The sequence below is a fragment of the Stieleria tagensis genome (assembly GCF_024129865.1).
GTDB classification, from domain to species: domain Bacteria; phylum Planctomycetota; class Planctomycetia; order Pirellulales; family Pirellulaceae; genus Stieleria; species Stieleria tagensis.
Map to the genome: position 1 here is coordinate 1 of NZ_JAMYFE010000023.1, position 42,489 is coordinate 42,489.

General features: G+C 56.8%; 30 protein-coding genes. 19 read left to right on the plus strand and 11 right to left on the minus strand.

Annotated features, from left to right (window positions below; all coding sequences use genetic code 11):
* The first annotated feature begins 163 nt into the window (after positions 1-163).
* Positions 164-1,048 carry an alpha/beta hydrolase gene (locus tag NHH03_RS04090; protein WP_253154473.1) on the plus strand — a complete coding sequence of 295 codons (885 nt, stop codon included), beginning with the start codon at positions 164-166 and terminating at the stop codon, positions 1,046-1,048.
* 2,031 nt (positions 1,049-3,079) lie between these two features.
* On the opposite strand, the gene NHH03_RS04095 is transcribed toward NHH03_RS04090, so the two are convergent.
* From NHH03_RS04095 to cysD, 3 genes are all read right to left on the minus strand, one after another.
* On the minus strand, positions 3,080-3,805 hold the full coding sequence (locus NHH03_RS04095) for a PH domain-containing protein (RefSeq protein WP_253154474.1): 726 nt from the start codon (positions 3,803-3,805) through the stop codon (positions 3,080-3,082).
* Between the two features lie 534 nt (positions 3,806-4,339).
* Entirely contained in the window at positions 4,340-6,280 is a 1,941-nt protein-coding gene (cysN, locus tag NHH03_RS04100; protein ID WP_253154475.1) for a sulfate adenylyltransferase subunit CysN, read from the minus strand.
* A gap of 81 nt (positions 6,281-6,361) precedes the next feature.
* Positions 6,362-7,273: a sulfate adenylyltransferase subunit CysD gene (gene cysD, locus NHH03_RS04105; RefSeq protein WP_253154476.1), complete on the minus strand. Its 912-nt coding sequence runs from the start codon at positions 7,271-7,273 to the stop codon at positions 6,362-6,364.
* Between the two features lie 222 nt (positions 7,274-7,495).
* Here cysD and NHH03_RS04110 point away from each other — a divergent pair, with 222 nt between their 5' ends.
* The 11 genes from NHH03_RS04110 (at position 7,496) to NHH03_RS04160 (ending at position 21,791) form a co-directional block, all read left to right on the plus strand.
* Entirely contained in the window at positions 7,496-8,824 is a 1,329-nt protein-coding gene (locus NHH03_RS04110; RefSeq protein WP_253154477.1) for an adenylosuccinate synthase, read from the plus strand.
* Between the two features lie 7 nt (positions 8,825-8,831).
* On the plus strand, positions 8,832-9,617 hold the full coding sequence (locus NHH03_RS04115; RefSeq protein ID WP_261364076.1) for an isoprenyl transferase: 786 nt from the start codon (positions 8,832-8,834) through the stop codon (positions 9,615-9,617).
* Between the two features lie 19 nt (positions 9,618-9,636).
* Positions 9,637-10,593: a phosphatidate cytidylyltransferase gene (locus NHH03_RS04120; protein WP_253154478.1), complete on the plus strand. Its 957-nt coding sequence runs from the start codon at positions 9,637-9,639 to the stop codon at positions 10,591-10,593.
* A gap of 150 nt (positions 10,594-10,743) precedes the next feature.
* The gene (locus NHH03_RS04125; RefSeq protein WP_253154479.1) at positions 10,744-11,817 is read left to right on the plus strand and encodes a PhoH family protein; all 1,074 of its coding nucleotides are present in this window, start codon (positions 10,744-10,746) and stop codon (positions 11,815-11,817) included.
* Positions 11,818-11,854: 37 nt separating this feature from the next.
* Positions 11,855-14,245, plus strand: coding sequence for an HD family phosphohydrolase (locus NHH03_RS04130; RefSeq protein ID WP_253154480.1), 2,391 nt, complete (start codon positions 11,855-11,857; stop codon positions 14,243-14,245).
* Positions 14,242-14,790: an rRNA maturation RNase YbeY gene (ybeY, locus tag NHH03_RS04135; protein WP_253154481.1), complete on the plus strand. Its 549-nt coding sequence runs from the start codon at positions 14,242-14,244 to the stop codon at positions 14,788-14,790. Before NHH03_RS04130 ends, ybeY begins: the two co-directional genes overlap by 4 nt.
* Positions 14,791-14,815: 25 nt before the next feature.
* Entirely contained in the window at positions 14,816-16,090 is a 1,275-nt protein-coding gene (locus NHH03_RS04140; protein WP_253154482.1) for a hemolysin family protein, read from the plus strand.
* 264 nt (positions 16,091-16,354) lie between these two features.
* The gene (locus NHH03_RS04145; protein ID WP_253154483.1) at positions 16,355-18,214 is read left to right on the plus strand and encodes a 2-oxoacid:acceptor oxidoreductase subunit alpha; all 1,860 of its coding nucleotides are present in this window, start codon (positions 16,355-16,357) and stop codon (positions 18,212-18,214) included.
* Between the two features lie 80 nt (positions 18,215-18,294).
* Positions 18,295-19,305, plus strand: a complete 1,011-nt coding sequence (locus NHH03_RS04150; RefSeq protein ID WP_253154484.1) for a 2-oxoacid:ferredoxin oxidoreductase subunit beta — start codon at positions 18,295-18,297, stop codon at positions 19,303-19,305.
* Between the two features lie 54 nt (positions 19,306-19,359).
* Complete coding sequence (gene cysK / locus NHH03_RS04155; RefSeq protein ID WP_253154485.1) at positions 19,360-20,301, plus strand: cysteine synthase A; 942 nt, start codon at positions 19,360-19,362, stop codon at positions 20,299-20,301.
* A gap of 458 nt (positions 20,302-20,759) precedes the next feature.
* Positions 20,760-21,791: a DUF4261 domain-containing protein gene (locus tag NHH03_RS04160; protein WP_253154486.1), complete on the plus strand. Its 1,032-nt coding sequence runs from the start codon at positions 20,760-20,762 to the stop codon at positions 21,789-21,791.
* Here NHH03_RS04160 and NHH03_RS04165 read toward each other — a convergent pair.
* The 3 genes from NHH03_RS04165 to NHH03_RS04175 all read right to left on the minus strand — a co-directional run bounded on the left by NHH03_RS04165 (position 21,788) and on the right by NHH03_RS04175 (position 24,743).
* On the minus strand, positions 21,788-22,396 hold the full coding sequence (locus NHH03_RS04165; protein ID WP_253154487.1) for a hypothetical protein: 609 nt from the start codon (positions 22,394-22,396) through the stop codon (positions 21,788-21,790). The two genes, NHH03_RS04160 and NHH03_RS04165, sit on opposite strands and share 4 nt — an antisense overlap.
* 13 nt (positions 22,397-22,409) lie before the next feature.
* A complete protein-coding gene (locus tag NHH03_RS04170; protein WP_253154488.1) occupies positions 22,410-23,108 on the minus strand; it encodes an ATP-binding protein in 699 nt (232 codons plus the stop codon).
* A 261-nt stretch (positions 23,109-23,369) separates the two neighbouring features.
* Positions 23,370-24,743 (minus strand): SLC13 family permease, encoded by a 1,374-nt coding sequence (locus NHH03_RS04175; RefSeq protein WP_253154489.1) that lies wholly within the window; start codon positions 24,741-24,743, stop codon positions 23,370-23,372.
* A gap of 121 nt (positions 24,744-24,864) precedes the next feature.
* On the opposite strand from NHH03_RS04175, the gene NHH03_RS04180 reads away from it, so the two are divergent.
* The 5 genes from NHH03_RS04180 to NHH03_RS04200 all read left to right on the plus strand — a co-directional run bounded on the left by NHH03_RS04180 (position 24,865) and on the right by NHH03_RS04200 (position 31,662).
* Positions 24,865-26,691 (plus strand): cyclic nucleotide-binding domain-containing protein, encoded by a 1,827-nt coding sequence (locus NHH03_RS04180; RefSeq protein WP_253154490.1) that lies wholly within the window; start codon positions 24,865-24,867, stop codon positions 26,689-26,691.
* A gap of 3 nt (positions 26,692-26,694) precedes the next feature.
* The gene (locus NHH03_RS04185; RefSeq protein ID WP_253154491.1) at positions 26,695-27,525 is read left to right on the plus strand and encodes a hypothetical protein; all 831 of its coding nucleotides are present in this window, start codon (positions 26,695-26,697) and stop codon (positions 27,523-27,525) included.
* Positions 27,526-27,547: 22 nt separating this feature from the next.
* Positions 27,548-29,329 (plus strand): hypothetical protein, encoded by a 1,782-nt coding sequence (locus NHH03_RS04190; RefSeq protein WP_253154492.1) that lies wholly within the window; start codon positions 27,548-27,550, stop codon positions 29,327-29,329.
* Positions 29,330-29,506: 177 nt separating this feature from the next.
* Positions 29,507-30,199 carry a response regulator transcription factor gene (locus NHH03_RS04195; protein ID WP_253154493.1) on the plus strand — a complete coding sequence of 231 codons (693 nt, stop codon included), beginning with the start codon at positions 29,507-29,509 and terminating at the stop codon, positions 30,197-30,199.
* Positions 30,196-31,662 carry a sensor histidine kinase gene (locus NHH03_RS04200; protein WP_253154494.1) on the plus strand — a complete coding sequence of 489 codons (1,467 nt, stop codon included), beginning with the start codon at positions 30,196-30,198 and terminating at the stop codon, positions 31,660-31,662. Before NHH03_RS04195 ends, NHH03_RS04200 begins: the two co-directional genes overlap by 4 nt.
* A gap of 7 nt (positions 31,663-31,669) precedes the next feature.
* On the opposite strand, the gene NHH03_RS04205 is transcribed toward NHH03_RS04200, so the two are convergent.
* From NHH03_RS04205 to NHH03_RS04215, 3 genes are all read right to left on the minus strand, one after another.
* Complete coding sequence (locus NHH03_RS04205) at positions 31,670-32,497, minus strand: ion transporter (protein WP_253154495.1); 828 nt, start codon at positions 32,495-32,497, stop codon at positions 31,670-31,672.
* A 68-nt stretch (positions 32,498-32,565) separates the two neighbouring features.
* On the minus strand, positions 32,566-33,495 hold the full coding sequence (locus tag NHH03_RS04210) for a hypothetical protein (protein ID WP_253154496.1): 930 nt from the start codon (positions 33,493-33,495) through the stop codon (positions 32,566-32,568).
* A 65-nt stretch (positions 33,496-33,560) separates the two neighbouring features.
* Complete coding sequence (locus tag NHH03_RS04215; protein WP_253154497.1) at positions 33,561-37,325, minus strand: secretin N-terminal domain-containing protein; 3,765 nt, start codon at positions 37,323-37,325, stop codon at positions 33,561-33,563.
* 417 nt (positions 37,326-37,742) lie between these two features.
* On the opposite strand from NHH03_RS04215, the gene dinB reads away from it, so the two are divergent.
* Positions 37,743-38,921: a DNA polymerase IV gene (gene dinB / locus NHH03_RS04220; RefSeq protein ID WP_253154498.1), complete on the plus strand. Its 1,179-nt coding sequence runs from the start codon at positions 37,743-37,745 to the stop codon at positions 38,919-38,921.
* A 67-nt stretch (positions 38,922-38,988) separates the two neighbouring features.
* Here dinB and NHH03_RS04225 read toward each other — a convergent pair whose 3' ends face one another.
* Together NHH03_RS04225 and NHH03_RS28105 are read right to left on the minus strand one after the other, a co-directional pair.
* Positions 38,989-39,621 carry a response regulator gene (locus tag NHH03_RS04225; RefSeq protein ID WP_253154499.1) on the minus strand — a complete coding sequence of 211 codons (633 nt, stop codon included), beginning with the start codon at positions 39,619-39,621 and terminating at the stop codon, positions 38,989-38,991.
* A gap of 606 nt (positions 39,622-40,227) precedes the next feature.
* Positions 40,228-41,415, minus strand: a complete 1,188-nt coding sequence (locus NHH03_RS28105; protein ID WP_253154500.1) for a YdcF family protein — start codon at positions 41,413-41,415, stop codon at positions 40,228-40,230.
* A gap of 46 nt (positions 41,416-41,461) precedes the next feature.
* Here NHH03_RS28105 and ypfJ point away from each other — a divergent pair, with 46 nt between their 5' ends.
* Positions 41,462-42,316 (plus strand): KPN_02809 family neutral zinc metallopeptidase, encoded by an 855-nt coding sequence (gene ypfJ / locus NHH03_RS04235; protein WP_253154501.1) that lies wholly within the window; start codon positions 41,462-41,464, stop codon positions 42,314-42,316.
* The last annotated feature ends 173 nt before the right edge of the window (positions 42,317-42,489 follow it).

Genomic DNA, 42,489 nt, shown 5'->3' on the forward strand with positions numbered 1-42,489 from the left:
ACACAAACCCTAACCTAAACCGAAGAGACCCCGGTCTACTCGCCCGGAGTGGCGGTGGAGCGGTTTTTGGTGAGATCAATGTCAACTCCCGCCCCCCGCTGATCCCGGACGTTCGCTGGACGAGGAAACCGGAACATTGACGCCACCCTCACGACGAAAACTAATGATCCGCCGTGCTATGATCGTCACGTTGTGCTTGATCGTCGCCGGATTGATAGTGTCATGGTTTGTCGCTGGCGCACTCGTCGCACCAAACCCTCGTGTAATTGGTGATCCACCACGCGAACTGAACGCAACCGCGTTCACAATGAACAGCGATTCTGGTTCTCTGATTTCGGGTTGGCACACCCAGCCAAATTCCAGCAACGGTGTGATCGTATTGCTCCATGGCATACGTGGGTCGCGCCTGTCGATGTTGGACCGCGCTCGGATGCTTCATGACGCGGGGTATGCGACGGTGATGATTGACCTCCAGGCACACGGCGAGAGTCCTGGAGACGTAATCACCGTTGGATACCTCGAACAACACGACGTTCGTGCAGCTGTTGAGTTCGCACGACGCGAACACCCAGACGAACCGATCGGCGTTATTGGCGTTTCGCTTGGTGGCGCGGCGGCTCTATTGGCGTCGCCTTTAGACATCGACGCTCTCGTGCTCGAATCGGTCTACCCGAACATTCACGACGCCATCCACAATCGTGTCGCCGCTAAACTTGGTCCGCTTTCATCAATTCCTGCGTCGCTGCTACTCATCCAACTCCAACCTCGTCTAGGCATATCGCCAACTGAGCTTCGTCCTATCGACCACATACCTGACATCCAATGTCCGGTATGCGTTGCATCCGGAACTGAGGACCAACACACCACCGAATCGGAAACGCACGCAATGTTCTCCGCCGCAGCAGAGCCCAAACACCTTTGGTTGGTCGATGGTGCTGCACACGTGGACCTCTTCCGCGACGATCCGATACAATATCGACAGCAGATCGTCCGTTTTCTCGACGGCCACCTTCGCGATAATCGCAAGGACGCCAGCGAAAACCAATAAGAATTTGACATCGCGTGAAAGCACGGCGGTGTTGGCATTGGTTCTCTATCGATTTTGAAGAGGGGCTGGCTATTTGAGCGGACGAGCCGATGCTCAAATTCTCTGTTCAAGAAGGCCGGAGTCGGCGACGCCCCATTGGGATTTGCACCCGATGCTGCGGTGCGGAGGGCGACCTTTTGTGCCGCGTGTGACTGGATCTGCAGGAACTCGCTTGAGTGAACCCAGGCATGTGGGAGCGGGTTGTGGCGTTTTGAAGCGAGGTGACTGACGCTTGGAAGTCCGTTTCTCGCTGATCGACCAGCGACTGCGCAGACCGGTTGCGTGATGCCGACGGGCGGCAGTTTCGCAAACCTGTTTGCCGTCGTTGGTGTGGAGGATTCATCCGACGGGATCGAAAGGAGAACGCGTCATGCTTGGTCGGATAAATCCTCCACACCAACGAAGCATCCGAAACGAGGGGTGGTCTTCAATCGCTTTGTTTGGATCAACATTGATTCTCCGAGCCTTGGTGCCTCCGTGAGACCGATTGGTCCGGGGGCTCTCACAGAGGCACAAAGGCACGGAGGAGGAAATAAAACCCCCAGCCCCTTTTAGGTGTCCGTCGCGACTCGGTCATCGCCGCCGTTCATCGTATCGAGCAAGCAGAGGTTGCCACAGATAGACACGGATGCACATTCGCGTCCTTCGTGGTTTAACGTTCCCCTGGATCGACCGGTGACGTGTAGAATGTGGAACCATGCCATCCACACGAAGGCTGCGAGTGAGGCCGGTCGTTCGGCCACAGCCACAAACACGAGGGAGATGCACCATGCAGGCGAGCCGATTAAATCGACGAGAACTGCTCTCAATCAGCACAGGGGCAATCGCGTGTTGCGCAACGCGATCGCTATACGCTGAACAGGTCCAACCCGTTGGCAGGATCGCTTTTGTTCGAGGTGATTTCGGGGATAGCGGGAACAGGAAAATCTTTTTGATGAATCCTGACGGATCGGATCTGCGACCGTTAACTGACAACGAAGACAGACCCGGAGAAGATCAACCATCATGGTCACCCGACAGCAAGGCAATTGCGTTCACTGCAAAAAAACGCATTTGTGTATGCAACCCGGACGGCAGCAAACTGAAGATCCTGACTCCTGCGGAGATGCAGGCGGAAGCACCCACGTGGTCGCCGGATGCAGCACACATTGCATTCCAGGCGTGGAATCAAGACCGCTCGTCCTCGCAGATCTATACTATGAAATCCGATGGATCGGATGTTCGACAGCTGACGAGATCGGAAGGCTATCACTGGCTTCCCTGCTGGTGTCCCGATAACGAGCGGATCGTGTTCGAATCAACGATGACTGGGAACCGAGACATTTTCGAGATTTCGATTGACGGATCAAACCCAATCAACCTCACCAATGCACAGGGAACTGACCATGCGCCAGCATGTTCGCCAGATGGCAAACGGGTCGCAATGGCAAGTGGTCGCGACTTCGGGAATCTGGAAGTGTGCATCATGAATCGCGATGGATCGGCATTTGTTAATTTGACAAACAATGACGCGAGGGATTCTGAACCCACATGGTCACCTGACGGCCAGTGGATCGCATTTGCACGTTCTGATGGGAAATCACCACCGATGGACATTTGCATCATGCGAGCCGACGGGTCAGACGTCAACACGATCACTGTAAACGATGGCAACACAGACAATTGGGCGCCGTCATGGGGTGCTCCTTGACTACGAACAGGGCCGAACCAACAAGCATTTGACATCGCGTGAACGCACGGCGGTGTCGGCATTGGTTCTCTATCAAGCATGAACAGGGGCTAGCGATTTGAGCGGACGAGCTGATACTCAAATTCTCTGTTGGAGAAGGCCGGTCGCGTGATTCCGACGGGCGGCAGTTTCGCAGGCCTGTTTGCCGCTAGCTGGTGTGCAGGATCCGAAACGAGGGTTGGTCTTCGATCCATGCCGACGGTCTCAAACTCAGGTCACCTCACCCAGCCTCCAACGTCTTGCCGCCGGCCTGAGTGACTGCCTTAGCCCTGGTTTTGGCGAATCCGATCGATGATGTGCTCGGGGTGGGGAAGTCGCTTCGCAACCACTTCCAGATCATCCTGGCCTGAACTGGAGATACCTATGCCGCCGACGCCCAGCATGCGTTGCAAAAAGGTTTGGTCGAGTTGAATATTGCGAACGTCGTCGTGTTGGACTTCAGAGGTCTCACGCGCAATCAGCCCTTTCTGAAAAATTGTTCGGTCGCTTGTCACCGTCAGGGTCGTGAACTGGCTGAGTAGAATCCAGTATCCGACGGTACCGACGATCAACAGCAACGTGATGGCACAGGCCCAGGTCAGCAACGAAGCCGGGCCGAGTTTTGTTGTTTCGGCGAATGAATAGCCCGCAATAGACGTCTCGGTCACCGACAAGATCATCAGGGCGGCGGCGACCAAAAAGACGGTTCCCAAGACGAGTGTTTTGATCGGTCTGGCACGAAACACAACGGGGTGGACCTGCAGCAGCGTGCGTTCCTCGGGCTCTGCCGCCATCTGCCTCTTGTCCATCTTCGTCTCATCAACCTCATTCACCGAGCTGACCACCGCTGTCGGCATTTCGATTTCGAACGGTTTCTTGCAACCGGGGCACACGACGGGACCATCGATATGTTCAATCGTGCTGTCGACTTGGTGCTTGCAGTATGGGCAGTGGGTGGTGAGGACTTGCATGGCTGGCGGATCCAGAAGTTTCGAGAGACGAATGGACATGTTCGCAGACATCCACTGCACTTCACATGCCGTTGCACCGCGACAACACCTGCACTCGATTTGACGCACGCAGCCGCAAGCCGCTGAACGCTGCATTCGAAAGACTTGTGAGATCAGATTGGTGGCTGCCAGAGACGGCTTGATCAGAAACGCTCAAGATGGTCGAAACCCGTTCAGGCCCAGGAAATTCGACAAACTTGTTTTTGCAGTCGTCGGAAGAGAATCTAACGAGAAATCCGGCAGAGCGTAGAAGTGGCGGAGTAATGTCTGCCAGAAAAATGAGGGGCAGAAAAATGGGAAAGCTGTTTCTTTCAATGCGGCGATCGAATGCCGGTTGAAGTTGGGTCAACATCGCCCCACACCGTCTCACCTTCTAAACGCGCCGACGCCAGCACTGAAATTTTTTGCCCCCTATTTTTCTGTCAATCTACCACTTTCCGCCTCCCGCCATCCACTCCCTCGACCCATTTCCACTGCCAACACCTACCCCGGTTTTACTTTGGCACTGAATCAGTGAGTTGCCCGCCGGTGGTGCTATTTGATGATCGACTTGGAGCGGAGGGCGTCGATGATTTGATTGACGCACTCGTCGATGGACTGTGTGGATGCATCGACGGTGACGTCGGCGTCTTGGGGGGCGTCGTAGTCGGCTGTGACACCGGGGAAGTTCAGCAACGCTCCTTCGTCGGCTTGGGCGTATTGACCTTTGCTGTCGCGCTGACGACAGACTTCCAAAGGCGTGGCGACGTGCACGACCAAGAAACGGTCTTCGCCGATCACACGGGCGACTTTCTTGCGGACGTCGTCACTGGGGGCGACAAAGCAGGCGACACAGATCAGTCCGGCTTGATTGAGCGTGTGAGCCAGGTGAGCGCTGCGGCGGAGGTTTTCGCTGCGATCTTCGACGCTAAACCCGAGTCCTCGCGAGAGGCCTTTACGGACCTGTTCGCCGTCGATCACCGAGACGGCGCGGCCGCTGTCAAACAGCTTTCGCTCCAGGGCTCGGCCGATCGTTGATTTACCGGATCCGGTCAATCCGGTCAGCAGGATCGTCGCCGGTTGTTGACCGTAACGCGCGGTGCGTTCGTCCGAGCTGACTTCGGAAACGGTTTGAGAATCGCTACCGGAGTCTTGGGTTTCTTCGTCCCAGACTGATTTCGAATGACCATCACCGGCTTTGTCCAGGATCATGCCGGCAGCGACAGTGGTGTTGTTGATCCGGTCGATGACGATAAAGGCACCGGTGGAGCGATTGCGGCGGTAGGCGTCAAAGTGGATTGGCGCCGACAGGGTGATGCCGACGCGGCCGATGGCATTGAGTTCCAGTTCCGGCGCGGGACTGCGGTGCAGCGTGTTCACGTCGACTTTGTAGTTCAGCGTGTCGATGGTGCCAGGGATGGATTGGGTGGTGTGTTTGAACAGATAGGTTTTGCCCGGCACCATTGCTTCTTCGCCCATCCACACCAACATGGCTTCGATCGAGTCGCGCGACTTGGGCAGGTTGCCGGGGCGAACGATCATGTCGCCGCGAGAGGCATCGATTTCGTCTTCCAGCGTCAACGTGATCGACAGCGGCGCGAACGCCTCGTCTAGATCGCCGTCATAGGTCACGATCGACTTGACCTTGGATTTTTGCTTGCTCGGCAACACCATGATTTCCTCACCCGGGCGGATGATGCCCGATGCGATCGTGCCGCAGAAGCCGCGGAAATCCAGGTTGGGGCGATTGACCAATTGCACCGGCATCCGGAAGTCTTGCAGATTGCGGTCGCTGCCGATGTAGACCGATTCCAGAAAGTTCATCAGCGTTGTTCCGCCGTACCAGTCCATCGACTTGCTGCGGTCGACGACGTTGTCGCCGTTAAGGGCGCTGATGGGAATGAAATGCAAGTCGGGCAAATCCAGACGTGTGGCGAAGGAGCGATAGTCGTCGCAGATGGCTTCGAATTTGGATTGGTCGTAATCGATCAAGTCCATCTTGTTGATCGCGACAACGACGTGCCGAATCCCCAGCAGCGAGACGATGAACGAGTGACGCTTGGTTTGCGTCATCACGCCGTGGCGGGCGTCGATCATCAGGATTGCCAGGTCGGCCGTCGACGCACCGGTGGCCATGTTACGGGTGTATTGTTCATGACCCGGGGTGTCGGCGATGATGAATTTGCGTTTCGCTGTACTGAAGTAGCGGTAGGCGACATCGATCGTGATGCCTTGCTCGCGTTCTTCCTTCAGCCCGTCCATGAATAGCGAGGGGTCAAAATTACCACCGGTCGAACCGTGTTTGGCCGAGTCGTTTTGGACCTTGGCCAATTCGTCTTCGTAGACCAGTTTCGAATCGTACAGCAGTCGCCCGATCAAGGTGCTCTTGCCGTCGTCAACACTGCCGCAGGTGATGAACCGCAGCAGTTGCTTGTTCTCGTGCTGTTTGAGGTAAGCGTTGATGTCGGTGGCGATTAGGTCTGACTGGTGCGACATGAGAGCGAACTGGGAGAGGATGACGGGTGACGGTGTGGTGGAGCGATGCCAATCGCTGACGGGGCGCTATTGAAGCAGGCGTTAGAAGTAGCCGCGTTCTTTTTTCTTCTGCATTCCGACGCCGCCTTCGTCCTGGTCGATCACGCGGCCTTGGCGTTCACTGGTGGTGGTCAACAGCATTTCTTGAATCACGTCGACCAAATCCGTCGCGTCGGATTCGACCGCGCCCGACAACGGGTAGCAGCCCAGTGTGCGGAACCGCACCATTTTTTCTTCCTCGACCTCGCCCTCCAGCAATGGCATGCGATCGTCATTGCGTAGCAGCAACACGCCATCGCGATTGACGACGCGGCGTTTTTCCGACAAATACAGCGGCACAATGGGAATCTTTTCCAAGTGGATGTATTGCCAAACATCCAACTCCGTCCAGTTGCTCATCGGGAAAACACGGATCGATTCGCCTTTGTTCACTCGGGTGTTGTAGAGGTTCCACAATTCGGGACGCTGGTTTTTGGGATCCCAGCGGTGGCCCTTGTCGCGGAAGCTAAACACACGCTCTTTGGCTCGCGATTTTTCTTCGTCGCGGCGGGCGCCGCCAAAGGCCGCATCGAAGCCGTGTTTGTCCAAAGCGGCTTTGAGGGCATCGGTTTTCATCAATTCGGTGTGCCGCTCGCTGTCTTCCCAGGGCTTGATGTCGTGTTTCAGGCCTTCTTCGTTGATGTGGACGATCAGGTCTAAACCGAGTTCTTTGGCGACATAATTATCGCGGAACTCGTACATCTCTTTGAATTTCCAGGTCGTATCGACGTGCAGCAGCGGAAAGGGCGGTTTGGCCGGCGCAAACGCTTTGAGCGCCAGATGAAGCAGCACCGAAGAATCCTTGCCGATGCTGTAGAGCATCACAGGATTTTGGAATTCTGCCGCGACTTCACGGAAGATATGGATGCTTTCTGCTTCCAGTTGTTTCAGGTGGGTCAGGTTGTAGTCCGACATCAGGCCGCCATAAGGGGGACGAGTTTCACGTTCGCACGGCTGCCGCAAGCAGCCTGCCGGGGAGTATAGACATCAGGACGTGGCTGACGAGAGCGGGTTCGATCGATCGGGTGAGAAACAGCCCTCTCCCGTTGCCTTACGGCTGGATCAGGTTTAGGCTCTTGGATTACGCGCCGGGGAAACGCTGTCTCCCGGCCATGTCAACTAATCGGAGTGATTCTGGTGTCGGGAACTTGCGTCATCGGTTTGCAGTGGGGAGACGAGGCGAAAGGCAAATTAGTTGATTTGCTGGCCTCGCAGTTTGACCTAGTTGTTCGCTACCAAGGCGGTGCCAATGCGGGGCACACCGTGGTGGTCGGCGAGGAGGTGTACAAGCTGCATCATATTCCGAGCGGCATTCTACATTCGGGGGTCCAGAATCTGATCACCCCCGGTGTCGTGATCAATCCGGAAACGATGATTGCGGAAATGGATGGTTTGGACAAACGCGGTATTCACTGTGACGACAACTTGCTGGTCAGCGAGCGGGCGCACCTGGTGATGCCCTGGCACATGGCCGAAGACCGACAAATCAATGCGACCGCCGTCCGCGGCGAATCGATCGGCACCACCAACCGCGGCATCGGCCCCTGTTATCGCGACAAGGTCGGGCGGACCCACGCGATTCGCATGATCGATTTGGTCCAGTCCAATCGAGACGAACGGATCGCCACCGTTGCGCAGCAGAAATTGGCGATTCTGCGGACCATGGGCGCTTCGGACGAAGAACTGGAATCGGTTGCCGTCGAAACGGTTGTCGCTCAAGCGGCGCGGTGGGGCGATCGGTTGCGGGGCATGATCGGCGACACCACCGATTTGTTGTTGGATGCCGCCGAAGCCGACAAGCGAATTTTGTTCGAAGGCGCCCAGGGCGCGCTGCTGGACATCGACCATGGCACCTACCCATTTGTCACCAGCAGCAACAGCAGCGGAGTCGGTGTCTGTGCCGGAGCTGGCGTGCCGCCTCGCTGGATCAACACCGTGCTGGGTGTTTGCAAGGCCTACAGCACCCGCGTCGGTGGCGGCCCATTTGTGACCGAATTAGAGGATGAAACCGGAGACCGCATTCGCACCTTGGGCAATGAATTCGGCACCACCACAGGCCGTCCGCGGCGTTGTGGTTGGTTCGATGCCGTGGCGGTTCGCTACACTGCGCGGCTGAGTGGTGTGACACGGTTGGCGTTGATGATGATGGACGTCCTGGCCCATCTGGACGAGCTAAAGGTTTGTGTGGCGTATGAGCTTGATGGCGAGCGGATCACGCGGTTCCCCAGCCACAGCGAAGAACTGCGTCGTTGCAAACCGATCTACGAAACCATCCCCGGCTGGAAACAACCGGTCGACGACGTGCGTAGGGAGGAAGACTTCCCCGCCGGTGCATTGGCGTATGTGCGTCGGATCGAAGAACTGGTGGGGATTCCTGTCGGTGTGCTTTCGGTTGGCCCCGATCGGGCTCAGACGATTTTTACCAAGCAGTCGGGCGAGTTAAATTTGCAACCGATCGGAGTGTGATCGATCGATGAACGCAGACGGTTCTGATTTGAAATCCGCAGCTGATTTGAAACCCGCGACGGCAACCACCGCCGCGCCGCAAAAGACGCTGCCGCGTCACGTTGCCATTATCATGGATGGCAACGGGCGTTGGGCGCAAGCCCGCGGCCTGGAGCGAATCGAAGGCCATCGTCGCGGTGTCGATACCGTTCGCATGATCAGCGAGACCTGTACCGAGCTAGGGATCGCCGCGGTGACGCTGTATTGCCTGTCCAGTGAGAACTGGAAACGGCCGCAGGCGGAGCTGGAGTTTCTGATGCACCTGCTGCAACAGTACCTGGTCGATGAACGCCAGATGATCATGGACAACGGTTTGCGTTTAAAGGTCATTGGACGGCGTGACCGCTTGCCAGCCGGTGTGCTGGCGGAAATGGACAAGACGCTGGAGATGTCGGCGGGCAACAACGGTACCGAACTGGTGCTGGCGATCGATTACGGCGGCCGCGACGAGATCACGTCGGCGGTGCGTTTGCTGTGCCAAGACGTCCGCGACGGAAAGATCAACGAATCCGAAATCGACGAAGAAATGATCTCCAGCAGGCTCTACACCGCTGGGTTACCGGATGTCGATTTAATGATTCGCACCGGCGGCGAGTTGCGCGTCAGCAATTTCTTGTTGTGGCAGCTCAGTTATGCCGAGTTTTGGATGACCGAGACCTGTTGGCCCGAATTTAGCCGCCGCGAGTTTGAATCGGCGCTCGAGAGTTTTGTTTCACGCGATCGCCGCTTTGGTGGTCTTTCAGTCGGCCAGTAGGGAAGGAAAAAGGCGGCCCATGCTACGAGACCGGTTGCGGACGAGTGCGGTATTGATCGCGCTGGTGTTGGGGTTGCTGTTCTTGGACCGGACCGTTTCTCCGCCGGGGGCCGAAGGCATTTGGTTGCTGCCGCTGTTGCTGTTTTTCACCATCGGAACGTCCTGGGAAATGGCGACGATGCTGAGAACCGCAGGACACTCGATTCAGCGCGGCAATGCGGTCACTGGTGCAGCGATCATTGCGGTGTCGGCGGCGGTTCCGTTCTTGTGGGCCATCAGCGAATCGGGCTATCCGGGTGATTGCCCGATTGGCCGATTGGGCTGGATCGTCTTGGCAGCCGTTTTGGCGATCTTTGTGATCTTGTTGTCCGAGATGCGCGACTACGGCCGCGAACCCTCCGTGGCCTTGGGGCGGGCTATCGACCGAACCTGTTCCTCGGTGTTTGTCTCGATGTATGTGGGGATACCGATGGCGATGCTGACCGCGCTGCGATCGATGCATTGCGACTCGACGGCGGGCCGGTTCGGTTTAGCGGCGCTGGTCACGATGATCATGGTCACCAAAGTGGCCGATGCAGGGGCCTACTTTTCTGGTCGGGCTTTCGGGCGTCATAAATTGATTCCGCGTCTGTCACCGGGGAAAACGATCGAAGGGGCCTTTGGCGGCATCCTGGCGTCGACCCTGGTCGCCTACCTGTGCCTAAGTTACCTGTTCCCCACGATCCAAACGCCCCTTAAAACCGGACTTTCCGGACTGTTGGCACAGCCATGGTTGGGGGCGCTGGTGTTGGGGCCAACGCTGGCGATCACCGGAATGATGGGAGATTTGGCTGAATCGCTGTTCAAACGCGATTCGGGAGTCAAGGACAGTGGTCACCTGCTGCCCGGTTTGGGGGGGGTGTGGGACGTCACTGACTCCTTGATTGCAGCGAGTGTGCCAGCATTTTTCTGCTTCGCGGCAGGCGTTGGTGGGTAATAATGCGGTGGCTTCTAGCGGTGAAGTCGATACGATTGTCAAATTGAATTCTGATCCTGGGCTGCCGGTCGACCGGCACAGGCTGATTTCAACCTCCGTTGATCTCGATGGATCAAACCAACCACATGGCCGAGGGGTCGGCCCAACTGAATGACTGAAGCCACATTAATGGTCAGTGAGCCTGACGAGTTGTTGCAACTGTTCGGGCCGCGGGATCAACATCTTCGAAAGTTGCGGCAGTTATTTGACGTCACAATCACACATCGCAATGGGCGTGTGCGAATTGCTGGTGAGGGTGACAATGTGTCTGGCGCCCTGCGAACGCTGGAAAAGCTTCGCCATCAGATTCAAAAGCACGGCGGCATCAGTGGCGACGACGTCGCGACGTTGGCGACCGAAGAGGGGGCGACGGTCAAAACAAAGGAAGGCTCGGCGGCGACCGGAAAACCCAAGGTCAGCAATAGCGACGACATTGCGATCCAACATGTCGGTCGTCGAATTCGGCCCCGGACCGAAGGCCAAGCGAAATATGTCGATGCGATCCGTCAATATGACCTGACCTTTGCCACCGGTCCGGCTGGCTGCGGAAAAACCTATTTGGCCGTCGCCACGGCGGTTGAAGCGCTCAAGGCCGGTCAGATTCGCAAGATCGTGTTGGTGCGACCGGCCGTCGAAGCCGGTGAGAGTCTGGGTTTTTTGCCGGGCGACCTGCGCGCCAAATTGAACCCCTATCTGCGACCGCTGTTGGATGCGCTCGGCGAGATGGTTGACTATGACCGGGCTCGCGAATTGATGGAGCAAGAAGTGATCGAAGTGATCCCGCTGGCCTATATGCGGGGGCGGACGTTGAACGACGCTTTCATCATCCTGGACGAAGCCCAGAACACGACCATTGCTCAGATGAAAATGTTTTTGACGCGGATGGGCGAAGGCAGCAAGATGGTTGTCAGTGGTGATGCGACACAATTGGACCTGCCGCGCGGCGTGACCAGTGGTTTGCGAGATGCGATTCGTCGTTTAAGCCGGATCAAGGCGATCGGAGTGATCCGATTGACCGGCGAAGACATTGTGCGGCATCGATTGGTCCAGCGGATCGTGGAAGCGTATGAAGAAACCGAAGAACCCACCACGACCTCGAACACCAGACCGCGACGCGCCAGCGTGCGCATGATCGGCGGCGAGATGACTCCACGTAATAGTGCCGAGGGAACCATGGATCGCTAGCGCCCCGTCCGAATCGGGGTGCTGCGTTTCCGCAGTGATGAACGGCCAAAACAAAACGCGTACGCGTCAAGAGCGCATTGAATCGCTTGGGATCCCCAAGCCGAAGTTTGTTCAATGGTGGATTGACAGCGACAAAGCGGATTGGGCGGTGCGGATCGCCATTGGCGTGTTTGCCGCCGTGGCATTGCTGGTGGTCTGTCGCGCCTGGGAGCCGCGGTTTGCCTTTCGCAGCGGCACCATACCGATGCGGTCTGTGATCGCACGCGTCGATTTTGAAGTCGAAGACGAGATCGATTCCGAGGCGCAGCGGCTAAAGAAAGTCCGCGAGTTGCCCGTTTTCTATCACAACCGGTTGGCATCACTGCAGCAACTGCGCGCCAGATTGAAAAACCGCCTGCTTGTGATCCTGCATGCCGCATCGCTACAGGAGATGGGCACCGAACAGAGCAGCGCGTTCGCCGAGTTTGCCGATTCGGTTCCGGTCACGCCCGAATCAGCCGGTGACGGTGAACCGTCGGCATCAGACAAGTTCAACGCGATCAAAGCCGTCTTGGGGGGCGACAAAGAACTGGAAAAGCTGGACACGGCGTTCCGGACCCTGACAACCGACGAATTTAAAAATGGTTTGCTGCAGTCGCTCAAGCATGCCCCCGAACAGGGCAGCCAGCGCGAGATTCGCGTCTACACGACGGATCCCTCGGACGCCGTGCATGTCAAAGTCGATGACGTGCAGATTGCGCTCATGCAACCAAAGATCGACAAGATGTTGGCCGAGGAATTCCGGCGTCTGTTCGGCGGTGAAGTCGACGTGGATCAGGCACGCTTGGTCGCCAAGATGATCAGTAAGTGGATCGATGCTCATTTGCCCGAGTACGTGACGCTGACCTATGACGACGAAGCCAGTGAGAAGGCGCGAGCCGAGATTGCCGCCAGTGTGCCGCCGGTGATGAAGAAGTTTCATGCGGGAAAAAGCGAGCTGGCCGATGCCGGTGAACCGCTTGAACCGGATGAACTGCGTCTGCTGAGGCAGGAACACGTGCAGTGGACCAAATACCGCGGGACCACCGATCGCATCGCCCGCACGTTGGCCTATGCCGGCATGATTGCGGCGCTGTACTTGTTGTGCGGTTCGTACATCGTGTTCGTCGATGACCGTTCGTTGGTGCTGGACCGGGTCAAACTATCCAAGCTGTTGTTGCTGTTCGTCTGCACGATCGGGATCAGTTTTTGGGTCGCCAGCGACCAGTATCGCAGTGAGCTGGCGCCGTTGGTGGTCGCATCGATCATTACCGCGATCGTCTATGGGCGTGATCTGGCGCTGCTGTTGATGTCCGCGGCATGTATTAGCGTGACGCTGTTTTTGAACGAAGACCTGCGACACCTGGTGATGCTGACCGCGGCGACGACCAGTGCCACGCTGTTGTCCGGTCGAATTCGTTCGCACAGCCACCTGTTGTTTGTCGGTGCTGTTTCTGCTGCGGTCACGATATTGACGGTGGTCGGCGTGGGGATCGTTGCCGGTGAAACCATGACCGTTTCGGTGGGGGTGGGCTCGGATTTGCAAGCGGCTCCACCGACGGCGACTCCGTTTTTGGACGTCTTGAAAGTCCTGATTCAGGAAGGGCTGCGCGCGGGAGCCTTTATCGTCGTCAGTGCTGCCGCATTGACGCCCGTGTTGCCACTGATTGAGAAAGTGTTCGGGGTTCAGACGGATCTAAGTCTGTTGAGTCTGAGTGATGCCAGCCATCCGTTGCTGCGACGTTTGGCACAGCGGGCACCGGGGACTTACAACCACAGTATCAATGTGGCATCGATCGCCGAAGCCGCCGCGGATTCGATCGGCGCGAATGGTTTATTGGTTCGGGTGGGCGCCTATTTCCATGACATCGGCAAGATGTTCAAGCCGGAATACTTCATCGAAAACCAAAGCGGTGTCAATCAACATGATTCGCTGCAGCCGGCGATGAGCACGTTGGTGATCATTGCACACGTCAAGGACGGTGCGGATTTGGCTCGCAATCACCATTTGCCGCAGCCGATCATCGATTTGATCATGCAGCACCACGGCACCACGCTGGTCGAGTACTTCTTTAACGAAGCGGCCAAACGCAGCGAAGACAATCCGAACGAAAAACAAGTCAGTGACAAAGACTTTCGCTATCCCGGACCGAAACCGCAAACACTAGAAGCGGCCGTGATGATGCTGGCCGACACCGTGGAAAGCGCCAGCCGTACGCTGGTCGATCCCACACCGGCTAGAATTCAGAACCTGGTCGATCGAATCGCACAGAAGAAAATGGCCGATGGTCAATTCGACGAATGCGGGCTGACGTTCCGCCAATTGAACCTGGTGCGTAAGAGTCTGGTCAAATCGTTGACAGCGATCTATCACGCACGTGTCAAATATCCCAGCCAACAACCTGCATGATTGATCCCGGAGCGCCGCAGCAAATGCGGCCAGCAAGCGATCCTGACTCGTCTCCGCTAACGGTTGAAATCCTCTGGGACTCGCCCGTCCAGGATTGGCGCCAACGCCTTGATCTGACAGATCAGCGAATCGTTCAAGCCGTTGTGCTGGCGGCCGCCGAGCGCGGGTTCGATAGCGGCGAGATCGGTGTTCGCGTGACGGACGATCGGTCGATCCATGAAATCAATCGGCGGCATCTCTCGCACGATTACCCCACCGACGTGATCAGTTTCATGTATCGCGCCGACGGCGGACAGCTTGAAGGCGAATTGGTGGTCAGCATCGACACCGCGGCCGAAAACGCCGATCAAGCCGATTGGTCGGTCGCCGAGGAACTGTTGCTGTATGTGATCCACGGTGTGTTGCACATCGGTGGGATGGACGATCATGCCCCCGACGACCGCGAAGCGATGCGTCGCAGCGAGCGCGCGGTGCTCCAGCGGATGGGAGTTCGGACCACGGCAGACGACGCGTCGGCCTCTTCGGAGGGTTCCAGTGTTGGTTAGTTTTTGGCCCTGTTTGTTGATCTCGATGGCCGGTTTTTTGCTCAGCAGCATCGGCGGATTGGGCGCCGAACTGCTGGACTCGTTTGCCGGCCGATCGCTGGAAGCGTTTTGTCGATTCAAAAAGCGACGCGAGCGGTTCACATCGGTCTTGGAACACCAGGACGCGGCAATTCGCGGTAGCGAGTACCTGCGGATGATCGGGACCGTGCTGTTTCTGATTGCCGGCACCGCGGCGCTGATCATCCACAAGCAGGACGTCGAAGCGGTGGCGATGAGCTGGACGCTGGGTTCATTGGCGGTGTGGTGTGTGGTGGCGATGTTTTCGATGATGGCGGTGCATTCCTGGTTGCCCGAAGCCGTCACGCGGTTCGCGTCGGCGCCGCTGCTGTATCACACCTGGCCGTTCTGGCGATCGCTGTCGTCGGTGATGAATCCGTTCTCGCTGCCCGGAGAGATCATCGAAGCGATCACGCGACGATTGTCGGGGCAAGAGGAGAACGAGGACGAGCCGGAGGAATTGTTGGAAGATGAAATCCGCACGATCATCGCGGCGGGGACCAACCGAGGCATCTTTGGTCCCGGCGTTCGGGAAATGATCCAAAACGTGATGGACCTGGGGGACGACACCGTCGGCCATATCATGACCGTTCGCGGCGACATCGATGCGGTTGAAGTCGGTGACAGTTGGCCGGTGGTGATGCAGCAGGTCATTGATTCGGGTCGCACGCGGTTGCCGGTCTATGATGGCACCTTGGATCAGGTGGTGGGCGTGTTGTACGTCAAGGATTTGTTGCCTGAACTAAGTGACGGCAAAACGCCAGCGCGGCCGCTGAGTGATTTGATGCGTCACGCCTGGACCGTTCCGGTCGATCGCAGTGTGGATGCTCTGTTGCGAGAGTTCTTGCACAGTCGCAGTCACATGGCGATTGTGCTGGATGAATTCCAGCAGACCGCCGGCGTGGTGACGATCGAGGATGCGTTGGAAGAGATCGTCGGTGAAATTGTTGACGAATCCGACGAGGACGAAGAAACGCGGTTCGACGTGATTGACGAAACCACGGTGATCGTCAGCGGTCGGGTGATGGTCGATGATTTGAACGATCGATTGCACTGGACGCTGCCGGAAAGCGACGATTACGAAACCATCGCCGGATTGGTGCTCAACAGCCTGGGGAAAATCCCCGAATCGGGGGCCACGTTCGAAATCGGCGACGCCGCCTTTGAAGTGTTGCAGGCGACCAGCCAAAAAATCGAAATGATGGAAGTTCGCTATCAACCCGGTGGCCGGATTGCGGTCTAACCGCATGAAAGCCCCCGATTTGCAAGTCCAGCTCGCTGTTGGGATGGCGTTTCTTGTGCAAAATGCCCGATTCACCACGCCGGGTCATTACGTTTTGCCGACCGAATTATAGAATTTGACGAATGTTTCTCAATTGGAACACTCGATACAACCCCTACAGTCCGTTCGCATCAAGTATTGGCGCTTGATGCCGATCGTCCCAGCAGGTCTTGCTGTGACGGGGACACTCAGGCGGACCCGCCAGACGAAACGAAAACTCTGTTCATGACGACCAAAAAAGAAGTCAAATCGGTATCCGGAATCACCGTGCGTTTGGCAGGCGACTCCGGCGATGGAATGCAATTGCTGGGTACCCAGCTGACCAATACCAGTGCCTTGGCGGGAAACGATGTCGCAACGTTCCCCGATTTTCCGGCGGAAATCCGTGCCCCCCGAGGCACGCGAGCCGGTGTCAGCGGTTTCCAGGTCCAATTCGCCCAAACTGAAATTTTCACGCCCGGCGACACCCTCGATGCGCTGGTGGTGATGAACCCTGCGGCGATGGTGACCAACATCCAGGATCTGCGCAAAGGCGGAATCCTGATCGCCAACGAAGACGGCTTTACCGAGAAAGATTTCAAATTGGCCAAAGTCGACGCCAATCCGCTCGACGCAACCGTGATCAATGACAGTTATCGGCTGATCAAAGTCCCGATGACTCAGTTGACCCGGACGGCGGTTTCCGAGCACGGTTTAAGCCCCAAAATTGCCGACCGCTGCAAGAACTTCTTTGCGATGGGATTGGTGTATTGGTTGTTCGGGCGATCGCTGGATCCGACACTGCGGTTCATCGAGAACAAATTCGGACGCAAACCCGATGTTGCGTCGGCCAACGTGACCGCACTGCGAGCCGGTTGGGCGTATGGCGAAACCACCGAAGCGTTTGGCGAAAGTTATCAAGTCGATGCGGCCGACCTGAAACCCGGAACCTATCGCAACATCATGGGCAACCAAGCCCTGGCATTGGGATTGGTCGCGGCGAGCCGGTTGAGCAACAAGGATATGTTCTATGGAACCTATCCCATCACGCCGGCCAGTGACATCTTGCACGAACTGACCAAACACAAAAATTTTGGTGTGCGCACCTTTCAAGCCGAAGACGAAATCTCCGCGATGTGCGCCACCATCGGAGCGGCGTTCGGCGGCACGATGGCCGTGACCGCAAGCAGTGGTCCCGGGATCGCGCTCAAAGCCGAGGCGATGGGATTGGGGATGATGTTGGAACTGCCGATGATCGTCATCAACGTCCAACGCGGCGGTCCCAGCACGGGGTTGCCGACCAAAACCGAGCAAAGCGATTTGTTGCAAGCGATGTTTGGCCGTAACGGCGAATCACCGCTGCCGATCATCGCGCCACAATCCCCCGCGGATTGTTTTGACATGGCCATCGAAGCCTGGCGGATCGCAACCGAATGCATGGTTCCAGTGATGATCTTGTCAGACGGCTACATTGCTAACGGCAGTGAGCCCTGGAAGATCCCGACCACGGATTCGCTCTCGCACATCAAGATCGAACATCCCGCCGGAATCGAAGCGGGGGAACCGTTCTTGCCCTACCTGCGTGATGAAAACCTGGCTCGCCCATGGGCCATTCCAGGCACCGAAGGACTGATGCACCGACTGGGTGGATTGGAAAAGGAAAACGAAACCGGCAACGTCAGCTATGACCCGGCCAACCACCAATTCATGGTGGAAACCCGGGCGGCGAAGGTTGCCAACATCGCCGACCGCATCCCCGACCAGGAGGTGTTTGGGGAGAGCAGTGGTGATTTGCTGGTGTTATCGTGGGGCGGAACCTACGGTGCCTGTCACACCGCCGTGCAGCGGTGCCAACAAGCCGGACACCGTGTCAGCCATACACATTTGCGATACATCAATCCGTTCCCCAAAAACCTGGGTGAACTGATGAAAGGTTTCGATCGCGTGTTGGTCCCCGAATTGAATATGGGCCAGTTGCGAATGCTGCTGCGGGCGAAGTACTTAGTCGACTGTATCGGCTTCAACAAAGTCCAAGGCAAACCGTTTGCCGTTAGCGAATTGATCGAACAGATCGAGGCGCAACTGGCGTCACCGGTTGCCGCCTAAACTCCGATTCGCACGCTCGCAGGCGATCCAATGCCTGCCAGCCCCACCCTTCAAATATTCGTTTTCAGTAATCGCCTGCTATGTCCCTTCCAGTTCTTAAAGCCGCTGATTTTGCTTCCGACCAAGACGTACGTTGGTGCCCAGGATGCGGCGACTATGCGATTTTGGCGCAGATGAAAAAGGTCCTACCCGAATTGGGTGTTCCGCGCGAAAAGATCGTCTTCATTAGCGGTATCGGCTGTAGCAGCCGATTCCCGTACTACATGAACACCTACGGGATGCACAGCATTCACGGCCGTGCACCAACGTTTGCAACCGGTTTGAAATCGACTCGACCGGATTTGATGGTGTGGGTGATCACCGGCGATGGCGACGCGCTTTCGATCGGCGGCAATCATTTCATCCATGTGCTGCGACGCAATTTGGACATCAACATCGTGTTGTTTAACAACCGCATCTATGGACTGACCAAAGGCCAATACAGCCCGACCAGTAGCGAAGGCCAGGTGACGAAAAGCACGCCGATGGGATCGATCGACCATCCGCTTAATCCGCTGTCGGTGGCGTTGGCCGCCGAAGCCACCTTCGTCGCCCGTACACTGGACGCTCACGTCAAACATCTCGGGACCGTGCTGAAACGCGCCTCGGAGCACAAAGGGACTTCGCTGGTCGAGGTTTATCAGAACTGCAACGTGTTCAACGACGGAGCGATGGCGTACGCCCAAGAAAAGAAACAGCGGGCCGATAACGTCGTGGAACTCGAGCACGGCAAGCCGTTGGTGTTCGGCAAAGAGAATGAAAAAGGCATTCGTTTAGTCGGTAATCATCTGGAAATCGTCAATCGCAGCGACGTGCAAGACGATGATCTGTTGATTCACGATGAAAAAGATCCCAACCCATCGATCCAGATGATGTTGGCACGAATGCGTTATCCCGAGATGCCTGAACCGATCGGCGTGCTGCGTCAGGTCGAAGGCGTCGCTACGTACAATGACCAGATCAACGACCAAGTCGCACTCGCCAAACAAAAGCAAGGCGAAGGCGAATTGGAAAAACTGTTCCACTCAGGTGATACCTGGGTCGTGAACTAATCGGCCCATCGACTGAATCGATTCACCAACCGGTTTTCTCCAGGGAAGAATTAAATGCCACGCGGAAAGACATACCCAAACGTCACGAGAGCCATCGGCGAAACCCCCATGATCCAAGTCAATCGCTTGGTTCCCGAGGGCGGCGCAACCGTGTTTGCAAAGTGTGAGTTCTTTCAACCGCTCAACAGCGTCAAGGATCGAATCGGCGTTGCGATGATCGAAGCCGGTGAGAAAGACGGATCGATCAACGCCGAGACCCACATCATCGAGCCGACCAGCGGAAACACCGGCATTGCATTGGCATTCGTTTGTGCCGCCAAAGGGTACAAGTTGACATTGACGATGCCCGAATCGATGTCCGTGGAACGACGTGCCCTATTGCGTGCGATGGGTGCCAACTTGGTTTTGACACCCGCCGGTGATGGCATGAAAGGCGCGATCAATACCGCCGCCGAACTGGTTGCAGCCGGCGACAATGCGTTTATGCCACAACAGTTCGAGAACCCGGCAAACCCCGCGATCCACGAAGCCACCACAGGGCCAGAGATCTGGGAAGACAGCGGACAACAGATCGACGCGATCGTGGCCGGCGTCGGTACCGGCGGAACCATCACCGGTGTGGCTCGCTACATGAAGCAAAAAAACCCTGACTTCAAAGCCTTTGCCGTCGAACCGGTCCACTCCGCTGTGATCGGCGGTGGGTCACCTGGCAAGCACCGCATTCAAGGCATCGGTGCCGGTTTCATCCCCAAGAATTTGGACACCAGTCTGATCGACGACGTGGTCCAAGTGGAAGACGAAGACGCGTTTACCTGGGGACGTCGTTTGGCGAAAGAGGAAGGCATCGTGGCGGGCATCAGCAGTGGTGCCAACATGTGGGCCGCTGCCCAAGTTGCCGCCCGCCCGGAAATGAAAGGCAAGCGGATCGTCACGATCATGTGCAGCCTGGGTGAACGCTATCTCAGCACACCGCTGTTTGGTGATCTGGGTCTGTAAGCTACGGCGCCCCGACGAAAGAATCTGTTGAGCCGCCCTGCCCGGCGACTGCACGCGTTTTGAAGCCAGCGCTTCAATGGTAACCCACGCGTCAGCGAGGGATTTAGGGTGTTAGCGGGATGCCTGGCTGACAGGTTTTAAGTTGCGTTTTTTCGGTAACCCGACGCATCAGCGAGAGATTTGGGGTCTTAATGGGATCCCTCGCTCACTTTTCGGTTACCAAAAAACAATGCCCCACGCAAAAGCGCTGGCTTTAAAACGGTCGCGCCGGGTTACCAAAGCACGATGCCTCATGCAAAACCTACTTGTAAAACTCGCATCGGTGAGGGCCACCATGCCCCCCACGCCGTGCCGTCAAAAGGACTCGCCGAATACGGTGATTTGGGCTAAAAACCGCGCCCGGTAACGGTTATGGTTGCCGGTCTTTCATTGCAGCAAAACAGCGATTGCGGACCAATATGGCGAAGGGTTTGTTTACACAGGGAATGTGCATCCTATTGCGGGATCGCGTTGCGCTCTCTGCACTGCAAGAAAAGCTGGCATCGTTTGATTTTGTGGGGGTCCAGGAATCGGTCGTCGATGGTGCATCGCCCGAAACGTTGGTGCTGGATTTTCGTCCCGAAGTCGGCGGGCATTTGCTGGTGACGCCGTCCACCGATCCGTGGCCGGATCTGATGGGCGATCCTGAATCCGAACCCGATACGTTCGTGGCTTGGTCGCTGGGCCAATTTGGTCCGCTGGCCTTTCCCGGCTGCCTGCAACGTGCCGGTGAACAATCGTGGGGCTGGGAACAGGGCGAACAGGCCGTCGAAGAACACACCGCCCATGTCAGATTGTTGATCAGTTACGTGCTCGGTGCCGACGAATCAGAGGAACCGGGCGAAGACGAATCCGAGGATGTGGTGCTGATCCCCGAGGATTATGATCCGATCGGTGAGCTGCAGTTTCTGACTCGAGCCGTCTCGGCATTGCTGGAATTGCCCGAAGCGATTTGTTATTTCAATCCCGGCGGCGAAGTGCTGCGAGACCAAAACGGATTGCGGCAGGGATTGAATTACGCTTGGAACTATGAATTGCCGCCGTTGGACATGTGGACGAACGTCAGACTGTTCCGCGCCAATAATTCCTGGGCGATGATGGACACGGTCGGCATGGGCCAACTCGATATGCCCGACATGGAAGCGGTGTACGACACCAGCCGCTATGAACCGGCCGACGTGGAGCGGTTCTTGCGCAACGCGTCGCTGTATTTGATGAGCACGTCCGAAGAGTTCGAAGACGGGGATTCGGCCGACGGCCCCGGCGATATCAGTTGGAACGCGATCGAGTGCGAAGAAAGTCTGTCCGATCCGCCACGTGGGACCATCCGTTGGCTACCCGATGACGGTTCTGATCCTCCGGAATCCTTGATGCGCCGCAGCACAGATCTGGACGACGATGTTTTGGATCAAGAGCCCGATGACCTGGACGACGAAGCATTCGGGTACTAGACGTCCAATTCGTCCAGGCGGTTGATCAAGTCATCCAGATTCTGGTCGCTGCGGGTTCCAACGGCGGTTGGAGGTTTCGCTTGAGCGTCGGAGACCGCTGGGGTGGAACCGACCGGTGAGACGAGTGGCGTGGGGGTCGGGACAGGTTTTGTCCGCTGTGGCTGAGGCGATCGTGGTGGTGTGAGCCCGCCCAGCGAAACGGTTTTGACCGCCAGCGAGTCTTTCAGCCGGACCAGTTCCGCGGTGATCTTCGCCGCGTCGGTGTGTCGCGTTAGATCGAACAGGAACAATCGACGTACGCCGCTGCCAGCAGTTCTACCGCCCTCGTGGTCGGGATCCAATTGGTGCGGAGCTCGGACGCCATGGAACTCGATCCCGGACAGGACCGACAGCATGTCATCGGCGCTGCGCCAGTCCAGGATTGCCGAGGGAACGCTGATGCCGTCCAAGGTCAAACGGTCGGTGGAATCGGCGCTGATCGCGTCAAAGCGATCGACCAGGGTCAGGTCCAGTCCGGCGCGTCCAATCAAATAGCCCACCAAGGCTTCGGCGAGTGCCGCGCCGGCGGCGGGTGGGTTCTGGACCAAGATGACAGGCAGTCGCATTGTCAGTTTCGTATCACGCGTTGAATTTCAATGGGTTCGCTTGAGCGTCTTCGACCATATCATACAGTTCGAACCACAGGTCTCGAACATTCGTTTTGGGCGTGACGGGGCGATTCTTCAATTGATTGTCGACCAGTTTTCGAATTTCGTACGGCGAATCGTGTAGCAGATCACCCGCCAACGATCGAATCAATTTTTCCGAGGGACAAGTTTCGTGCACCGTCGTCCAGCCTGGGATGCGGTGGTGTGCCGTTGCCAGAATCGTCAACTTGTTGCTGCTGGCTGATTTCGCGATCCGCCACCGAGACAGATGTGAGAGTTGTTCCCAGCCATCGATCATGATCAGCCCCTGAGGTGGCAACTGTTTCAGATCCGCGCGAATCCGCCGGCTGGCGCGCATGCGTTCGCCAATCCGTTTCCGCAGCGGAATGTTGGGATCATTGCACAATTGATGAAAGGCAACCTTGGGATAGCTGCGTTGTAGTTTGGGCAAAAAGGTGTGCAGCAAAGTCGATTTGCCGGTTCCATGGGGCCCCAGGATCAAGCCGCGTTTGGCGGTGCGCAGTTGGGCCAGAACGGCTTCCAAATGCGAGTCGACGGTGTGCGGGCTGGTCCCACTGGCGCCGTGCGTGAACCGATACACAACTTGTGACGGCGCGACGCACTTGGTCGAAAACGGATTCGAGGGCTGAAAGGCGAACGAAGCATTCACCGTGAGACTCCGAAAAATTGATTGGTGGGAAGAGGACAGAATGGTTGTGGAACAACAGGTCAAGCAGGCACCTCTTACTTCATGCCCGATCCATCGCCCTCCGAATGTTTCGCCCTCGCTTGGGAGGGTGAAATCGTTTATGACTCGAATGCCAACACTAAAAAACTGCACGATCCACCTGCGTGCGGGAGTGTGGATCAGTATACCAATTCTGTGCCGCTGACGTTTCCGTCTGACTGAGCCAGTTTTGCAAACTGGCCGCTATAGCAGCAGGTAGCACATTGCGGTGACGATCACGACGCCCAGTAGATTCAGTACGATGCCTTCGCGAACCATCTGACTAATACGGATACGATCACTGCCGAAAATGATTGCGTTGGGAAGCGTGGCGGCTGGCAACATGAAGGCAAAACTGGCGCTGATCGTTGCCGGAATCATGACCAGTTTGGGATCGGCAATTGGAATCAGTGCCAGAATTGGCAACAACAGGTTGGCGGTCGCCGTGTTACTGGTCACCTCGGTCAAGAACGTGAGTGCCAGACAGGTCACGCCGACCACAATCAGCGGCGACATCGTTCCCAAGGCGCCCAGTTCCTGTCCCACCATTTCACTGATCCCTGTCGACCGGAACGCCTCGGCGATACACATCCCGCTCGCGCACAGAATCAGAATTCCCCATGGGATTTTGGAAACGTCCTCCCAGGTCATCAACATTTCACCTTTGCCATTTGGGATCAGATGCATGGCAATCACAGCGATCAGCGCGACCGAGGCATCATTGGCGTCGGGTATCCCCAGCAGGTCGCTCCAGCCACCGAAGGGTTCCGACCGAGTCATCCAAAGCAACGCGGTGACCACAAACACGGCCAAAGTCCGCTTTTCTTCGCTTCGCCAATGGCCGACTTTTGGCAGGACCAGACTTTCTGTGGTGGGCAGATTGCGTGTCAGCCAAAACGCGGTGACCGGCAACATCACAGCGATAATCGGCCAAGTCCAGATGGCCCACTGAGTGAACGAGGGGACTTCGCCGCCGATCTTTTTGAAGTTGTCGATGAAGATCAAATTCGGCGGGGTGCCGATCGGTGTTCCCGTGCCACCAATGCTGGCGGCATACGCGATGCCCAATAGCAGACAGACCGGCAATCGGCGATTGCTCGATCGCTCCAACACCGCCATGGCGATCGGCAGCATCATCAATGTGGTGGCTGCGTTGGAAATCCACATGCTCAACAGTGCCGTGGCTGCCATAAATCCAAATACCACGCGTTTGGGGTTTGCCCCCTGTGCGCTGTTGCCACCGAACAACTGGACCATCATCAATGCCAGTCGGCGGTGCGCGCCGCTGCGTTCCATGGCAGTGGACAACATGAACCCGCCCATCAACAGCAAAACGAGTTTGTTGCCGTACGCAGCGCCCACCTGCGTCGCCGTCAACACGCCGAACATTGGGAACAATGCGATCGGCAACAGCGAGGTCACGGCGATCGGAATGGGTTCCAACACCCACCAAACGGCGCACCAGGTGACGATCATCGCTGTGAAAACGACCGGAAACGTGTGGCCGGACGAGGCGACCAGGGCGGCGACGATTCCCGCAGCGATGGGACCGGCCAGCAGACAAATGACTTTATTCAACGAGAAGTACAAAAACAGAGGACCGTGAATGGTTTTGCTAGCGTGAAAGCGTAACGAAACTCAACGAAGCTTGCCCAGCTTGGCTTGACTTTCCTATCAAAAAACACCTATCGACTGAGCGATGGAACGTACCGATGCTATTCCAGTTCAACGCCCCAGCCGCTGGGACGAACCGCTCGACGGATCGATGACCGATGCCGACGTGGCTTGGCTGCGCACTCGCGTCCCCTTTAACGGCATGGATCGTTCCGCGTTTCCAAACGCAACACCGCTGGACGGCATCTTGCGCTATGATTGCCGACTGCACCGTGTCGAACCGGGAGAGGTCATTGTCCGCGAAGGAGACTACGGCAACAGCGCGTTTCTGGTGATCACCGGCTGCGTTCGCGCCCTGGTTGATTCCCTGACACCGACACAACTGGGCCGACAGCCCCAACGGGCGATCGGTTGGGGCGAGGCGTTGCAGCGTTTTCTATCTCGTTCGCGGTTTCCCGAAGCTCGCGACCCGGATCAAATCAGCGTGAATCGGGCCGGTGCCCCATCACATTCGATCCGTCAGGTGGACGACCACCCGGCGGTTTTTCTACAAGACTTTGAAGGCATCTTTCATCGGCATGAAACGGTTTCCCTGGGTCCAGGGGAACTGTTCGGCGAGGTCGCTGCGATGTATCGATCACCGCGAACTGCGACGGTGGTTGCTGAAACCGAGGCAGCATTGGTCGAGATTCGTTGGCAGGGATTACGTGTACTGCGCCGAGATCGACGCTTTGCGGATTCATTGGAACAGCATTACCGCCAGCATTGGCTACCCGTTCACTTGCGTGAGATACCGTTGCTAAGGTACTTGCCCGAATCGAATTTGCAGCGTGTGATCGAGTCGACGGAACTTCGTTCCTATGGCCGCATGGAATGGAACGCGAGTTACAAGAAAACCAGGAAATTGCCTGCTGCGGAGCAAATCCAGGCCGAACCGTTGGTGGTCGAAGAAGATCAATTGCCCACGGAATTGATCATTCTACGCAGTGGATTCGGTCGTCTCAGTGTGCGTCATGGTGCGGCACATCGGACGACGGCGTATTTGGGCAAGGGCCATTTGTTTGGTTTGGAAGAAATTGTTCACAACGCCACGCGACCCGATACAAGTCCGCCGATTCACTATCAAAATTCGTTGCGCGCCGTGGGTTTTTTGGATGCATTGGCGATTCCCGTCGAAGTCTTTGCGACGGAGATTTTGCCGCACATCCGCAAATCGGAATTGCCAGCGACCGTCAATCTATCGCAATTGCCAACGACTGGTTCCAGCGGTGAACGGCGACGTCGCCGTAGCGAGCGACGCTCGGAACAAGTTTCCGATTCAATCGAATCTCCACCGGTCGACGTGCGGCGATCCGGCGGTGACCGATTCGAATCAACCGGATTACTGGAATTCATCGTCCAAAACCGTTTGAACAACGGCCAGGACGCGATGGTGATTGATCTACACCGCTGCACCCGATGTGACGATTGTGTCAAAGCCTGTGGTGACGTACACGAAGGCAACCCGCGATTTGTCCGCCAAGGGGCGATCCACGATCGACTGCAGTTCGTCCAGGCCTGCATGCATTGTAGCGATCCGGTGTGCATGATCGGTTGTCCGACGGGGGCAATCGCACGCGACACGACCAATGGCGTGGTCTCCATTCACGATTCGATCTGTGTTGGTTGTGGCGTCTGTGCGGCGTCCTGTCCCTACGACACGATTCGAATGACTGATGTGGTTGATCGCAAGGGACGTCCGTTTATCGACGATGGCAATGGGAAACCAATTCGCAAAGCCACCAAGTGTGACCAGTGCAGTGGTCTGCCGTCTGGCCCCGCCTGCGTGGCGGCCTGTCCGCACGACGCGCTAGTGCGAATCGACTTGAGCGAATCACCACCGCTGACCAATTGGTTACAGAAGCGAAGCTAGCCGATGATCCAACCTTCCACCTGGCATTTCAAAACACGGCGTCTGGTGGCGCTGACGTTCACGCTGGTAGTGATCGCTGCGTTTTGGGCCATGAACCGTTGGCAATCCGATCGTTTAGGAAGTCCGGCGTACTTCACCGGTTTTACCGCCCTGTCCTGTCTAATGTTGTTGATGCTGTTGGGGGTTCGTCGGCGATTGCCGTTTTGGCGGTTGGGCAGCGTCAGCATGTGGACTCAGATTCATCTCTATGTGGGGCTGTTTACGACCGCGATTTACTTGATGCATGTGCCGGCACTGATCGCCAGCGGTCTTTTCGAATCATTCCTGTCAATGCTGTTTTTGATGGTCACGGCCAGTGGGTTTTACGGGCTGTATGCCAGTCGAACTTTGCCGCGAAAGTTAACACAGGTTGAAACGCAGCATCGATTTGATCAAACCGAATCGGGACGTCACCAGATTGCCACGGCTGCGCAGCAAACACATGGTCGATTGGCCGATTCGGCCGCTCAACAGGTATTGGACGCGTTTTATCAGCAGGTCCTGGCACCGTTTTTCATCAGTCGCCCTTCGCTGTCTTATGTGATCGCGCCCAGTGGCTATCGCCGGCGACGTTTGCTAGGTGACCTGAAAGAGCTCGATCGTTATTTGGAGACTGAGGGACGTCAATATGCCGGCCAGTTTGCCGCGTTGGTGCGACGGCGAGACGATCTAGATTACCAATACGCCCTCCAGCTACGATTGCGTTGTTGGGTCGTCTTTCACAGCTTGCTGTCAGTGGTTTTGATTGTCGCATCGATCATTCACGCGATCATCGTGCTCCGATTCATGGGGTGACGCCGGCAGGGCAAATGGATCAATGCGACACGACAAATTAGACCTGCCACCGGCACCCGATAACGATCGTCCCGGCGATCATTGGATGCACATTGCCGGCGACCATCCCGGGGATCTGCGCGCCGTGCGGACCTGGACGGGACGCCGACGTCGCATCTCGGTGTGTTTCTTGATCGTCTGTGTGTTGTTGGCGACGACGGCATTGGCACTGGTCGGTCGCGCCGATTTGTTCCAGCCAGGGGATCTATCCGACGCGCATGCGCAAGTCTTGGGTGGCGCGACCAGCGAGAGTTGTGGTGCCTGTCACACCGATGCGGCACAATCGCCGCTGGACTGGTTCTCTCGCGGCGGCCAGGACCACGCCGGTGTGACTCAAAGTGATTTGTGTCTGCAGTGTCATCATCGTACGATTCCACGAAATTTTGCATTCGCAGCGCATAATCTGCCACTCTCGGTTCGAGAGCAATTGACCGAGTCGATTCGAGTGGCGTCCGCCGGATCCGATCCGGCGGAGGGATTGTCGCTCCATCGAATGATCTCCAGCACCGGAATGGATCAGAACAATGTCCAGTGCAAGGTTTGCCATCAAGAGCATCATGGTGCCGACGCGGACCTGCGGTCGCTCTCAGATGCCCAGTGCCAAAGTTGTCATCTCGTTCAGTTCGGGTCGTTTGCCGACTCCCATCCCGATTGGGGCCGTTGGCCCTACGGCCGCGGTGGTGAGATTTCGTTTGACCATGCCAGTCACCAACTGAAACATTTTCCCCAGTGGAAATCTGGGCAAACCCGATTTGATTGTGCGATTTGCCATCCCGATTCTGGGCAAGTCAAACGCAGCGCTGGCTATCAGGCGAGCTGTCAAGGTTGTCACGATGACAGTCTGGAATTGCAGACGAACAAGGGCATCGGTTTAGTGGCGTTGCCAATGTTGCCCCAGTCGGTTGCCGAGCAGGTTACGAATTGGCCCGAGTCGGCGACCGGATTTGCAGACGGAGTGATTCCACCGTTGATGGAATTATTGTTGCGGGTTGATCCGCAGATGGCAGCGGTTCTGCGAGCGATTCCCAACGGCGATCTTTCTCGATTGGACGCCGACGACCCGGCCACCAGGGATCAATTACTGCAGCTAGCCGATCACTGTGGGCGACTATTGAAAGAGTTGGCTGTCGGCGGCCATCCGGTGATTGAGACCCGATTGGCGAAACAGGGGATTTCAGCGCAGTCACTGAGTCCGGTGCTGGGCACGTTGTCACCTCAGTTGATTGAATCGGCGATAGAGCATTGGTTTTCTTTCGATCGGCCGAACATCGCATCCGAGTTGCTATCCCAATCCAATGCGATTCCGTTTGACCAACGTGTCAGCAGTGGCGGTTGGTATCGTGATGACAATCAACTGACATTGCAGTATCGCGGTTCGGGGCATGCGGACCCGGTCTTGGTCGCGGTGATCGAAACATTCGCGCAGCTCGGCGAAACGGACCCACTGAAGAAACGCTTTTTTACAGACGTGGTCGTTTCAAGCTGTGTTTCCTGTCATGCATCGGCCAATTCAGTGCCATCGGTTTGGCGAGCAACGGCGTTCGAAGGCCAACGAAATCAGTTTACAAAATTCAATCACCAACCTCATTTGAACGTGTCTCAGCTCGGGCGATGTGATCATTGCCATCGGATCAACGCGGATCGATTGGTCGATCCGAAACTCGCCGAATTCCAACCGTTGCAACAAGCCACTTGTGCCGAGTGCCACACTGCCAAGTCCGCCGGTGATCAATGCACAACCTGTCACCGCTACCACATTCAATGACGGTTTCAGGGATTCGCTAGCGTGCGAAATTGACTGCGGCATTTCGCCCATAATTTCGGCTTGCTGAAGAAAACTTTAGAATGTTTTCAGGTGGCTTTTATCTTGGTGTTGTTCAATCTAGCGACGGCGCCGTGACACCCTGCGTTTCCCCTTTATTCCCACGATTGATGACAGCTGATGAGTGTTCGTATTTTAGTGGTTGAAGACGAGCCTCAGATCGCCGATTTTTTGGTTCGCGGGTTAACCGAAGAGGGCTACACCGTCGGACATGAATCCGACGGTCGCGCCGCATCGTTGCGGCTGCAGTTTGAATCGTGGGATTTGGTGCTGTTGGATTGGTGGTTGCCGGGGGAAGAGGGTATCCAAATCTTGCAGCGTTTTCGAAGTCGTGATCGCAGCACGCCGGTGCTGTTTTTAACCGCTCGCGACGGAATCGCCGAACGCGTCAGTGGGCTCGATGCGGGCGCCGACGACTATCTGACCAAGCCATTTGCATTCGAGGAACTGTTGGCGCGCGTACGTGTGTTGTTGCGCCGTCCCGGGCAATCGGATTCCCTTCAGTTACGCTACCAAGACATCCAAATTGATTTGGCCAAACAGACGGCGACCCGAGATGGGATCGGGTTGGATTTAACCGCCAAAGAAATTTCGTTGCTAAGTTTCTTTCTGCGGCACCCTGAACGGGTACTCACTCGGACACGAATTTACGAGGCTGTCTGGGACGAGAACTACGACGGCCTGTCCAACACCTTGGAGGTCCATATCAAAGAGCTACGGCGCAAATTGGAAAAACATGGTGCCCGAGTGATTCAGACACGTCGCGGTCAAGGCTACATCTTGGACGGGTCGGGCGTGAACGGCCAATCATGAAGTTAACCACCCGCGTTTCGACCTTTTTCCTAGCCACTCTGGCGGTCGTGCTGTGTACCTATTCATTGGTGTTCTACGGTGTCGCGCGACGGCACATCGGCACCGAGTTTGATTATGAATTGCGTGGAGCGCTCAATTCGCTGGTCGCCGCCGCGGAGGTCGAGCAGACCGAGGTCAAATGGCAACCGCTGGAGCATTCCATTTCTTTTGGAACTCATGATCGCAGCGGAGAAATCAATTGGTTGGTGATCGGGGACCGGAATGTGATCGTCGAACAATCGCACCATGCCCCTGAATCGTTTGTGGCCCAATCCCAGGTGATCGCAGCCCGCGCGGTTGCAGCCGGCCAAGTGTTTCGTGGTGAGAATGAAACGGAATCGTCCGAACAGTTGTTTCAACGTTTGGTCGCTCCTGATCCACAGGCCGTCGATCGACAACTGGATGAGTTTGACGAACTATTGGTCATCGTCAGTTGCTCGACAGTGCAGCGTGACCAAACCCTGTGGCGTCTTTGTTTGCTGGTCATTCTGCTTCCTGTGGCGGTTTGGCTGTGCGCCGCAGCGGTCGGCCGCCAGATCGTTCGCCGCGCGCTGCGACCGGTCATCGAGATGGCCGGTCAGGCGCGTTCGATTCAAGGGACGGACTTTCAAACACGACTGCACGGCGCGGATTCTGATGGCGAGCTGTCTGAGTTGCGGTCGGCATTCAACCGCTTGCTCGACCGCCAACAGGTCGCGTTTGACCAGCAACGTCGATTCGCCGGTGATGCGGCTCATCAGTTGCGCACACCGCTGACCGTTCTGATGGGACAGATCGATGTCACACTGCGTCGCCCGCGGTCGGTCGACGACTACCAATCCAATCTCGGTCTGCTGCGCAGTCAGACGGCGGACCTACAGGGCATCGTTGAATCGTTGTTATTTCTTTCCCGATCCGACGAAGACGCGGTCACGCCGACACTGGGAACGGTGGCACTCGCATCATGGATTGAAAACAACTCGACACGCGGATGCCCCGCAGATCGCCACGATGATCTGCGATTGAACAATCAGCTTGACGAAACGATCCAGGTCCGCGCCACGCCGATGCTGTTGTCCCAGATTTCAGAGAATTTGGTTTCAAACGCATGCAAATACAGCCGCCCAGAAACGGCCGTGATCGTTGATGCAAGGGCGGATGCCCAAACGGTGCAGATCAGCGTGTCGGATTCTGGGCTAGGGATCGCTGACGATGAACGCGATCTGGTGTTTGATCCATTTTATCGGTCGCCGTCGGCTCGCCGATCGGGAGTGACCGGCACCGGTTTAGGACTTGCCATCGCAGTTCGAATCGCCAAATCACTCGGCGGTGAACTTCGCTGCGAGAGTGAACAAGGTGTCGGCAGCTGTTTCACGCTCGTTTTGCCAATCGCCCGGCCGGACGCGTCAACTGGTTCCGGCAGCAGCAGCATGCCGCAAGCTTGAATCGAGACTACAGTCGTTCGCCACAGCGATCGCAATAGACCGCTTCCTTGCGGTGCCCGTCGGAAGTACAGCGTGGGCAGCGCGGTGCGTCAGGGTCGGCTGCCGTTCGCGTGCTGGAGGTCAACTCGGCAGTGACGAAACCGCTGGGCACGATAATCAGGCTGTAGCCGAGCAGAATGAGCGTGGCCGAAATGAATTTTCCGATGGTGGTTTGCGGAACGATATCGCCGTAGCCGACCGTCGTCATCGTCACGATCGCCCAGTACATCGATTGTGGAATCGAACTAAACTTGCTGGGGGGCACTAGGTCGGGATCGTCTGCGAGCATCATCGGCAGGTCATGTTCGATGAAGTACATCAGCGTGCCGCTGACCGTCACCGCGACCAACACCACGATCAGAAACACGATGATTTTGTGTCTCGCTTTCCAGATCGCCTGTGAAAGTTCGTCTGCATCGTCCATCATCCGCCAAAGCTTCAACACCCTGAACGCGCGCAACAGACGAATGCTGCGCAGGATCACAAACGAATGGGCTTTGCTGTCAGCGAAAAAGACTCCTGCATAGGTCGGCAGGATACTCAGCAAATCAATGACGCCCCAGAAACTAAATGCATAGCGCCAGGGGTGCCGCGCACAGACCAGGCGGGCAACATACTCGATCGTAAACAGGATCGTTAGGATCCATTCCAAACCATACAACAGTCCGCCGCGAGTGTAGCCGGGCAACGTTTCCAGCGCAACCACCACGATGCTACAGATGATCGTCAACAGCAGCGCGACATCGAATGCCCAACCGCCCGGTGTATCCGATTCGAAGATGACGTCGTGCATCATCACGCGCCACGCAGGCCCATCGGGGCGCTGCGACGCTTTACTTCCTCGATTTCGGCGTTCGCCCTTGGTCATCGCTGAACGTTGGTCTCTGGCGAAGAGATTCGCCGGGGCACGGACGGCTTGTCCATCTTAACGGGCATCTGCGCGCTGGCAGCCATCACGGTTGGTGTCTTCGGTGTCAAAGGCACGTCAATAAATGGAGTGGATCCGTCGGTCGATACTTGTTGTGCGGCAGCAATCGCATTGATCCGATCTTCGATCGAAACACTGGGTTCCCGCTGGGGTGATTCCGGCGAGGGGATGTTTCGTCGGATGGTTGTTGTCGCCAACCCACTGGCGCGGGTCGTATGATGTGCGATCGCGTCACGGTGTCCCTGGTACTGCGGTGAATAGGGTGTTTGCACCATGCTCGGTTCCTCCTCCGGCGAGTTGCCCGGCAGGATCACAGTGGTCGGCGATCCTTGCACCAATTTGCCCTCGGTGGTTTGGAACGTGGCAACCAGAGAGACACGTTTCTTTTCACTGCCAACCGCATCCCAAGGAATCCAGATGCTGTAGCTGGCACCAAAATCACTTTGGCTGACATGCTGAGTGAACTGTTCCGGCGTGAATTTGAAGGGCTGGATTTTTCCCTCCTTGCCTTCGCTGTCGGCTTCAAAACCATGGATGGTCAACGTGCCTTCGACGGGAACCACTTTGGTTTTTTCGTCAAAGAAAAACAGGCGACCGCCAAATCCACGCGTCGGGACTCGACCGGATTGCACCAGGGTGTCCGGCGTCCAAGTCGCGGCCAATTTGACCGGATTGGGATAGGGTTCCGGAAGCTCGTCCTTGGACTTGCGCCAGGACGCCGGCTTGGTCCACTCAGGCGCGTCAAAGAACTTGCCAATTTTTTTGTCGGTTTGTGTTGCCGGGCTGGTGCATCCGCCGGCGACAAGCGAGCCGGCGGCTAGAAACGCGGCCAGCGTCGCTTTCGTACGTTTGGTTTGATCGGACATGTTGCTATCGATTGGTGAGGGTCGTTGAGGGTCGATGGACAAAGCCGCCGCAGTCAGACGGGGACTTACTTCTGCGACGCGTTCTGCCAACCGGCTGGCAGGTTGGGTTCCGGCTCACTACCGATCATCGTGGTGGTGGTCTGAAACGACGATTGGTTAACGCCCGCCGGGTTCGCCGCGGAGTTTGCAGCGGTTGGCGAGGCAGCCGGACCGCCGGGCAATGCAGCTTGCGGCAGCGAGTTTTGCGGGATCAGATTTCCGCTAGGCACGTCCACAGGGGATCCCACGCCGGTCCCCAGCGGTTCCGGTGATTGGTATTGAAACCCATCGTCCAGGATGTCTTGGCCAGGGGCGTAGGGAGCTGCAGGGGCGATTCCGGGTGCCGGAGCAGGCGCCGCAGGCGGGTAGTACGGCTGTCCGGCGGGTTGGCCCATGGCGGGACGTTGACGATCAGGGACGATCCCCGGTGGCAATTCACCGACGACCACTTCACCGTCAACGGTCGGTTGCAAGTCAGGATAGATCGTCGGTCCGATGGCCGGTCCCCACAATCCATAGCCACCGCTCAGTCCGACGTCGCCGTTGGCTTCGACCACGTCCGCCAAGCACCAGCTCATCTTGCTCGATTCGGTTTGCTTGATGTACTCCAAATCCTGTTCGCCGGTGACCAACATCGGTGTCAACACGACCAACAATTCTCTGCGGGTTTCCGATTCAAAGTCATACTTGAACAGATTGCCGATGATCGGAATGTTCGAAATCAATGGCAGACGACGGCTGAACGCAGCTCGCGAGGTCTGAATTAGTCCACCCATGATCACCGTTTGACCGCTGAACACCGACAACGTGGCTTGCGCCGTGGTGTCAATGATGTCGTTGATCAACACGGTCCCGCCGTCGCCGTCAGGCACCAGCGTGCCGTTGGCATCGTCGCGATCCGAACGGGTGATATCGACTTGCATGGTGATCGTGCCGTCGCTGCCCACTCGAGGCCGCAGTCGCAGGATCAAGCCGACTGTGATGTCTTCGATGTTTTGAGTCACCGTGTTGTTGGTGACGGTGCTGCCGCGGAAACGAGCGATTTGGCGACCGACTTCGATCAGTGACTCGGTGTTTTCCGTCGTCATCAATTGCGGCCGACTAAGAATCTGAGCTCGTCCGGCATCCTGCAGCGTACGGAACAACAGGCTGACCGAATCGCTAGCAGCGTTGAGCACAAATCCGCCATAGCCGATCGCCGGGTTCGCCTGTCCCAGGCCGAAGGACGACACCGCCGTGCTTGCCAGCGAATCGCGTCCCGAAGCATTGACGTTGGGAACTCCGGCATCGTTAAAGTTGAAACCTGGGGTACCGGCGGCCGGTGCACCGGGACCGACAGCTTGACCGCGGTTGAAGGCCAACGAATCTTGCAGACCCAATTCGGTGCCGATTTCAAAGGCATCGTCCAAATTCACTTCGGCCAACATCACTTTGATCATCACCATCGGACGACGACGGTCCAAACGGTCGATCAGGGTGCGAACCTCTTCGTACAATCGTGGTGCGACGCTCAATAGAATGCTGTTGCTATTGAATTCCGCGATGGCGACGATGTCACGGTCCAACAAATCGTAAGGGCCAAGGCCAGTCTGGTATTGCTGGATCGCGGTTCGAGACTGCTGACGATCGTTTACGTAATTGGTGATCGCTTCAGCGACGATCGGTGCGTCGTTGTTTCGCAACCAGATCACCTCGGTGATCCGTTCGGCAAACCCTTCGCTGTCCAATCGTAATAGGATGCTTTCAACGACCTCCAAATCCTCCATCGAACCGCTGGCAACGATGCTGTTGGTTCGAATGTCGGTGGAGAAACGTAGCGGTACCAGCGAACTGTCGGCCGAGGCGGTCGACGATGGCAATCCGGCTGCGTTGGCGCCACCAATGCTGGTGCCTGACGCACCAGCCTCAACACCAAACAGCGTTTCAAGTGACAGTGCCAGTTGAGCGGCATCACCGTTTTCGATGGTAAACACTTTCACCAGCGAATCGATTCCGGGAGCTTTGTCCAATTGGCGAATCAGTTCGGCGATCAGCGGCATGCTGGTCGAGGGGGCTCGCACCACGATGGCATTGGCACCGGTGTCGGCTGTGATCGTGGCACCGGCCAAGATTCCTGAATCGACGACACGGCGTTCATCACTGTCGATGGCCACGATCGATAGCGAGGTCGACGGTGCCGAGACGTTTTCACTGCCCGTGACTTCGCTGCCATTGAAGGCATCTTGCAATGTCGTCGCCAGATCTTCGGCGACGGCATTGTTGAGCGGGAATACTCGCAGTTGAGCTTGAGCCTGTGTTTGTTGTACGTCCAGATCATTGATCAGACGGGTCACTTCGGTCATGTCCCGCGGGGCGGCACTGACGATCAGCGAATTGGTTCGGTAGTCGGCCGAAATTCGGACGCGTGGTCCAAGTCCGGTGCGCAATTCTTCTTCGACACCGGGTCGCTCGCTGAAGAACGTGCGGATCGCTTCTTCGGCGTCGATGGCCGATGCGTTTTGCAACCGGAACACTCGTAGACGACTGGATTCTTCGACCGGTTGGTCGATTTTTTGAATCAGTTCTTTCAACGACACGATCGCTTCGCTACGGCCAATCAACAATAGCGAGTTGGGACTGTCCAGCGAGGTGATGCTGACGTCGCCCTGTCGCGAGGAAAGCACATCGTCGTACAACTGTGTCAGCAGAGCGGCGACGGCATTGGCGTCGGCATACTTAAGTGGCACAACTTCGGAATCAGGTTGTGTCAATTCCGCTTTGTCTTCGATTTCTTTGATCAGGTCCATCACGCGGCGGACGTCACGGGTCGAACCCTTGACGATGATCTGCCCCAGTTCAGGTACATATTCGATCTGCACGTCACCCAGTGGTCCGCTGCCTTCGCTGTCGGCATCACCGTCGGCGGGCGGTGCATCGCCCAGATCGGCCGGCGGCGCGGTGTTTTGATCCGCACTTTGGTCGGCTTGGAAGACTGCGTTTTGAAAGACATTTTGATTCCCGGCGGCGAAGTCGCCTTGGGGACGCAGTGTTCGCAATTGGCGCATGGTTCGCTGAACCGGTGCCATTTCGGCGTTGAGTAGCCGATGCACCTGCGTGACGTCATCGTAACGATTGGGCACACTGTCCAACGCGCTGATCATTTTTTGCCAGCCGGGTAGTGCCGGTTCTGGGGCGCGGACCGTGATTTGGTTTTGCCGACGATCGACTTCGACCAACGTGCCTTGCATCGGGATCACGTTCATTTGAAACGTCACCAGATTGCCATTGTTCCGGGTGGTCATCGGAACGTCTTGACCGGCAGCCTGTTTCAAGTCGCGTTCGAATTCGCGCCAAGAAATATTCTGCAGCCGCATGCTGAGCGGACCGACAGCCGCCGAGGACGCCTGACGCACCGCGCCAGCGACCAACGCTTTGACGTCCGATGCGATCGAAGCATGGGTTTTGGCCGGCGCCATCACGACCAACTGCTCGTTGCCGACATCAGGCGAAATCGTGACGCCCGGCAATTCGCTATAACGCATGCTGAGCGTCGTAGCGATCGAACGGGCGTGGGCCGCCGGCACCGACAGCTTACGCAATTGGGGTGAATCACTGGCCGGGACGGCGACCATTTGCATGTTCGCCTGGTGGGACGCCATTGTGGCGCCTGCCATCGATGGCAAACGGTGTGGCACTCCCGTTGGCGGCTGACTCGGCAGCGTATTGCTGGGGGTGGTTTGGGCATGAGCCGTCGTCACGGAAATCACCGCGGCAAGCTTCAAGCACAAGGCTCCCCGTAGACAGGCAGACATGGGGGAGACAGCAGATTTCAACCGGTGCACGGGCAACACCTATTTGCAGACGTACGGGGCGAGCGACAAAAACGAACGGAACTCCAAGAGCGCTTCCTCCGTTCATCCCCAGTGATCGTCTTTGTCGTTTCATTCGCTACAGTCAAACTCACTGCGATACTGGTGCCCAATCGGTCTATTAGGCATGATTGTCAGTATCCGTAACGAACCCGAAGGCCTGGCAAACCAGGCAAAATAGGTCGGGGCATCGCATTCGGACGCTCAAGTCCAATTGGAATGCTTTCACTCTCAGCCGGCTGGCCGGGGAATTGTTCGCAACGAGAGGCTGTCCAGTTAGATTGGGTGGCAATCGATCAAAGGTTCACGCTGACAACTCTCTCGGTTTCATAAAATGCCTTGCCTTGGCGGTCCAATGCTATGATTCTGCACGTCGACATGGATGCGTTTTACGCCTCCATTGAACAGCGAGATCATCCCGAACTGCGCGGCCAGCCCGTGGTGGTCGGTGGCAGCAAAACGGGGCGTGGGGTGGTGGCGGCAGCCAGTTACGAAGCTCGCCAGTACGGAATTCATAGCGCGATGCCGGGCCGCCGCGCCGCCCAGTTATGCCCGCACGCGGTGTTTGTTCGCGGCCGCATGTCACACTACAGCGAAGTCGGTCGTCAGGTCCGCGAGATTTTTGCTCGTTTCACACCGGTGATCCAACCGTTGTCGTTGGATGAAGCCTTTCTGGATGTCGCGGGGACCGAGCGGTTGCACGGCGACGCGGTTTCAATTGGGCATCAAATCAAAGACATGATTCAGCGAGAGTTGCAGTTGACGGCCAGTGTCGGCATCGCGCCACGCAAGTTTGTTGCCAAGATCGCCAGCGACTTGGAAAAACCCAATGGGTTTGTTGTCGTACAGGAATCGCAACTGCAAACCTTTTTGGACCCGCTGCAGGTCGAGCGGCTATGGGGCGTCGGCAAGGTCGGAGCGCAGCGGTTGCATCGTTTGGGATTGAAAACTGTCCGTGACATTCGGTGCTACGATCGCTCGCTGTTGGTGACCAAACTGGGCGCTTGGGGCGACCACCTGTGGCAACTCGCCAACGGGATTGATTCGCGACTGGTTGTGACCGACCGAAACGCCAAACAAATCAGTCACGAACGAACGTTCGGGGAAGACCAAAGCGACGAGGAATTCTTGCATGCTGTGGTGTGTTTCCTGTGCGAACAAACGGCAATGCGACTGCGTCACAGCCAGCAAAAAACCGGCGCGGTGGTGTTGAAGTATCGCCGCGAAGATTTCCGTACGTTCACCAAATCACAGACACTCGACGCACCAACCGACCAAACCAGCCGGATCATTCAGGTTGCCTGCGGTTTATTAGCCAAAATGCGGCAACACGAACCACGTCCGGTACGCTTGATCGGCGTCTCGTTGGGATCGTTCGTCGGCGGCCAGACGGCGACGCAGTTGTCATTGTTGGATGACCAGGACCAGCAGCATGCCGAGCGCAAGGTCGACGCTGTGATGGACGAATTGTCGGCCAAGATCGGCCAGCGCAAAATCTATCGCGCGGCCAGTCATCATTGGCGGAATCCGCCGAAATAAAAAAAGCGGTCTTCTTCGCTGTTGGCGAAGACGACCGCTTTGAAAGAAACAGCCTAACTGCGGAGGGTTAGACCAAGTTTTTGCGAACTGCCCACACAGCGGCTTGCGTGCGGTCGGTGACACCGATCTTGCGCAAGATGTGTTGAACGTGTTCTTTAACCGTTTCGTAGCTGATGCCCAACATCTTGGCGATTTCTTTGTTGGTCAGCCCTTGAGCCATTTGCCGCAACACTTCGCTTTCACGATGCGTCAACGGAACGTCCAATTCTTGGCTCAGACGCGGCGTCGCCAAGGCGCCGGTGACGCGGCGAAGCTCTTCGCGTGTCCAAGCCGATTCACCACTGGCAGCCAAGTTCAGCGCGTCGATCAATCGCTCACGTGGAGCAGATTTAAGGATATATCCGGCAGCACCCAGCGCGACCGCGCGTGCGATGTAGGTTGGGTTGTCGTAGGCGGAATACAACACGATCGGCAAATCGGGGTGATCTAGCTTCAACCGACCCAGTGTGTTCAATCCGTCTCCACCGTCCATCCGGATGTCCATCAACACACAGTCGGGGACTGATTTTTCGACCGAAGCCAAGGCTTCTGCGGCGTTACATGCCTCTTCGGCGATGACCAAATCAGTTCCTTCTAGCATGGACTTCAGGCCCATGCGAATCACCAAGTGATCGTCTACTACTAATAGATTCTTGCTCATTGAATCTCCTTCGCTTTCAGGGTTTGGATGCGCTGTATTCGTCAAGCGGTTAAAGGCATCGAGATCAGGGAATTAGAGATCACTTGATACTTAGCTAGCATCAAGAGTCATCAGCTGGATTGTTTCCTGCTACTGGTAGGGGCGACGTACCACACACCACCCCGCAGCAGAATTCGTCGAAATAGACGGCTTCTCACATTCATCCGATTTGGGGGCTTTGGGCTCCATGTAAGGGATGGGCAAATATGGCCGTAATTCCGTTCCTATGACAGCCCTTGTCATCGTAACGATTTGCGAGCAATCTCCGTTCCAATCGGGCGGTCTTGCAAGATATGTCGCTAAAATGTTCAGGATTGGTTGAATTCTGTCAGATATTTGACAGCTTATGCTCGTTTTCTATCTCGGGGGGCTAATTGGCGGGCAACCGCCCCGGCAATCCGTGAAAAAATAGTCTTGTTCAGTGGATTGTTGACACCTCGCCAGGGCGCCCCCCCAAATCGAAGTGGACGTTCCATTCTACAAGAGGGTCAACAGAAGAACTTCCAATCCCGCACCAAAATCTGTCGGATTTTGCGTAAAAGCCAAGGAATTCTCACCAGCTGGTGCTCACCTGCCTACCCAGGCGGCGAGAAATTCTTTGGTGGCAATTGCGAATGAGCGTCCCGCCGCGGCGGTGGGAATCAAGTCTCTTGGGGTCGAAGAAGCCGACGAGCCGGATTGAAACGCGCAGGGTAGAGCTGAAAACGTCAGTTGGTTGGCTGCGGCCAATCGCAATGCCCGAGGCATATGAAAGGCGCTGGTCACCAGTCCCAACGATCTCGAGTCGCTCGCTAGCCCGTTGCTTTCCGGCACACGGCCAGTTCCGATCAGAGATTGCCAAGCTTGCGGTGGGGAATCAAAGAACAATCGCAGCCCGGCCATTTCTGCCGACGTGTTTTCGCCGAATGATTCAAAAATGACGCGATTGGGGACGCCCAGCGATCGCAGCAATTGCCGCCCGAGGGTGGATGCATCTGGGGCGCCCAGCGGTCCGCTGCCGGTGCAGAGAATGGATTTCGTTTTACCGGCGTGCCACAGCTGAGCAGCCAACACGATGCGCTGAGCGTCGCAGCCGACTTCGGTGATCCCAAACAAATTGACTTGGGCATAGCCGCCGAGCACCACGACAGCATCAAACGGCGGTGAATCGGTCGCCAACGGATCCGCGTCGATCGGGAATTCCAGCGTTTTCATCCAGCGTTCAGCAACCAGGCCATTGAACGAAATCCCGACGGCGATCCACAACGCTGTGAAGCAGATTGCCCCGCGACGCCGGTGTTTTGAGGCGCAGGCGATCGCCAATGCGAGCATCAGCAACCACAGAATTCCCACCGGCATCGCCAGATCGGTGGCCGCACGCGCCGCCAGCGATTTGCCGCCCGCCAATCCGCTGGCACCGACCAGAACCACCGCCAGCGTTGCCGCGAACACCCCGCCACGGAGTAGTGCCGCCGTCCAGGTGCGGCGTTTCTGGCCAGGATTTTTCTCTTGGGGACAGTCCCCATCGGCTGCCCCATTCTCGTGGGGACTGTCCCCATCGGCTGCCTGAAACGTTGTTTCGCCGCCGTCGCCCTGCGCTGGTTGTGTCACTGCGTTGTTCCTATCGCCGTCCTGAGGTGTGCCGCCGCGAAAAATTCGCCAACCGGCTCGATCGATGCCGCCGGCGATAAATTCTTCTCTTCCCTGCTGGTCAGCCAATCCGGGGCAGTACCATAATGTGTGCGTCCTGAATGGTTTCAGCAAACAATCCGACACGTTGATACGGTTCCCATGCCGTATCGAACAGAGAAGAGGCAATGTAATGCGTTGGCGCGGTAGAGAGCAAAGTAGCAATGTGGAAGACCGTCGCCGATCCGGTGGCGCAGTGGCTGTTGCCGGCGGTGGCATTGGATTGTTGATCATGGTGGTGTTGTACGCGCTGCTGGGCGGCAATCCACAGCAGTTGCTGCAACAGCAAGCGGCGATGCAACAGGAAGCCGGTGGCGGCGAAGTTCGGGAACTGACACCGGAAGAGCAGGAACGCGGCGATTTTGCCAAAGTCGTATTGAAAGACACGGAAGACGTTTGGTCAGAAATCTTTGCCGAGAACGGCGAGCGTTATCAACCACCAAGCATGGTGCTATTCTCGGGCAGCATTCGCTCGGCCTGTGGTGGTGCCACATCGGCGTCCGGACCTTTTTATTGCCCGGCCGACCAAAAAGTTTATCTGGATACCTCGTTCTTTACCCAATTGGCCGAGCAGCTCCACGCGCCCGGTGACTTTGCACAGGCCTATGTGATCGCGCACGAAGTCGGACACCACGTCCAAAACTTGCTGGGCAAGACCAACTACGTGGATCAAATCCGTCAATCCGGTAGCAAAGTCGAAGCCAATGCGGCGTCGGTCCGCTTGGAACTTCAGGCCGATTTTTATGCCGGTGTGATGCTGAACCATGCTCAACGCACCAAGCAAATCATTGAACCGGGCGACGTCGAAGAAGCGTTGAAAGCCGCGACGGCGATCGGCGACGATCGGCTGCAGAAACAAAGCCAAGGCTACGTCGTGCCAGAATCGTTTACACACGGAACCAGCGAGCAACGGTTGCATTGGTTCATGAAAGGATTGCAAACCGGTGACATAACGCAGGGCGATACATTCAGCCCCAACGCGCTGTAGTTCCAAAATTTCAACCTCGCTCTGAAGTTCACCCTGCCGAACCTGCCTCCAGCAGGTTCGGCAGTGCCCCCGGGCTAAGCTATTGAACGCCGTTGGCGTAGAGATGGGATTGGGTGCATGCGACTCTCCCAATGGGTGGCACGCCAAGCTGCACGACTTCCTTGCGGGAGAGT

Coding starts and splice junctions, on each gene's coding strand:
- NHH03_RS04090 (WP_253154473.1), top strand. CDS start 164: ATGATCCGCCGTGCTATGATCGTCACGTTGTGCTTGATCGTCGCCGGA.
- NHH03_RS04095 (WP_253154474.1), bottom strand. CDS start 3,805: ATGTCCATTCGTCTCTCGAAACTTCTGGATCCGCCAGCCATGCAAGTC.
- cysN (WP_253154475.1), bottom strand. CDS start 6,280: ATGTCGCACCAGTCAGACCTAATCGCCACCGACATCAACGCTTACCTC.
- cysD (WP_253154476.1), bottom strand. CDS start 7,273: ATGTCGGACTACAACCTGACCCACCTGAAACAACTGGAAGCAGAAAGC.
- NHH03_RS04115 (WP_261364076.1), top strand. CDS start 8,832: ATGAACGCAGACGGTTCTGATTTGAAATCCGCAGCTGATTTGAAACCC.
- NHH03_RS04120 (WP_253154478.1), top strand. CDS start 9,637: ATGCTACGAGACCGGTTGCGGACGAGTGCGGTATTGATCGCGCTGGTG.
- NHH03_RS04125 (WP_253154479.1), top strand. CDS start 10,744: ATGACTGAAGCCACATTAATGGTCAGTGAGCCTGACGAGTTGTTGCAA.
- NHH03_RS04130 (WP_253154480.1), top strand. CDS start 11,855: ATGAACGGCCAAAACAAAACGCGTACGCGTCAAGAGCGCATTGAATCG.
- ybeY (WP_253154481.1), top strand. CDS start 14,242: ATGATTGATCCCGGAGCGCCGCAGCAAATGCGGCCAGCAAGCGATCCT.
- NHH03_RS04140 (WP_253154482.1), top strand. CDS start 14,816: ATGGCCGGTTTTTTGCTCAGCAGCATCGGCGGATTGGGCGCCGAACTG.
- NHH03_RS04145 (WP_253154483.1), top strand. CDS start 16,355: ATGACGACCAAAAAAGAAGTCAAATCGGTATCCGGAATCACCGTGCGT.
- NHH03_RS04150 (WP_253154484.1), top strand. CDS start 18,295: ATGTCCCTTCCAGTTCTTAAAGCCGCTGATTTTGCTTCCGACCAAGAC.
- cysK (WP_253154485.1), top strand. CDS start 19,360: ATGCCACGCGGAAAGACATACCCAAACGTCACGAGAGCCATCGGCGAA.
- NHH03_RS04160 (WP_253154486.1), top strand. CDS start 20,760: ATGGCGAAGGGTTTGTTTACACAGGGAATGTGCATCCTATTGCGGGAT.
- NHH03_RS04165 (WP_253154487.1), bottom strand. CDS start 22,396: ATGCGACTGCCTGTCATCTTGGTCCAGAACCCACCCGCCGCCGGCGCG.
- NHH03_RS04180 (WP_253154490.1), top strand. CDS start 24,865: ATGGAACGTACCGATGCTATTCCAGTTCAACGCCCCAGCCGCTGGGAC.
- NHH03_RS04185 (WP_253154491.1), top strand. CDS start 26,695: ATGATCCAACCTTCCACCTGGCATTTCAAAACACGGCGTCTGGTGGCG.
- NHH03_RS04190 (WP_253154492.1), top strand. CDS start 27,548: ATGCGACACGACAAATTAGACCTGCCACCGGCACCCGATAACGATCGT.
- NHH03_RS04195 (WP_253154493.1), top strand. CDS start 29,507: ATGAGTGTTCGTATTTTAGTGGTTGAAGACGAGCCTCAGATCGCCGAT.
- NHH03_RS04200 (WP_253154494.1), top strand. CDS start 30,196: ATGAAGTTAACCACCCGCGTTTCGACCTTTTTCCTAGCCACTCTGGCG.
- NHH03_RS04205 (WP_253154495.1), bottom strand. CDS start 32,497: ATGATGCACGACGTCATCTTCGAATCGGATACACCGGGCGGTTGGGCA.
- NHH03_RS04210 (WP_253154496.1), bottom strand. CDS start 33,495: ATGTCCGATCAAACCAAACGTACGAAAGCGACGCTGGCCGCGTTTCTA.
- NHH03_RS04215 (WP_253154497.1), bottom strand. CDS start 37,325: ATGTCTGCCTGTCTACGGGGAGCCTTGTGCTTGAAGCTTGCCGCGGTG.
- dinB (WP_253154498.1), top strand. CDS start 37,743: ATGATTCTGCACGTCGACATGGATGCGTTTTACGCCTCCATTGAACAG.
- NHH03_RS04225 (WP_253154499.1), bottom strand. CDS start 39,621: ATGAGCAAGAATCTATTAGTAGTAGACGATCACTTGGTGATTCGCATG.
- ypfJ (WP_253154501.1), top strand. CDS start 41,462: ATGCGTTGGCGCGGTAGAGAGCAAAGTAGCAATGTGGAAGACCGTCGC.